This window comes from Psychrobacter maritimus (assembly GCF_029953575.1).
Classification (GTDB): domain Bacteria; phylum Pseudomonadota; class Gammaproteobacteria; order Pseudomonadales; family Moraxellaceae; genus Psychrobacter; species Psychrobacter maritimus.
The window spans coordinates 1,672,473-1,730,143 of record NZ_CP124526.1 but is presented as its reverse complement, the minus strand read 5'-3'; the positions used below and the strand labels follow the sequence as shown (position 1 = coordinate 1,730,143).

At 42.4% G+C, this 57,671-nt stretch carries 52 protein-coding genes, 4 pseudogenes and 1 other annotated feature (1 of these 57 only partly in view); of the genes and pseudogenes, 31 read left to right on the top strand and 25 right to left on the bottom strand.

Annotated elements, in window-relative coordinates; all coding sequences use genetic code 11:
• Positions 1-2: 2 nt before the first annotated feature.
• Positions 3-938, bottom strand: coding sequence for a LysR substrate-binding domain-containing protein (locus tag QJS82_RS07225; protein WP_281490034.1), 936 nt, complete (start codon positions 936-938; stop codon positions 3-5).
• 106 nt (positions 939-1,044) lie between these two features.
• On the opposite strand from QJS82_RS07225, the gene QJS82_RS07220 reads away from it, so the two are divergent.
• The 12 genes from QJS82_RS07220 (at position 1,045) to QJS82_RS07165 (ending at position 16,020) form a co-directional block, all read left to right on the top strand.
• A complete protein-coding gene (locus QJS82_RS07220) occupies positions 1,045-1,773 on the top strand; it encodes a cupin domain-containing protein (RefSeq protein ID WP_281490033.1) in 729 nt (242 codons plus the stop codon).
• A gap of 1 nt (position 1,774) precedes the next feature.
• The gene (locus tag QJS82_RS07215; protein ID WP_281490032.1) at positions 1,775-2,908 is read left to right on the top strand and encodes a flavin monoamine oxidase family protein; all 1,134 of its coding nucleotides are present in this window, start codon (positions 1,775-1,777) and stop codon (positions 2,906-2,908) included.
• A gap of 622 nt (positions 2,909-3,530) precedes the next feature.
• A complete protein-coding gene (locus QJS82_RS07210; RefSeq protein ID WP_281490031.1) occupies positions 3,531-4,103 on the top strand; it encodes a TetR/AcrR family transcriptional regulator in 573 nt (190 codons plus the stop codon).
• 189 nt (positions 4,104-4,292) lie between these two features.
• Entirely contained in the window at positions 4,293-5,810 is a 1,518-nt protein-coding gene (gene betB / locus QJS82_RS07205) for a betaine-aldehyde dehydrogenase (protein ID WP_281490030.1), read from the top strand.
• Between the two features lie 119 nt (positions 5,811-5,929).
• On the top strand, positions 5,930-7,630 hold the full coding sequence (gene betA, locus QJS82_RS07200) for a choline dehydrogenase (RefSeq protein ID WP_281490029.1): 1,701 nt from the start codon (positions 5,930-5,932) through the stop codon (positions 7,628-7,630).
• Positions 7,631-7,980: 350 nt separating this feature from the next.
• A complete protein-coding gene (gene betT, locus QJS82_RS07195; RefSeq protein ID WP_281490028.1) occupies positions 7,981-10,026 on the top strand; it encodes a choline BCCT transporter BetT in 2,046 nt (681 codons plus the stop codon).
• A 761-nt stretch (positions 10,027-10,787) separates the two neighbouring features.
• Positions 10,788-11,606 (top strand): hypothetical protein, encoded by an 819-nt coding sequence (locus QJS82_RS07190; protein WP_281490027.1) that lies wholly within the window; start codon positions 10,788-10,790, stop codon positions 11,604-11,606.
• Positions 11,607-11,760: 154 nt separating this feature from the next.
• Positions 11,761-12,345, top strand: a complete 585-nt coding sequence (locus QJS82_RS07185) for an alpha/beta hydrolase (protein ID WP_281490026.1) — start codon at positions 11,761-11,763, stop codon at positions 12,343-12,345.
• Positions 12,346-12,636: 291 nt separating this feature from the next.
• Complete coding sequence (locus QJS82_RS07180) at positions 12,637-13,272, top strand: hypothetical protein (protein WP_281490025.1); 636 nt, start codon at positions 12,637-12,639, stop codon at positions 13,270-13,272.
• A 340-nt stretch (positions 13,273-13,612) separates the two neighbouring features.
• Complete coding sequence (locus QJS82_RS07175) at positions 13,613-14,272, top strand: glutathione S-transferase (RefSeq protein ID WP_281490024.1); 660 nt, start codon at positions 13,613-13,615, stop codon at positions 14,270-14,272.
• Positions 14,273-14,618: 346 nt separating this feature from the next.
• On the top strand, positions 14,619-15,221 hold the full coding sequence (locus QJS82_RS07170; protein ID WP_281490023.1) for a hypothetical protein: 603 nt from the start codon (positions 14,619-14,621) through the stop codon (positions 15,219-15,221).
• A gap of 85 nt (positions 15,222-15,306) precedes the next feature.
• Entirely contained in the window at positions 15,307-16,020 is a 714-nt protein-coding gene (locus QJS82_RS07165) for a DarT1-associated NADAR antitoxin family protein (protein WP_281491689.1), read from the top strand.
• A gap of 320 nt (positions 16,021-16,340) precedes the next feature.
• Here QJS82_RS07165 and QJS82_RS07160 read toward each other — a convergent pair whose 3' ends face one another.
• Positions 16,341-17,336, bottom strand: a complete 996-nt coding sequence (locus tag QJS82_RS07160; RefSeq protein WP_281490022.1) for a diaminopimelate dehydrogenase — start codon at positions 17,334-17,336, stop codon at positions 16,341-16,343.
• A 450-nt stretch (positions 17,337-17,786) separates the two neighbouring features.
• Here QJS82_RS07160 and QJS82_RS07155 point away from each other — a divergent pair, with 450 nt between their 5' ends.
• The 3 genes from QJS82_RS07155 (at position 17,787) to ppiC (ending at position 20,454) form a co-directional block, all read left to right on the top strand.
• The gene (locus QJS82_RS07155; protein ID WP_348651563.1) at positions 17,787-18,782 is read left to right on the top strand and encodes an IS4 family transposase; all 996 of its coding nucleotides are present in this window, start codon (positions 17,787-17,789) and stop codon (positions 18,780-18,782) included.
• Positions 18,783-19,025: 243 nt separating this feature from the next.
• Complete coding sequence (gene rluF, locus QJS82_RS07150) at positions 19,026-20,006, top strand: 23S rRNA pseudouridine(2604) synthase RluF (protein ID WP_281490021.1); 981 nt, start codon at positions 19,026-19,028, stop codon at positions 20,004-20,006.
• Positions 20,007-20,175: 169 nt separating this feature from the next.
• Positions 20,176-20,454 (top strand): peptidylprolyl isomerase PpiC, encoded by a 279-nt coding sequence (gene ppiC / locus QJS82_RS07145; RefSeq protein WP_201565312.1) that lies wholly within the window; start codon positions 20,176-20,178, stop codon positions 20,452-20,454.
• Positions 20,455-20,777: 323 nt separating this feature from the next.
• Here the strand turns inward: ppiC and QJS82_RS07140 are convergent, their stop codons facing one another.
• The 4 genes from QJS82_RS07140 to QJS82_RS07125 form a co-directional block, all read right to left on the bottom strand.
• Positions 20,778-21,305, bottom strand: coding sequence for a peroxiredoxin (locus QJS82_RS07140; RefSeq protein WP_201620274.1), 528 nt, complete (start codon positions 21,303-21,305; stop codon positions 20,778-20,780).
• A 173-nt stretch (positions 21,306-21,478) separates the two neighbouring features.
• Positions 21,479-21,691, bottom strand: coding sequence for a hypothetical protein (locus tag QJS82_RS07135; RefSeq protein WP_281490020.1), 213 nt, complete (start codon positions 21,689-21,691; stop codon positions 21,479-21,481).
• Between the two features lie 87 nt (positions 21,692-21,778).
• Positions 21,779-22,114 (bottom strand): class I SAM-dependent methyltransferase, encoded by a 336-nt coding sequence (locus QJS82_RS07130; RefSeq protein WP_281490019.1) that lies wholly within the window; start codon positions 22,112-22,114, stop codon positions 21,779-21,781.
• Positions 22,080-22,508, bottom strand: coding sequence for a hypothetical protein (locus QJS82_RS07125; RefSeq protein ID WP_281490018.1), 429 nt, complete (start codon positions 22,506-22,508; stop codon positions 22,080-22,082). The genes QJS82_RS07130 and QJS82_RS07125 overlap by 35 nt, the downstream gene beginning before the upstream one ends.
• A gap of 468 nt (positions 22,509-22,976) precedes the next feature.
• Between QJS82_RS07125 and QJS82_RS07120 the strand changes: the two genes are divergently transcribed.
• Both QJS82_RS07120 and QJS82_RS07115 read left to right on the top strand, forming a co-directional pair.
• Positions 22,977-23,129, top strand: coding sequence for a hypothetical protein (locus QJS82_RS07120; RefSeq protein WP_369958303.1), 153 nt, complete (start codon positions 22,977-22,979; stop codon positions 23,127-23,129).
• A 609-nt stretch (positions 23,130-23,738) separates the two neighbouring features.
• Positions 23,739-24,620, top strand: a complete 882-nt coding sequence (locus QJS82_RS07115) for an IS982 family transposase (RefSeq protein WP_281490017.1) — start codon at positions 23,739-23,741, stop codon at positions 24,618-24,620.
• Positions 24,621-24,984: 364 nt separating this feature from the next.
• Here the strand turns inward: QJS82_RS07115 and QJS82_RS07110 are convergent, their stop codons facing one another.
• From QJS82_RS07110 to QJS82_RS07090, 5 genes are all read right to left on the bottom strand, one after another.
• Positions 24,985-26,199: an IS256 family transposase gene (locus tag QJS82_RS07110; protein WP_281490016.1), complete on the bottom strand. Its 1,215-nt coding sequence runs from the start codon at positions 26,197-26,199 to the stop codon at positions 24,985-24,987.
• A 128-nt stretch (positions 26,200-26,327) separates the two neighbouring features.
• A protein-coding gene (locus QJS82_RS07105; RefSeq protein ID WP_281490015.1) for an IS5 family transposase occupies positions 26,328-27,079 on the bottom strand; the annotation gives its coding sequence in 2 pieces (ribosomal slippage) (positions 26,328-26,872 and positions 26,872-27,079; 753 coding nt in all).
• Between the two features lie 660 nt (positions 27,080-27,739).
• Positions 27,740-28,417 (bottom strand): DDE-type integrase/transposase/recombinase, encoded by a 678-nt coding sequence (locus tag QJS82_RS07100; RefSeq protein ID WP_281490014.1) that lies wholly within the window; start codon positions 28,415-28,417, stop codon positions 27,740-27,742.
• A 2-nt stretch (positions 28,418-28,419) separates the two neighbouring features.
• Entirely contained in the window at positions 28,420-28,917 is a 498-nt protein-coding gene (locus QJS82_RS07095; protein WP_281490013.1) for a transposase, read from the bottom strand.
• Between the two features lie 962 nt (positions 28,918-29,879).
• Positions 29,880-30,257 (bottom strand): transposase, encoded by a 378-nt coding sequence (locus tag QJS82_RS07090; RefSeq protein WP_281490012.1) that lies wholly within the window; start codon positions 30,255-30,257, stop codon positions 29,880-29,882.
• A gap of 559 nt (positions 30,258-30,816) precedes the next feature.
• Here QJS82_RS07090 and QJS82_RS07080 point away from each other — a divergent pair.
• The 3 genes from QJS82_RS07080 to QJS82_RS07070 are packed head-to-tail and all read left to right on the top strand — an operon-like array spanning position 30,817 to position 32,925.
• Entirely contained in the window at positions 30,817-32,178 is a 1,362-nt protein-coding gene (locus QJS82_RS07080; RefSeq protein WP_281490011.1) for a hypothetical protein, read from the top strand.
• A gap of 4 nt (positions 32,179-32,182) precedes the next feature.
• Positions 32,183-32,536, top strand: a complete 354-nt coding sequence (locus QJS82_RS07075) for a hypothetical protein (protein ID WP_281490010.1) — start codon at positions 32,183-32,185, stop codon at positions 32,534-32,536.
• Between the two features lie 17 nt (positions 32,537-32,553).
• On the top strand, positions 32,554-32,925 hold the full coding sequence (locus tag QJS82_RS07070; protein WP_201502218.1) for a hypothetical protein: 372 nt from the start codon (positions 32,554-32,556) through the stop codon (positions 32,923-32,925).
• 67 nt (positions 32,926-32,992) lie between these two features.
• Here QJS82_RS07070 and QJS82_RS07065 read toward each other — a convergent pair.
• Both QJS82_RS07065 and QJS82_RS13760 read right to left on the bottom strand, forming a co-directional pair.
• Positions 32,993-33,771 (bottom strand): annotated as a pseudogene (locus tag QJS82_RS07065) (IS256 family transposase); the annotation flags it as partial.
• A 134-nt stretch (positions 33,772-33,905) separates the two neighbouring features.
• A complete protein-coding gene (locus QJS82_RS13760) occupies positions 33,906-34,028 on the bottom strand; it encodes a YHYH domain-containing protein (RefSeq protein WP_438655833.1) in 123 nt (40 codons plus the stop codon).
• A 315-nt stretch (positions 34,029-34,343) separates the two neighbouring features.
• Between QJS82_RS13760 and QJS82_RS07060 the strand changes: the two genes are divergently transcribed.
• Complete coding sequence (locus tag QJS82_RS07060) at positions 34,344-34,883, top strand: hypothetical protein (protein ID WP_281490009.1); 540 nt, start codon at positions 34,344-34,346, stop codon at positions 34,881-34,883.
• A gap of 234 nt (positions 34,884-35,117) precedes the next feature.
• A pseudogene (locus tag QJS82_RS07055) lies at positions 35,118-35,806 on the top strand (IS3 family transposase); the annotation flags it as partial.
• Positions 35,393-35,509 (top strand) — a sequence feature (AL1L pseudoknot). Its footprint overlaps the pseudogene before it by 117 nt.
• Before the next feature lie 230 nt (positions 35,807-36,036).
• On the opposite strand, the pseudogene QJS82_RS07050 reads toward QJS82_RS07055, so the two are convergent.
• Together QJS82_RS07050 and QJS82_RS07045 are read right to left on the bottom strand one after the other, a co-directional pair.
• Positions 36,037-36,231: pseudogene (locus QJS82_RS07050) on the bottom strand (IS1595 family transposase); the annotation flags it as partial.
• Positions 36,232-36,322: 91 nt separating this feature from the next.
• Positions 36,323-36,850: a cytochrome b gene (locus tag QJS82_RS07045; RefSeq protein ID WP_191692129.1), complete on the bottom strand. Its 528-nt coding sequence runs from the start codon at positions 36,848-36,850 to the stop codon at positions 36,323-36,325.
• Positions 36,851-37,192: 342 nt separating this feature from the next.
• Here QJS82_RS07045 and QJS82_RS07040 point away from each other — a divergent pair, with 342 nt between their 5' ends.
• Together QJS82_RS07040 and QJS82_RS07035 are read left to right on the top strand one after the other, a co-directional pair.
• The gene (locus QJS82_RS07040; RefSeq protein ID WP_198328000.1) at positions 37,193-37,636 is read left to right on the top strand and encodes a MarR family winged helix-turn-helix transcriptional regulator; all 444 of its coding nucleotides are present in this window, start codon (positions 37,193-37,195) and stop codon (positions 37,634-37,636) included.
• A gap of 112 nt (positions 37,637-37,748) precedes the next feature.
• Positions 37,749-38,543, top strand: a complete 795-nt coding sequence (locus QJS82_RS07035) for a siderophore-interacting protein (protein WP_198328188.1) — start codon at positions 37,749-37,751, stop codon at positions 38,541-38,543.
• A 213-nt stretch (positions 38,544-38,756) separates the two neighbouring features.
• Here the strand turns inward: QJS82_RS07035 and cueR are convergent, their stop codons facing one another.
• Together cueR and QJS82_RS07025 are read right to left on the bottom strand one after the other, a co-directional pair.
• Positions 38,757-39,149, bottom strand: a complete 393-nt coding sequence (gene cueR, locus QJS82_RS07030; RefSeq protein WP_191692463.1) for a Cu(I)-responsive transcriptional regulator — start codon at positions 39,147-39,149, stop codon at positions 38,757-38,759.
• A 78-nt stretch (positions 39,150-39,227) separates the two neighbouring features.
• On the bottom strand, positions 39,228-41,705 hold the full coding sequence (locus QJS82_RS07025; protein ID WP_198328185.1) for a heavy metal translocating P-type ATPase: 2,478 nt from the start codon (positions 41,703-41,705) through the stop codon (positions 39,228-39,230).
• Between the two features lie 151 nt (positions 41,706-41,856).
• On the opposite strand from QJS82_RS07025, the gene QJS82_RS07020 reads away from it, so the two are divergent.
• Positions 41,857-42,051 (top strand): heavy-metal-associated domain-containing protein, encoded by a 195-nt coding sequence (locus tag QJS82_RS07020; protein WP_025646094.1) that lies wholly within the window; start codon positions 41,857-41,859, stop codon positions 42,049-42,051.
• A 192-nt stretch (positions 42,052-42,243) separates the two neighbouring features.
• Here QJS82_RS07020 and cadR read toward each other — a convergent pair whose 3' ends face one another.
• Positions 42,244-42,654 carry a Cd(II)/Pb(II)-responsive transcriptional regulator gene (cadR, locus tag QJS82_RS07015; protein WP_068406859.1) on the bottom strand — a complete coding sequence of 137 codons (411 nt, stop codon included), beginning with the start codon at positions 42,652-42,654 and terminating at the stop codon, positions 42,244-42,246.
• A gap of 151 nt (positions 42,655-42,805) precedes the next feature.
• On the opposite strand from cadR, the gene QJS82_RS07010 reads away from it, so the two are divergent.
• Positions 42,806-44,959: a heavy metal translocating P-type ATPase gene (locus QJS82_RS07010; RefSeq protein ID WP_191692465.1), complete on the top strand. Its 2,154-nt coding sequence runs from the start codon at positions 42,806-42,808 to the stop codon at positions 44,957-44,959.
• A gap of 114 nt (positions 44,960-45,073) precedes the next feature.
• On the opposite strand, the gene QJS82_RS07005 is transcribed toward QJS82_RS07010, so the two are convergent.
• Complete coding sequence (locus QJS82_RS07005; RefSeq protein ID WP_263612371.1) at positions 45,074-46,000, bottom strand: GlxA family transcriptional regulator; 927 nt, start codon at positions 45,998-46,000, stop codon at positions 45,074-45,076.
• Positions 46,001-46,160: 160 nt separating this feature from the next.
• On the opposite strand from QJS82_RS07005, the gene QJS82_RS07000 reads away from it, so the two are divergent.
• The 4 genes and pseudogenes from QJS82_RS07000 to QJS82_RS06985 all read left to right on the top strand — a co-directional run bounded on the left by QJS82_RS07000 (position 46,161) and on the right by QJS82_RS06985 (position 49,677).
• The gene (locus QJS82_RS07000; RefSeq protein WP_191692467.1) at positions 46,161-46,709 is read left to right on the top strand and encodes a cysteine hydrolase family protein; all 549 of its coding nucleotides are present in this window, start codon (positions 46,161-46,163) and stop codon (positions 46,707-46,709) included.
• A 63-nt stretch (positions 46,710-46,772) separates the two neighbouring features.
• Complete coding sequence (locus QJS82_RS06995) at positions 46,773-47,687, top strand: MBL fold metallo-hydrolase (protein WP_191692468.1); 915 nt, start codon at positions 46,773-46,775, stop codon at positions 47,685-47,687.
• Positions 47,688-47,780: 93 nt separating this feature from the next.
• Positions 47,781-48,848, top strand: coding sequence for an LLM class flavin-dependent oxidoreductase (locus tag QJS82_RS06990; protein ID WP_191692469.1), 1,068 nt, complete (start codon positions 47,781-47,783; stop codon positions 48,846-48,848).
• A 77-nt stretch (positions 48,849-48,925) separates the two neighbouring features.
• Positions 48,926-49,677 (top strand): annotated as a pseudogene (locus QJS82_RS06985) (IS5 family transposase).
• Between the two features lie 211 nt (positions 49,678-49,888).
• On the opposite strand, the gene QJS82_RS06980 reads toward QJS82_RS06985, so the two are convergent.
• From QJS82_RS06980 to QJS82_RS06970, 3 genes are all read right to left on the bottom strand, one after another.
• Positions 49,889-50,038: a hypothetical protein gene (locus QJS82_RS06980; RefSeq protein ID WP_191692470.1), complete on the bottom strand. Its 150-nt coding sequence runs from the start codon at positions 50,036-50,038 to the stop codon at positions 49,889-49,891.
• 385 nt (positions 50,039-50,423) lie between these two features.
• A complete protein-coding gene (locus tag QJS82_RS06975) occupies positions 50,424-50,918 on the bottom strand; it encodes an META domain-containing protein (protein WP_191692471.1) in 495 nt (164 codons plus the stop codon).
• Positions 50,919-51,061: 143 nt separating this feature from the next.
• Positions 51,062-52,060 carry a phosphatase PAP2 family protein gene (locus tag QJS82_RS06970; RefSeq protein ID WP_281490008.1) on the bottom strand — a complete coding sequence of 333 codons (999 nt, stop codon included), beginning with the start codon at positions 52,058-52,060 and terminating at the stop codon, positions 51,062-51,064.
• A gap of 479 nt (positions 52,061-52,539) precedes the next feature.
• On the opposite strand from QJS82_RS06970, the gene QJS82_RS06965 reads away from it, so the two are divergent.
• Positions 52,540-54,891 carry a FepA family TonB-dependent siderophore receptor gene (locus QJS82_RS06965; protein WP_281490007.1) on the top strand — a complete coding sequence of 784 codons (2,352 nt, stop codon included), beginning with the start codon at positions 52,540-52,542 and terminating at the stop codon, positions 54,889-54,891.
• 458 nt (positions 54,892-55,349) lie between these two features.
• Here the strand turns inward: QJS82_RS06965 and QJS82_RS06960 are convergent, their stop codons facing one another.
• The 3 genes from QJS82_RS06960 to QJS82_RS06950 all read right to left on the bottom strand — a co-directional run.
• The gene (locus QJS82_RS06960) at positions 55,350-56,120 is read right to left on the bottom strand and encodes an ATP-binding cassette domain-containing protein (RefSeq protein WP_191692374.1); all 771 of its coding nucleotides are present in this window, start codon (positions 56,118-56,120) and stop codon (positions 55,350-55,352) included.
• A 71-nt stretch (positions 56,121-56,191) separates the two neighbouring features.
• Positions 56,192-57,262, bottom strand: coding sequence for an iron chelate uptake ABC transporter family permease subunit (locus QJS82_RS06955; RefSeq protein WP_198328173.1), 1,071 nt, complete (start codon positions 57,260-57,262; stop codon positions 56,192-56,194).
• Between the two features lie 97 nt (positions 57,263-57,359).
• Positions 57,360-57,671: the 3' end of an ABC transporter permease gene (locus QJS82_RS06950; RefSeq protein ID WP_376779287.1), read on the bottom strand. The gene runs 666 nt beyond the window's last position; 312 of the gene's 978 nt are visible here — the last part of the coding sequence; the start codon falls outside the window, past its right edge — the gene reads right to left on this strand; its stop codon occupies positions 57,360-57,362.

Genomic DNA, 57,671 nt, shown 5'->3' with positions numbered 1-57,671 from the left:
ACTTAAATAAAGTTGCTCTCATGAGTGGATGACACTTCTGAAAACAGCCAATCACGAAAGGCTTTAAGCGTTGCCATATGGGCAGATTCCGCTTGATAAACGACGTAATAAGCCAATGGCGAGCTAAAGGTAATTTCAGGAAACAATCGTACCAAGCGTCCGGCAGCGACATCATCACGTGCCATCACACTACGCGCCAACGCAACTCCATGACCATTGATGACCGCTTGGAGCACCGCTGCTGAGTTATTGATTTGCATGCCTCGCGAGGTATCTACTTTGCTGAGCGCAGCATTGGTTAAACGGGCTTGTGCAAGCCAATCATCCCACGAAGGAAAACCGATAAAACCATCCATGGAACGGTCATGGATGAGCATCTCTTGGGTCAAATCAAGCGCGTTTTTTCCTTGTAACAATTGCGGCGAGCAAACCGGATAAATCTCTTCTTCCATCAGCTTTTCGCTAACTAATCCTGCCCAAACTCCAGCACCATAGCGCACGCCGATATCGACGTCTTGGATGGCAAAGTCGATTGATTTAGCACTGGTGTCAAGGCGTACATCGATATCTGGTTGCAAGCTTTGGAATCGATCGATACGCGGTAACAGCCATTTAGCGGCAAAAGCAGGGCTGACGGTCACCGTGAGTACGCCGCTATTTGAGCCTGCTTGTAACTGTGCCAATCCTTGTGCCAAGCTGTCTAAGCCTGCCCGAATATGAGGCAATGCCAGCTCGACTGTTTTGGTGGGAATTAAGCGCGATTTGCCGCTAGGTTTGCGATAAAAAAGCGGTAAGCCTACCGCATCCTCCAAGCTACGTACCAGTTGACCGACGGCAGCAGGAGTCACGTTTAGCTCGTCTGCCGCCGCAGAAAAACTTTGATGACGGGCGCTTGCTTCCAAGGCACGTAGGGCGTTTAAATGCACGGCTTTCTTCATAGTGGCAAACATTTTCTTTTAGAGAGATGAATATTATCTCGTTTGTCAGCCGATGTAAATCAGCGGATAATTGACGGCATCAAACCTTATCTTTGGAAGATAATTTATGCTTATCAATGCAGATTTTACCTGCCGTGCTTCATTAGCGCCCGAACACTATCAATGGGTGTCATCACCGCAAAATGGCGTCGAGCGCGTGATGCTCGACCGCGTCGGCGCAGAAAAAGCCCGTGCCACCAGTATCGTGCGCTATGCCCCTGACTCTTATTTCCCCCATCATTTGCACCCGGGCGGCGAGGAGATTTTGGTGTTGTCGGGTACTTTTTCGGCAGATAATATCGATTATCCAGCAGGTTGCTACTTACGCAATCCACCAAACTCTGGTCATCAGCCGTATAGTAAAGAGGGCGCGGTTATTTTTGTCAAACTTTGGCAAATGCCAGCAGCAGAGGCGCGTTATGTCGCCATCGATACCAATGATGCGGCAAATTGGCAAAAACAAGGCAATCGTGATGTCTGTCATTTATTCTCAGACGCCAGCGAGCAGGTCAGCTTACAACGCTTGGATACTAATGAGGTGCTATTTACTGAAGCTATCAAAGGCGGCGCTGAGATATTAGTGCTAGACGGTGAAATGATAGACGGCGAGCTGATAGATGTCGAATTAGTAGAAGAAAGGATAATAGATAACGCTCAAATTTATACTCGCGGTGGTTGGATACGCTTGCCAGTAGATGCGCTGACACCAATAAAGGCAGGCGAGTACGGCGCTACGGTTTATCTTAAAACTGGTCATCTGTCTCATATCATCGGTGCTGACGTGGAAGGAGCATAATATGCAAACAGTACCTGTAGCGATTATTGGCGGCGGCTTAAGTGGCTTGTATGCGGCTTATTTATTAGAGAAAAAAGGCGTTGATTATGTGCTGTTAGAAGCGCGTCCAACCTTGGGTGGTCGTATTGTGACCGCGCGGGCAACTGACCCAAATACTGCACAAATAATAGATAACACCAGTGGCTTTGATTTGGGACCATCATGGTTTTGGCCAGAGTATCAGCAGCAGTTGGCGCGTTTGATTGATGAATTGCAGTTAGAGAGTTTTACACAATTCGAAGAGGGCGATATGTTGGTTGAGCGCTCGCCTAATGAGCCTGCTATGCGTACGCACGGCTATAAAAGTGCGCCGCCGTCTATGCGACTTAAGGGTGGTATGGCGACATTGATTGACGCGCTCTATCAGCGTTTAGATGCCACGCGGATTTTGACCAATCAAAAAGTGCATCAGCTGCATAATACTGGGCAGTATATTGAAATCACTAGCGAAGCTGAATCTGGGCAAGTGGCTGTTTGTCAGACACAGCAGTGGCAAGCGCAGCATGTGTTACTGGCGCTACCGCCTCGATTGGCAGAAGAAAGCATAATATTCGAGCCTGCTTTACCGACTAATCTCAAGACACAGTGGCGAGGGACGGCCACATGGATGGCGCCGCACGCTAAGTACCTTGCTGTTTATGACAGTCCATTTTGGCAACAACAAGGATTGTCAGGCTCAGCACGCAGCGGACAAGGACCGATGGTTGAGATTCATGATGCATCGGTGACAGATGGTAACGGGGCATTATTTGGTTTTATAGGCGTACCTGCATCCGTACGCCAAACTGTCTCTGCAGACGTATTAAAGGCCCATTGCCGTGCGCAACTGGTGCGGTTATTTGGGGCGCAAACAGAATCACCTCAGGCTGAATATCTTAAGGACTGGGCGCAAGAGCCATTTACGGCAACCGCTGCTGATGCAAATAGTGATGGTCAGCATGCCACAGCCCCTATGTCTAAAGCGCTATCTGGCGTCTGGGCAAACAGTCTGAGCGGTATCGGAAGCGAATGGTCAGCGCCGTTTCCCGGTTATATCGCGGGCGCTATCGATGCGGCAAGCATCGGCGTTAAAAATTTACCTGAGTCGATAGCATAGTCAGTTCAAAATAGAAGCGCTACGTTATAGCTATGTGCGACTGGTATAAATTTTCCTTGCTGTTATCAAGTGTCACCATATTGATACTTGATAGGCACCATCAGTCTACTTGACTTAAAACTTCAACATTCATTTCTCTACTATTTAGACCATGTAGCTTTATCTAAGCCAATGTGGTCTAAATCAGCCTCTTCTAAAATAGTATTTTCTAGAACAACTTTCTCTAGAATAATGTTCTATAAAACCCAGATACATACTAGCCCTTCACATTGCTGTATTATTTCTATAAAATACCGACCGTGTGGTTTCTTTTATACGATAGATAACTTTATCCTTATAAAACGGCTTTCTGAACTTTGGATAAATAAATAATCCCTATCTTCTTTAAGGCAGAAACCTCATGTCTGCGTCTTAGCATCATGGCTAAGAGCTTATGATGAGCTTGCAAGAGTCATTATTTTTAAGTGCTTGGCGTGAAGTATTTAGTAAAGACTGGTTATACGGCGGTAGTTGCCATCACTAGCATTGTCAAAATTGTCAGAATTATGGATGGCATAGAAAGCGGTAATAGTGGCGACAAACTTATTCTCAAACTCTTTGGTGCATGAACATCGAGATAAAAATGAAAACAGAAAATGCTTATAAACGTAAAAAACAGCCAGAAATCGTACGTCGTGCGCTGCTTGATCAGGCAGCACGCATCACGCTAGAGCAGGGGTTGTCTAAAGTCACTTTTCAAGCCGTCGCCGATGCAGTTGGGGTGACCAAAGGTGGGGTGATGCATCATTTCACTACCAAGAATGCGTTGATTTTGGAAGTATTCCATGACGCGATGAAAAAGTTTGAGACAGAGGTTGATACGGCGATGGCCAAAGACCCAGTGCCTTACGGTTCGTTTACCCGTGCCTACATCAATGCCACGATTAGCTTAGGTGAAAAAGGGCAGGAAGAGTTTGATAATCAGGCAACCTTATACGTATTGATGCTGGCGGACAGCGAGCTGCGCAAGCTGTGGGCTGAGTGGTCAAATGAGCAATTAGACAAGCATAAACCAACTGACAATACCGAAACGTTATGCATGGTGCGTCTGGTCGCTGATGGTATTTGGCTCTCTGATTTTTCCGGCATTAATATATCCGATAAAAAATCATTACGTGAGCGTTTGCTAAAAATGACCCAACCTGAACATGAATAAAACGCTGCTTTGTTTTGATTTAAACACAATACTTTAAACACAGCGCTTTAAGCGTTTATTAAAGAAATGCTTAAAGAAAAAATTTTAGAAATAAACGATATAAATTTATTTTAAATACTTAACCCATGACGACATTATTTGCTATTGGCTTTTTTATAAAGCCTTTACCAGTCGTCGATAGGAGAACCTATGACAGATTCAAACATAAGCAACCCAAACAACTTAAAAGACATCATCGATTTAGAGCAAATACAAACCGCTTATATCAACGGTCGTTATTTGGCGGTCGATGAATCATTAGCGACATTTGAAGATATTAATCCAGCGACAGGTGAAGTGTTAGCTATCATTCAACAAACAACTAATGAGCAGGTTAATGAAGCGGTAAAAGCGGCGCAAAAAGGTCAAAAAGTGTGGGCAGCGATGACAGCGGTTGAGCGCAGTCGGATTTTGTTAAAGGCGGTTGCGATATTGCGCGAACGCAATGATGTGCTGGCATTACTTGAAACCAAAGACACGGGTAAAGCTCTTTCTGAAACCAAATATGTTGATATCGCCACCGGTGCCGATGTCGTTGAGTATTATGCCGGTCTTGCGCCAATGCTTGAAGGTCGTCAGATTCCGCTGCGTGATAGCAGCTTTGTTTATACCCGCCGCGAACCGCTTGGCGTGGTCGCAGGTATCGGCGCGTGGAATTATCCGATTCAAATCGCGATGTGGAAGGCAGCGCCAGCATTGGCCGCTGGGAATGCGATGATTTTTAAACCCTCAGAAGTCACACCGTTAACGGCACTAAAACTGGCAGAAATCTTGACAGAAGCAGGCTTACCAGACGGCGTCTTTAACGTTGTGCAAGGGGATTATAAAGTTGGCGAAGCGCTAACCCAGCATCCTGATATCGCCAAAGTATCGTTTACGGGCGGCGTACCAACGGGTAAAAAAGTCATGGCAAGCGCGGCATCATCGTCGCTTAAAGACGTGACCTTAGAGCTTGGTGGTAAGTCGCCATTAATCATATTTGATGATGCTGACATCGATACCGCTGCTGATATTGCCATGATGGCGAACTTCTATAGTACCGGTCAGGTTTGTACCAATGGCACGCGCGTCTTTATCCCCAAAACCTTACAAGCCAAGTTTGAAGAAGCTATCTTAACGCGCGTCGAGCGTATTAATTTAGGCAATCCGCTGGACGAGAGCATCAACATGGGGCCATTGGTCAGCTTCCCACATATGGACAGAGTGCTTGGCTATATCGAGCAAGGTAAAGCGGGCGGCGCGCGTCTATTGACTGGCGGCGAACGTGTCACAACAGGCGAGCTTGCCAATGGCGCGTTTGTCGCACCGACTGTGTTTACGGATTGCAGCGATGATATGAGCATCGTACGTGAGGAAATATTTGGTCCCGTGATGTCGATATTGACGTACGAGACGGAAGAAGAAGTCATTCGCCGCGCCAATGATACCGAGTATGGCTTGGCAGCAGGAGTGGTAACCGCTGATTTGACCCGAGCGCATCGAGTAATCGGTCAGATTGAAGCGGGTATTTGCTGGTTAAATACGTGGGGTGAGTCACCCGCGCAAATGCCAGTGGGCGGTTATAAGCATTCTGGTATTGGCCGCGAAAATGGCATTGAAGCACTTGAGCATTATACGCAGACCAAATCTATCCAAGTAGAGCTTGGTAAGTTTGAATCGGTATTTTAAGCAGTTGTATGGTAAAAATTTTTAAAACAGTAAGGTTGGCGTATGAGGACTCATTTGTCCTTTTGGCACCGCCTTACTGATATGAAATGATGGATTTTTTTAATATTATGGAGCGTTTTATGACATCAACCACACCTGAATATGACTACATCATCGTCGGCGCAGGCTCAGCAGGAAATGTGCTGGCCACCCGCTTGACCGAAGATGCCAACATTAAGGTGTTGCTGTTAGAGGCGGGTCGTCCGGACCATCGCTTAGACTTTCGTACGCAGATGCCAGCGGCGCTCGCGATGCCGTTACAAGGAACCACTTATAACTGGGGTTATAAAACCGATCCCGAACCTTATATGAATAACCGCGTCATGGACTGTAGTCGCGGTAAAGGTCTTGGCGGCTCATCATTGATTAATGGGATGTGCTATATCCGTGGCAATGCGCTTGATTTTGACGATTGGGCCAAAATAAAAGGCTTAGAAGATTGGACTTATTCAGACTGCCTACCTTATTTTAAAAAGTTAGAAAACTGTGACGCTGGCGAGAATGATTATCATGGTGTCGGTGGTCCGGTTGAAATGACCACCTCAAAGCCAGGAGTCAATCCGCTGTTTGAAGCGATGATTGAAGCGGGCGTGCAAGCTGGCTACCCGAGCACGGATGACCTAAATGGTTATCAGCAAGAAGGCTTTGGGCCAATGGATCGTTTTGTGACGCCAAATGGTCGCCGTGCCTCCACGGCGCGTGGTTATCTTGACCGTGCCAAACCGCGCAGTAACATCACTATTTTAACTGGCGCATTGACTGATGTGATTCTCTTTGATGGTAAGCGCGCTGTCGGTGTTAAAGTTGCGCATCAAGGTCAAACCAAAAACTTCTACGCATCTCGTGAAGTGATTGTTTCATCGGGTGCGATTGCCTCGCCGCAGTTATTGCAGCGTTCAGGGATTGGTCCTGGTCAATGGCTTAAAGATGTGGGCGTGACTGAAATTCTAGATTTACCGGGCGTCGGTAATAACCTACAAGACCATTTAGAGCTGTATATGCAGTATGAATGTAAGCTGCCGGTCTCGATTGCGCCTGCCAATAAATGGTGGAATAAGCCTGCCATTGGTGCGGAATGGTTGTTTAATGGCACCGGGCTTGGGGCGTCAAATCAGTTTGAAGGTGGCGGCTTTATCCGTACCGATGAGAAGTTTACCCATCCTAATATTCAGTATCATTTCTTGCCGTTAGCGGTGCGTTACGATGGTCGCAGCGCGGTGAAATCACACAGCTTCCAAGCGCATGTGGGCTCATTACGCTCCCCAAGTCGCGGTCGCGTCAAGCTAACCTCGAAAGATCCAAGCGCGCATCCAAGTATCTTATTTAACTATATGTCGCATGAGCAAGACTGGCAAGAGTTCCGCGCCGCCATGCGTATCACTCGCGAGATTATGCATCAGCCAGCGCTTGACCCTTATCGTGGTCGAGCTATTGCGCCGACCGATGATTTGGTGACCGATGCACAGTTAGACGAGTATGTCCGTAACCATAGCGAGACGGCTTATCATCCATCATGTACCTGTGCGATGGGCGAAGGTAATGATTCGGTGGTCAATGGCGAAGGACTGGTACACGGTATCGATGGCTTGCGCGTGGTCGATGCGTCGATTATGCCAAATATAATCAGTGGTAATCTAAACGCGACCACCATTATGCTCGCCGAAAAAATCGTTGATAAGATGAAAGGTAAGCAATTACCACGCTCGACGGCTGACTATTATGTCGCCAATGGCGCACCGCTCAGAGCCGAGCCGATGCGTGATTACAGTTCTGTTGTTTAAATGGCTGTCTAAATGAGTGTCTAAACGACGGCATAAGCTATTGGACAATAAACAATATAAGACCATTTCAAAAAAGAAGGCCTTTCACAGTAAAGGTCTTTTTTATCAGCGCGTATGTTAAGCAAATAAAGCCTTTAAGGCGGCCTCTGTTTAGCATTTGCTTTGCTATTTTAATAACAGTTTATATCTAGCAAATTTTATTTATTGGTACTGCTTTGTGCGTCATGCGGTGATACGTATTTTATGTGACTATTAGTCATAAAACTATTAGTCATAAAACTATGCAGTCATAAGACTATGACGGACAAAGCAATATCAGACCCTGTTTAATTTACCTATCGAGGTCTTTTATGTACAGCTCGCCATCAGAAGATGCGACGAAACCCCTGACTCTAAATAAGACGGTTTTTTTAGGTTCAGCTATTATTTCTATTTTATTGATCATCTGGACGATTGTGTTTCCAGATTATAGTGAGACATTATTAAGCTCAAGCATGGCATGGGTATCAGAGAGTTTTGGCTGGTATTATATGCTGGTGGTTGCCGCTTATAGTATTTTTGCCTTGTTTGTTGGTTTTTCTAAATACGGTGATATCAAGCTTGGGCAAGACCACGAAAAAGCCCAGTTCCCGTTTTTAGCATGGGCGGCGATGCTGTTCTCCGCGGGTATCGGGATTGATTTACTCTTCTTTGGTGCCTCTGAGCCGTTGATGCATTATTTGACACCGCATACTGGTTTAGAGCCTGCCAGTGCAGAAGCGATGCGTGAAGCACTGTCGCAAACTTTTTTACATTGGGGTCTTCATGGTTGGGGCATTTATGCCTTGATCGGGATGGCATTGGCGTATTTTGCTTATCGTAAAAACATGCCACTTGCCCTACGTTCACCGCTGACCCCTATTTTCGGTGAGCGCTTAATCAAAGGCTGGCTTGGTGATGGTGTTGATACCTTTGGCGTCGTCTGTACCTTAATGGGTATTGCCACCAGTTTAGGTATTGGGGTATTGCAGGCCAACGCCGGCTTGACTCATGTATTCGGTATCGAATCTAGCAAAATGGTGCAGAGCCTGATTATCTTAGGCGTGGTTATTGCTGCCGCTATTTCTGCTATGACGGGCGTTGAAAAAGGCGTGCGCCGTTTATCCGAATTTAATATGCTGTCATCGATATTGCTACTATTGGCCATATTAGTACTGGGTAATACCGTTTATTTACTCAATACTTTTACCCAAAATATTGGTCAATATTTCCAGACTATTATTTTTAAAACCTTTGATGTCTATGCTTATGATGGTACGGCTGGTGCTGATTGGAAATCAGGTTGGACGATATTTTTCTGGGCATGGTGGGTTGCTTGGGCACCTTTTGTAGGATTATTTATCGCGCGTATTAGCCGTGGTCGTACTTTGCGAGAGTTTGTCTTTGGCGTGATGTTTATTCCACTTGGTTTCATCTTTGCATGGTTCTCTATCTTTGGTAATTCAGCGATAGATTTGGTCGCCAATGGTGCCACCGAGCTTGGTGAAATCGCCGTCAATGATGCGGCGATGGGTATGTTTGCCTTGTTTGAATACTTCCCTTATAGCGATGCTTTTTCATTGGCAGGCGTGGTAATTGGCCTGATATTTTTTGTGACGTCTGCTGACTCAGGCGCTTTAGTCCTTGCGAACCTAAGCTCAAGAGGTATGACCAATGATACCGACGCACCTGTTTGGTTGCGCCTATTTTGGGCGGCAGCCACGGGTTTGATTACTTTAGGCTTACTGTTTGCGGGTGGTTTTGCCTCGCTACAATCGGTGTCTGTCATTGCCGGTTTACCGTTCTCACTTATTTTAGTGCTTTACATGATGGCTATGTGGAAGTCATTAAAAGAAGAGGGTAATAAGCGCAAAGCCAGTACCGTTGGTACGGCAAACGTGCTCGATAGTGGTAAAGGTTGGAAGGCGCGCTTGCAACGTATCGTCAGTTTCCCAAGCCATAAACAAGTCGAACGCTTTTTACAGACAGTCGTTAAGCCTGCCATGATTGAAGTTGAAAAAGAGCTAAAAGATGGTGGCCTTAAGACGGCATTGGATATCCGAAATCTGGCCAGTATCAGTAAAGATATAGACGCTGGGATGGATGAAGATGATGGTCAGATAGATGGGGTAAAACTGCGCGTCGGTCATGGCGATGAAGATGACTTTATCTATGAAGTCAATCTCATCAAAGCTGAGCGTCCGAACTTTACACTGAATACTTCAAGCAAGCAGGCCGAGTTTTATTACCGTGCTGAGGTGTTTTTAAGTGATGGCTCGCAAGAGTATGACTTGGTTGGCTATACCAAAGAGCAAGTGCTGGTCGATATCTTGCATCAGTACGAATGTCATATGCAGTATCTGCATTTAGAACGTTAATTCATTTATTAAATCATTCATCAAACGCTAGTATATGGCGTGCTAGATTTTAGATATCTGATTCACAATTTGGCAAAAGAAAACCCCATAAGTTGCATTCAGCTTATGGGGTTTTTTTATATAAATTGGTTCAATAAATAATAAGCTTAATGATAAATTTAGTGATAAATCTAGTAATAAGTGATTGGGCGACAGCAGTTGTCGCACAGCTTTTTTTAGCCTCTTTATTTTTATAAGGTTTTATATTATAGTTATTGAGTCAGGCAAAAATAACATGACAAACAGTTAACCCTCGGGGCGCAACGCTTCACTTTTTAACTGAGTTGTCTTTAGCAAGCATTTTTAATGATGTCGTTTGAACAGTATTTTTTAAACAGTATTATTTTCGTTTACTTCTAAACCACTTCGCCTGTACAAATCCAAACCTAAACCCCAAAAAACATAATGATTGATAATCAGAAAGACTGAACAGAAAAACGCTCGTTGATTTTAATTTTTTAAGCGTAATAACGATAAAAAAAGCAGCTTTACTATAATGACCAGCTACAGCTAAACAATTAGAAAAAACACCGAATCCTACATTCTAAAACCGATTAACTTACTTAAATTATAGCTAATGACGTCATTTTACAAAATGGCGAATAGACTCGGCTGGCTTAAAATTGCGCTTACTAAAGCCTAAAAAAAAGAAAACAGAACGAAAAACAATACGAAAAATACTGCAACGAACAAACTAAAATCAAAATAATAAGGATAAAACGATGACAAAGTTAACCTATCAATTTGAGCAAAAACGCATAGACGATATGCAGTGGTCAGAGGGGGCAAAACTGTCTGGAATAACGGCACTGGCGAATGATGAGAAAGGGCGGGTGCGAAACAGCCCATTGTTTTATCTTGAGACGGTTTCGATAAACAATTATGAAGATGATGTGTATTTTGTCAATAATACCGATGATACCTTAAGTTTTGTCGCGCCTTTTAGGCTGTGCCGAAACATAGGTGATGCAAGGGCTAAGCTTGGTGATGTTAGTGCTGAAAACGTAGAAAAAATAAAGCTTTACAGCGATAATATAGACCGTTTATACACGGATGTTTTACCCAAGCAAGCGGTGCGTATTGGCAGTATTCATATCATTTATGATAGCGATGCGCTGATGCAGTGGTTTATCAATGTGCCTTATAAGGGCGTTAATAAGCATTATGGCATTTGGCAATTCAATGTTGTCAAGAAGGGCGGAATTGGCGGATCTTATCCATTGCTTTTGCAGGATTTTAGCAAGCCCTCAAACGTGGTGAGTACTGATTGTGTGACTGAGCGTGATGAGATGCCGATAGAGCCTTTGCTCTATGACGAGCGCTGCTCGGTGTTAGAACAATTTATCGAACAGTATGGCGTGGCTGACGCCATATTTATCTTGGCCATTAATGATGTGCTTTATCGCTATTGTGTGGGCTGGAGTGCGCCCTACAATGAGTCGGATATTCAGGCAAAAGATATTGCGCGTAAATTAACAGAGCAAAAGCCAAAAGATACTGAGGCGGTAAAAGCCATTGTCCAAGCCGTTTACGATTTTTAGTTTAACAAAGGTTTTGCAAAAAATATCTCCATGCAGGCTTGTAAGGAGATTTTGGGTTTATACCAAGCGCAGATTACCAATCAAAAGGCGGTTTAAATGACGAAGCAAATGAATAAAAAGTAGGTCTAAACAATAATAAAAAAAGGAGAGAGCTATGATGTTTCCTATCGAAAATAACGAGACGTTTTTATTGTTTTTTCATGGTCTCGATTCGAGTTGTGAGACCAGTAAGTATACTTGTATCACACGGGAGCCGAAATATTGTCAAACGGTCAATTACCGCGAAAATTTTGCAGAAATATTTGAAATTTACGATGCTTTAATTCAAGAAAAGATGCAAGACTATCCACGCGTGGTGCTGGCAGGGCATTCGCTTGGTGGTTGGTTTGCCAATCATTTCTCGCATAAATATAACTTACGCGCGCTCTTGATTGCGCCTTGTATTTATCCAAGTGACGTTTTAGCGGACCGTATTCTGGCAGTGGCCGATATGAAACTGTCTTTTCCGACCTCAAATACTGAGATGGTACGAGTTATGGTGGAAGTCGACGATGAAAGTTTGGATGTGGCGGTCGCTAGACGAACTCTGGTCAATCTGCCGGATAGCTGGGAAGTTGATTATTTCGACGGCGGTCATCACCGTATCGCTCGCAGTAGTGATATTTGGTATCACTTGGTTCATTTGTGTGAAGACCCTATTGTTTGGATGGATGAAGCGACGTATCATGGTGAAGATTAGGATATTTCTTTAAAAAAGAAGCATTGATATCAGTATTTATTTTCTATGAGCTGATGTGCTATCATTATTAAACGATCTAATCATCTATCGTGGGTTTAACAGTTTTGTCGTTACCAATTGCTATTGCAAATTATCATGATTGCAATGGGTGGTGGCGTACAAACCTTGCAACTTCCAGCACGATATAAAACAATCCTGGTAAAGCGCATGAGCCTGTACTCCGACATCCTCATTTGTGCCTGATTTTATACTTTTTCGTCGGAGTTATAGGAATCTAAGGTCTTCACTATCATGAGCCAATCTGCCAATCCATCCAAATATACTCGCCGTTATCATCCGCGTCATCCTTTAGCACAATATGCAATCACTCAAATAGACACCCTCGAGCTGTGCGCGCAAGATATTGTCAAAGCCATGGGTTATTCTATTAAGTACACGATTCCTGCCTGTGATCGTTTGCGTCATGTGTTGTCTAATAAACATCTTGGTCTTGATGGTAGCTATATGGATAAATGCTTTACCGCCGATGAGTTTTTAGCCAAGCTATTTTTGGTACTAGAACTGCCTTATGAGCGCTTTGCCGAAGATATTGCCCAGATTAAATATGAGTTGGCGCATTGTCCTCAGCCGCAACCTCGATATCGCTTACAAGCCGATGTCGATTATAAATTTACTGGCGGCGCAAATTGGATGTCGCGTTGGGGAGTCTCGTTCTTAGAGCAAGTACGTTTGCCAAGTGGATTTGCTAAATTGGATGAAGCTGCGCGTAAGGCCGTGATTAAACAAGGTATCCGCGAGCATTATCGGCAGCATGATGGTCAACTGCCTTATGATGGGATTATTAAAGGCTATCGCTTGATTGTTGAGCAGCAAGATGAAGTGGTCGGTAAAATAGAATATGGATTGCCAAAATCCAGCAGCGTTTAATAGCCTAAGCATTATTAATCTTATAATTTTAGACAATCACCTTTACAATGTTTTAGGTTAAGTATCAGATTAAAAACAAGCCTCACTACTATTAAAAGTCGTGAGGCTTTTTTATTGGTTAACTATTATTTTAAAATTGAGCGAACGTTTTTTAAGCGGGCTCGCTATATTATTAAACATCAAACCTAGCCTTGAGGGCAAGCACTAGCATTGTTATCATGAGTAGGTGAAGGTATGGCCATGACCACAGCTAAAATCCGCACATACCTTAGCCATAAAACGCTAGCTTTTATGTTTAAAATTATTAATCTCAATTTCAATTTAATGGCGAAACCTACCTATGACTTCCTCTTATCCGTGTCTGTACTCTTTTCGTCGCTGCCCTTATGCCATGCGCGTCCGCCTTGGCATATTGTTTGCCGAGCTGCAGGTAGAGCTGCGCGAGATAACGCTGAAAAATAAGCCGCCGCAAATGCTAGCGATTAGCCCAAAAGGTACGGTACCTGTGTTGCAGCTTTTAGATGGCACGGTGATTGAAGAGAGTAGAGAGATAATGATATGGGCGCTTGCGCAGCAAGATCCGCAAGGATTGCTTCATGATGCAGCTTTACATGACGCGAATGTCTTGATTGATAAAAACGATAACGAGTTTAAACATTGGCTAGATCGCTATAAATACGCTGACCGTCATCTCGAGATGAGCCAAACAGAGTATCGACAGAAGGGTGAAGTATTTTTACAGCTTTTAGAGGAATTACTAACTAAAAATCCTTATTTGCTAGGGAAGGGTATCACGCTTGCTGATATTGGGATTATGCCTTTTGTCCGTCAATTCGCTCATGTAAATCGCGATGTTTTTTACAATCTCCCTTATCCAAATTTGCAGCGTTGGCTACAAGATTGGCTTCAGCATCCGCTTTTTTTGCAAGCGATGACTAAGTTTCAGCCGTGGCAAGATGGGGATGAGGTGGTGGTTTTTCCTTTGTCTTCAATAAGCTAAGATTTAGTCTGACTGCGATAGTTACTAACTCCGTGCTGTAAGTAAGCTTGAGGTATCAGGCTTATGAGATTTAGCCCCTTTTTTAGCTAAATCATAATATTAAACCACTTCTCATTTCTATTCGCTCTTTGGTCATGGATAAGTCATATCATCTATGCCGAAGAAAGCGTACAGCTCGACAAATATTTTTATCCTTGCTAATATACAAGGACATCGTGGGTTTAACGCTACTTCCAGCACGATGAAAAACAATAACTGGTAAAACGCACAACTCCTTTTTCTCTGTAAAGTTAAAGCGACTGTGCTGAATCATTTTGGCATACACAGAGTAACAGGAGCGCCTCATATGACTATTTCTAGTCAATCGACAACGACACTGCAATCTATCATTCTAAAACGTATCGAGCAAAAAACGCTATCCCATCATGAAATACTGACGCTAATGGGGTATCATAATCATCCTAAAACGACAGACAAGGCCATTAATCGCTTGCAAACAGTTCTATCTAGCCCTGCGTTGGGACTGACTAATAAAATCTACGATTTTAAGTATGCTGCCTCGGAATTTGTTGAAAAGTTATGTAGCGTTTTGGGCATCGATAAAATGGTATACCAACCCCTTTTAGCAGAGTTAGAGCGCGATGCCAGTCATTTATTAAATGCCATCACACCGATTGTTTATGCTGATATTACCTTTAATGAAGACTTTAGACCGTCATTCAATTCATATATGGCGGTGGATAAATTTAAACGCATCTCATTAGATGATGAAGTCAGGCTATTACCGCGTCAAAAGCAGCTAAACATCATTAATGAGCGCATCACTGCCCACTATAAGGCGATGCAGGGTGAAATTCCATTTGCTGGGGTGATTAGAGAATATAAAGTAGTATTCAATAATGGCCGCGACGATGAAGCACGACTTTATATTGCACATCACCAGCTATAAAAGACGCGTTATAAAAACACATTTATACAAGACTATTGATAATTAAGATATAAGGCATATTGCAATGCAAGAAACACAGAACCCTATGGAACAAGCGCAAAACGCGGTAGAACACAGACCGGTATTCATGCCTAGAGTCAATAGTGACAATTTGGTCAAAACTGACATGGTACGATTTGAGCGGCACGTGGGGTTTGCCAGTAGACAAAAGAAAAAATCCATCAATGATATGCATCAAGTCATTCGCAAAAAATATGGCTTTAGTCACGTCTTAGAGCTATCGAGTAAATCTGGCAATAAGTTGAGTTTTCCACTCAGTCCATTAAGCTTAAAACTTACCAATGAGCATGATGGTCAAGCGTATAGTGTCGAAAATGCCTTTCAGAGCAGCATGATTTTTGAGGATGGTGGTCCGTATACTGACTTGCTGACAGTCCCGCCAAGACAAGCCAAAAAGGATGAGCGTTTAACAACCTCAGGTGAGCTGATTGGCTATAATTATTTTGGTATGGAATGGAGTGTAGAGCCATTGACTACATTTTATGACTGGCTGTATGTGAATGCTCTAAAGCAAAATACTCATCTGCATGAGGAAGTCATGCAATATCAAGCTTTTACGGATCGTGAGTTTAATCCTAAGAAATCTATCCATTGTGCGGCTTATGCGCTGGCGATGTTTGTCGCGCTCAATAAACGTGGGTTACTCGATAATGTTGAAGATCCAACGGTGTTTTTTAACTTATATCATGAGTTTAAAGTGAGTAACACCGAGCACCTTTTGGAAGAGGGTTGGGTCTGAATGATTTATAAAGAAAAATCCTTATACATCGTCAATGAGCTTTAAATCACATAGAAAGATTTCTACTGTTTATTTAGCATATAGTAGAGTTACTTTAAAATCGATACAGTGTGACTGGGATGAATTTTCCGTAGCCTCTGGAGTGCAAAGCGCACAGCAAGCAAGGAAAATTTATACCAGTCGCATATAGCCATAACGTAGCGCTTTTATTTTGAACTGATTCTAGCCCACCAAAAACCAGATTATAAAAAAAGCACCAAGCCATTAAGGTTCGGTGCTTTTTTTAGCTCAGTTTTTTATTTCTGGTCTAGAGCAGGCGTTTATAGTAGTTCTTTACGCAGCTGAGCTGGAGACTTAGGAGATAATAAGCTAGGTGCGACGTCGAGTACGGTTTTCGCACCAGTTTCGCCTGCCAAGTTCATTTTATAGGCGGCGCGGGCATAGGCTACGAGTACGCTAGAGGTAAACTCGGGATTACTGCCAAGCTTTAATGAGAATTCCAACACTTGATTATTCTGCTCATCATCCATGCCACTTACACCACTGCGAATCACAAAACCGCCATGGGGCATCTTTTGATGGTCACGCTCAAACGTTGATTGGTCGATAAAGTGTACCTTGGTATCGTAGTCGACAAAGTAGTCCGGCATGGTCACGATGGTGTTGCGTACGGTATCGGCATCTGCGCCATCTGCTAGCACGATATAGCATTCGCGGGTGTGTTTCTCGCGGGTGCTCAGCGTTGGCTGCTCGCCATTTCGTACCCGTGTCATGGCAGGCTCTGACGGAATGGTATATTGCACGCCTGATTTCACACCATCTACGCGGCGTACCGCATCTGAGTGGCCCTGACTTAAGCCCTTGCCCCAAAAGGTATAGGTTTCGCCAACCGGTAAAATGGCTTCGCCGTATAAGCGGTTGATGGAAAACAAACCGGGATCCCAACCGACGGACAACATGGCGACTTTGTTGGCTTTCTTGGCAGGTGTATCAAGTGCTGCAAAGTACTCAGGAATCTTAGCGTGAGTATCGAAACTATCGACAATATTAAATAAACCAGCCAACGCTGGGCCTTGCTCAGGCAAATCAGACTTAGAGCCGCCACATAATATCAGCACATCTATCTCGTCTTTATATTGGGCAATATCGTCCATGGCGTACACGGGCACGCTGTCGTCAATCAGGGTGACGGAGGCAGGGTCTCGGCGGCTGAATACACAGACTAACTGCATGTCTGGGCTTTGTTTGATGGCGGCTTGTGCGCCGCGGCCAAGGTTGCCGTAACCGGCGATGGCGACTCTAATTATTGGGGTCATTATGATTAGCCTTACGTTGGTGGAGCGGACAGTCCGTTACTTAGCTACTGCTGGTGCAATAAGGGTTTGCAGTAAGTTGAACGGTAATACATTGATGGTTTACACAAATGGCATCTATTTTAGAGGATTACTATAACAAGTGATAGGGTACTGTCATACTAAATTTGAACTGCGTTTTCGATGCTCACAAAGATGCATGGCGTAGGATGGGGCGAAATTTTATAGTGAAATTAAATCAGAATCTCTCCAAACTGACATCGATTAACGTTTATTACTCTGCACACGACAAAAAAAACAAAAAAGTCTGTTAAAGCAAAGGCATAATAGTAATTTTCAAGACGAATCAGACCATGCCAAACTTTAACAGACTTAGTGAAACTTTAACCCAAAACCTGAGTATGAACAAGGCAAGAATCACATGTTTGAGCCTAATGATAATAGCCCTGATTACTGCTCAAAGCAGTAATCTTAAAAAAAATAGCAAGACACCTCCCTAAGGGTGGCAAGACCGACAGTCACTATCGCAGACTACAGCGATTTTTTGCCGAAGCCAGGATAGACTACGATCAACTGGCTTTAATGATATATCGACTATTTGGGCTAGGCAAAGTCACCTTAACCATTGACCGCACCAACTGGAAATGGGGTAAAAGTAACCTCAACATCTTTATGCTAGGGGTGGTATATAAAGGGATAGCCATCCCCTTATACTGGCAAATGCTAGATAAGCGAGGTAATACAAACCATCTTGAACGCTGTGAACTTATTGAGCGGTTTATCAAACAATTTGGCAAAGATAACCTTGAGATGATAGTAGCAGACAGAGAGTTTGTTGGCGAAAAATGGTTTAACTGGCTCACCAATAATCACATACCCTTTGCCATACGGATTAAGAAGAACAGTAAAGTTAGGAATCATCATGGCAAGCTGGTACAGATTAAAGAGTTATTGCGCCATGTTAGCCATCAAGAAACATATCGACATGGGCGAATACTGACTGTCGATGGTTGTTTGGTTCGAGTATTTGCCAAGCGTGATAAAGACTACGGTTTAGTGATTGTCGCAACCAATCAACTAGAAACAGTGGATGCGATGACAAGCTATGGCAAGCGTTGGGAAATTGAGACTTTATTTGCTTGTCTAAAGGGGCGTGGCTTTAATCTTGAAGATACCCACTTAACCCATCTTGATCGGGTCAGTAAATTAGTCGCAGTGAACGCCTTAGCATTTTGTTGGGCTTATCATGTCGGTATTTATAAAGACAAAGATAAGCCGTTAAAACGCAAGTTGAAGTCAAACGCTCGACCTCAAGCCAGTTTGTTTGCGCTTGGCCTGGATATATTGATTGAAGGCCTTCGCTTGGTGTTTTTTAATAATGATAAGACTGTATTTCGACAGTTAGTTAGCTTTTTAACCCCTAAACCTATGAAAATCGGGTGGGGATGATTTTTTTTGTCGTGTGCAGAGCGTTTATTACTATAACTTAAGCGCAGTAATGGTCACGGCCATGAGACTACTTGTACCTTTAAACAATGAGCAATAAACAATGAGCAATAGGTTTTGCCCATCTCTCCTGAAACGCGAACTGAATTTACTATATAATGTTAGCCATCTCGTTGTTGATAATCCATTCAGTTGAGGTCTTTTTCTTAGTAAGAAAGACTTTTTATTAGGTAAAAACGGTGCTTTATGTTTAACGCTTCTTCGACTCGCTTAAATAAATACATTAGCGAAAGCGGTATTTGCTCCAGGCGCGACGCTGATCGCTTTATTGAACAAGGTAATGTGTACGTCAATGGCAAGCGTGCTCAAGTAGGCGCGCAAGTAGTTGCTGGAGATGTAGTAAAAGTTAACGGCCAGCTTATTGAGCCACGGGAAGCAGATGATTTCGTTTTTATTGCGTTGAATAAACCAGTAGGCATTGTGAGCACCACAGAAAGCTCTGAGAAAAACAATATTGTTGATTTTGTGAGACATAGCGTACGTATTTTTCCGATTGGGCGCTTGGATAAAGATTCCCAAGGTTTAATCTTTTTAACGAGCAATGGCGATTTGGTTAATAAGGTGTTACGTGCGGGTAATAACCATGAGAAAGATTATGTGGTGACGGTAAATAAGCCGATAACGGATAGTTTTATTGAAGGTTTAGCCGGTGGCGTACCTATTTTGGGCAGGATGACAAAAAAATGTCCGGTCACTAAGGTGTCGCCTAACGTGTTTAACATCACGCTAGTGCAAGGTTTAAACCGTCAAATTCGCCGTATGTGTGAGCATTTTGGCTATGAAGTCGTGAAGCTTGAGCGCACACGTATTATGAATGTGAGTCTTAAGGGTATTCCCGTTGGAGACTGGCGAGATTTAACCCCAAAAGAGATGGCCGTTTTACTGAAATCTATAGAAGACTCTTCTTCGGAAGACAGTACTGCTGCTAAGAAATCTCGTAAGGCGCCACGAAAAAAACCTCGTACGGATACTTCGTCAAAGTCAAAAGAATCTTCAAAACCAACGGGCGCCGCAAAAGGGAATGCTAAACATCCCAAAGATGGTACTAGAAAACCAACGGGTTCTAAAGGTAAAGACAGGCGTCCTTTTGGTGATAGCAAGAAGCCTGCTGCAAATGGCAAGCGCCCTGCAAAAGGTCGAGGTTCTTCGCGGTCCTCAAAACGATAAATTGATAGGTAGTGGCAGCGCCACTCAAAAGGCACCAACTCTCATCCAAAGAGTACCGCCTGTGTGGATAATGACTTTTGATGCAGTAGCGCAGTCAAGTTAGGCCAGCAACCAAAGAGAGTAGTGATATAATGCCCCGATAATCGATATTTTATAAAGGGTTTACATTATGGCTCGTACCGCTAGCGCATTACACATTTTAGTAAAAGATAAAGAACTGGCTGACGACATTATTGCCAAGCTTAAAAAAGGTGCCCAGTTTGATGTGTTGGCTAAGAAACACTCCACCTGCCCATCCGCTAAAAAAGGCGGCAGCTTAGGTGAGTTTAAACAAGGTCAAATGGTACCGGCATTTGATAAAGTCTGCTTCAACGGCGAACTCTTTACCCCGCATTTAGTGAAAACCAAGTTTGGCTGGCATGTGGTTAAAGTGCTTTATAGGACGTAAGCGTTAGACCCTGTAATGGCATAAAAGCTTTGAGCTGTTTTTAAGACGGTGTACACAATAAAGCCAGACAACTTAAGCTGTCTGGCTTTTTTTATGGTTAATACTTATCTGTTTGCCAAAAATCATGCTCACATTGTCACTATCTCCAACAATAACACCGCTCAGCGATAGAAATTTTTATAAAAACCATAAAAAACTGCGTAGCCCTTATATTTAACGGTTACATTTAAGAGCTAAGCAGTTCTATAGTTTTTAAATATCAGTATGTGAGCATCTATCGACGCCCGATAACACTTGATAACAACAGTCAAGCGTCAACGCTGTTAAGCATTACTTTTCAAATACGCTAACATGGTGTCTGCATCTGATACTTCAAACGGGTCAGTTGGGCAGTTGTCGTCAAAACCAGCTTCTTTAAATACTTTTTTGATGGCTTTATTGTCGACATACATCGAATAACGCCATGAGCGCATACCAAAGCCAAGATTGCTCTTATCAACCAGCATGCCCATTTTACGAGTGAACTCACCATTACCATCAGGAAGCAAGAAAACGTTTTCACGGTTTTGCTTTAAGCCCCATTGGTACATGACGAAGGCATCATTGACAGAAACGCAAACGATCTCATCTACGCCTAACGCCTTAAACTCATTGTAAAGCTCTTCATAGCGAGGTAGATGGCTGGTCGAACAGGTTGGCGTAAAGGCACCTGGTAATGAGAACACAACCACTTTTTTATTGACAAATAGCTCATCTGTGGTTAAGTCTTGCCATTTAAATGGATTGTCTCCTCCGATAGATTCATCACGAACACGGGTTTTGAAAGTCACATCAGGTACATGGGTAATCATTATTTACTCCGATTTAGGTTATTGTCTTTTTGTTTTCAAATACTTCACTTATATGATAATAGCTATAGTAGTCCATAAGCAAATCTTTAAGCTGATAGTCACTATATAAGCTATCAAAATAAATGAACCGCCCAGCCTAATCCAAAAATAGACTGTGTGAGAATTTAAGTTTGTCATTGCTTAATCATAATATTAAACCACTTTTCATCTCTATCTGCTCTTTGGTCATTGGTAAGCCAAATTTCGTCTTTGAATTCATGGTTGGTTTTTTGCTTGATAGCTTCCCAGCGCTCTTCATTCATATCACAAAAAAAGCGGTTGTCTTTCACATGCTCATTATCGCCATATTTAAACGATGCGTAAAAAACTCCATCATCAGTTAGCATGTGTAGCAACCCATCTATTAATTCAGGCAGCTCCTTATAAGGTACATGGAGTAATGAGGCGCATGCCCAAATAGCGGTAAATTGACGTTACCAGTTTTTTTGGATAATGTCTTGAAAAGTAGCACAATGCCACTCAATCGTATCTTGATAGTCCATGCGCTTTTGAGCAGCTGCTTTTGCAAGATCAAGTAATGCCGAGCTACTATCGATAGCAGTAACATTGAAGCCTAAACTGGCAAAATGCATACTGTCACGACCTGAACCGCAGCCTAAGTCCAGTATATTTTGATTGCTTATTGGTCTGACAGGTAGATTATCTATAAAGGGTTGATATAGCAGACGCATATTCACATCGATGGTTTGCTCGATGAATGAGTGTGCATTGCTATTATAAAAGGCTAGGGTGTTTGATTGATCTATCATAGGTTATATATCGCTGCTTATTGTCAGAAAAGACTACAGCCTTGTTGTTTAGGTGTACGGTTTCTTCAGCATAGCTCAAACCTATCAGTCTAAGGTACTTTAGGTTCTTTAGATTGCCGATAGCGCCAGGTAATGGCTTAGTGGACTCACTTTCGCTTCGTAGTACTGATTTATTATCAATACAGTTATAACTCGTTGATTTTCCATATCCCAAATCCAGTCGCTCTAACTGGCGCAACGCTTCAGGTTCACGAGGGATAGTGCTATCAGGGCTGCCTGATATATTATGGTTGTCAATCCAGTCCCATATCTCTATCATCCAGTCTTCAACGTGCGTATCTTGATTGATAGTGCTGTTGTCATCTTGGCTGGTTTTATCGCTATATGCTGTCATAAGATTACCTTTTAATGCCTGTTAAATAATGATGGTTACATGAGGTGAGTGCATTCAAATTCTTAGCTAGTCTTATTGCTATGTGTCAAACTGCAGATTAGTTGGGCACAATAATAAAACCAAGGTAAGCCATATGCTTAACATAGCTTGGACTATCAGTGACTGAGACTGATAAAAGTTTATGAAGCGGTTTGGAGAGTTTGCTTAAAAAAGCGGAATAGCAGAAAGCGCTCATAAGACTCAGTAGCTGAGTATGAGAAGAATATTTTAGAAGTATGAATTTTGGAATCAATTGACTAGAAGTAGTCATAAAGAAATCTCCTGTTGCTCTGTCTGTGCCAAATTGAAACGACACAGTTACCTTACAGAGCAAAAAGGAGTTGTGCGTTTTACCAGTCTTTGTTTTTCATCGCGCTGGAAGTAGCCGTAAACCCACGATGTTTTTTATCATAGCAAGCTGTTTATTATTTGTCAAAAGTGACATTGAGCTATGCTGAAGAAATTCTAGAGAACAATGGCAATATCTTAGCGACTGCAAAGCAGTTAGGCATAGCCATGCAAACCTTATCTAACTGGCAGAATAAAGCGAATGAAGGCTATCGTATTGTCTCAGCATACTGAGTCTTTGATAGTGCTGGGGCAGTCTGTTATAAGTGTTTCCATTAGAGCAGTCTATTTTAAGTGGTCTATTAACAGGTTTAAAGAGTAAAACGACTGGTTCTGTTGAGATATAGATCGCTAAGACCGGTGTGGTTTGATTTTTATCGTCAGGCTGCATAATCAAAATCTCCCAAGTTCAACTGTACGGATTTGACAGCAGGGATTATGAATTACTAACAGGGGATAAGTTTTACTTCGTTTGCAAGGAATTAAAGAATAATCAGGATGATATTATTAAACTATCTAAATGGTTAGAATCTCAATGCTAGTAAAGAAATTCTCTATCTTATTTGTTGTTACAAGGAAAATAATGATTTGTTAAGGGGTTCCAAAGTGATAAACCTTGTGCGACAACTATGCTGCGGCCAGCTAATGTATTAAAATTGATAGTAGCTGCATTTGTTTGAGCCACGACTCACCATACGGAGAGTTCAGACAGAGCAATACTGGAAAGAACACATCATAAAAACTTATACTTCCCACCCCACTCTCAACTTCGAAAGTAATTGAAAAAAGAAGAGCACCTCACTAATCTATTGTTTTCGACCAAGAATACAATGGAGTTGTGAGATGCCCATAGACGAATTTATCATCAATATCTATTTAATGGTAGAGCAATATTACAAAATAGTCGTCACCAAACCCTTGCGAAGTGCAGGTTACGCGCCAAAGCTAAGTGATCCTGAGGTTATTTGCATGGAGATGGTCGGTGAATTTTTACACCTTGATCAAGACAAACAAATTTGGCAATACTTTACCCAGCATTGGCAAGCCTGGTTTCCAGCCATCGGCTCATATCCTAACTTCGCAAAGCATTGCGCTAATCTGTGGCAAGTCAAACAGCAGATACAAGATAAAGTCAGTCAAATTGAAGGCCGTGACAACATTCATTTTATGGATGGCTTTCCGATACCCGTCTGTCATTATGGACGCGCTTATCGGCATAAGAATTATCAAGACTTAGCAGCTTTTAGCTACTGTGCCGCTAAGCAAGAGAGGTACTATGGCTTTGAAGGCCATTTGCTTGTTAACTTATCGGGCATGATTAAAGGCTTTACCTTTGCTCCTGCCAATGTTGATGAAAGAGCGGTTGCCCCAGAAATCACCACTCATATTCATGGGCTACTTGGCGCTGATAAAGGGTATATCAGCCCTAGTCTGACATCGTACTACGACGCTCAAGGCGTGGATTTACAAACGCCACTCAGAGCCAACATGAAAGAGGATAGACCCAAACCTGTGGTAAGGCGGCTAATGAAAGCCCGCCGTATCGTTGAAACAGTCATTGGTCAGCTATCAGAACGATTTAATATACAAAGGGTACGAGCAAGAGATTTATGGCATTTGTCTCATCGATTGATTCGTAAGATTCTTTCACACAATCTGTGCTTTGTACTCAACAAAAAACTTGGTAATCCGCCTCTTCAGTTTGATTTGCTTATTTCAAGTTGAGAGTGGGGTACTTCCCATAAATAGTCATCAATTTTGTAGGATGTTAAATACCATAACCTGATAGGTTCCAATCTAAAAGATAGTAAGCTACTCAATTTTAGTTATTATTACTTTTATGAATAAAAAAATAAGCTTGCTAAGCCCTAAACTGCTGACTAAATCTATCTTTAACTGGGCTATATATAATGACAATATTAATCATTAGTGATAGCATGGATTTAACTGCAGTGAGCTAGACGCTATTACAGAGTATCTTGAGTTAAGGATTCAAATAAAATTTTCGAATTCTTCGCTCATAATATTTATTATCTGTTAAAGATTGATTGCTTGATCGAGACCATCCCAGATTCTGTGTAACTGCCATTTAGATTAAATGCTTACTGATACGGTCATCAAACATAATCATAAAACGATTCAGAGCAGACGTCCAGTTACGGATTGGCATCGACCACTTTTTGGATGCCTGCTGGGTGGCTAAGTACACCACCTTGAATGCTGCCTGATCAGATGGGAACACCTTACGCTTATTCACCGCTGTCCGAATCACGCTGTTTAAAGACTCAATAGCATTGGTGGTATAAATCACTTTTCTGATGTCTTTAGGATACTCGAAGAACACCGTTAAGCCCTCCCAGTTATTACGCCAAGACTTGATGACATGCGGATACTCCTTGCCCCAAGTCTCATCAAAGTGCTCAAGATTGGCCTCTGCCATCTCTATAGTATCAGCGCCATAGATAGCCTTTAAATCAGCCGCTACTGCCTTTTTATCTGTCCACGGCACAAACTTCATTGAGTAACGCACCATATGTACGATACACAGTTGAACCTGAGCGTTGGGGTAGACTGTGTTAATGGCATCAGGGAAGCCCTTTAAACCATCAACACAGGCAATGAGGATGTCTTGTACCCCACGGTTTTGTAGCTCAGTGAGTACGCCAAGCCAGAACTTAGCGCCCTCATTCTCTGATAGCCACATACCAAGCAGCTCTTTTTTACCATCAAGAGCAACACCTAGCGCTAAGTAAATGGCTTTGTTGATAATCTGCTTATCTTGACGTACTTTGACGACAATGCAGTCTAGATAGACAATAGGATAAACACTGCTCAGCGGCCGGTTCTGCCAAGCGGTGATGTCCTCTAATATGTTATCGGTGACTCTTGAGACAAGAGAGCTTGAGATGTCGACGTCATAGAGTTCTTTAATGGTTTCGACGATTTCAGTGGTGGTCTGACCTTTGGCATAAAATGAGATGATTTTATCATCAAGGCCTGAGATACGACTTTGATGCTTACGCACTAAGGCAGGTTCAAAAGCGCCGTCACGGTCTCTTGGGGTGGAGATCTCAAGATCGCCTGTGTCACTGCGGACTGTCTTTTTAGTGTGCCCATTGCGCTTGTTAGGCTTATCCGCCTTTTCATGTTTGGGGTAGCCGAGATGGTCTTCCATTTCAGCTTCAAGGGCAGTATCGATAAAGGATTGCATGAGCTGCTTTTGAAAATCTTTGATGTCATCAAAGCTATTCATGCTACCAGCCATTTGCTCGGCCAGTTTCTTAATGTCAGATTGAGTAGTCATTGCTTATTCTCCGGTTGGTGGATTATAAGCAGTTACACAAAGTTTGGGAAACTGCCGCTTGATCCTCTAACAGACCGCTTTAAAGCTGCCTTTTAAATCAAATTTAGAAACAATACTAGGGCGTGTCTTCAATTCATTTTACAATGAATGATAGTACACGCTAGATAGAGCATTGACTTAAAATTACGAGCTAACTTCTCATAGCGAGTAGCGATACTACGAAAGTGCTTAAGCCTTGCAAACATATTTTCAACAAGATGACGCAGCTTGTACAAATAGCTATCAAACTCTGGATTAGGCGCTTTAGCATTGCTTCTTTTAGGGATTATAGGGATCATGTCATGCATGTAAGCTTTATCCCTAATCGCTTGGGAATCATAGCCCTTATCAGCGATAAAGTAATCAGCTTGTCCAATCATGTCAATCAATTCACCTGCAACTTGACTGTCGTGGACGTCACCCCCAGTGATTTTAAAATTGAGCGGATATCCATCGGCATCACAGGATAGGTGTATCTTTGTAGTTGCGCCGCCACGGCTTCGTCCAATTGCTCTATCTTCACCACGCCGAGCTCCACTTGCATGCTGGTGACAGCGAACATAGCTTCCGTCTGTGAATACCCATTCCGTATCAATTTCTTTGCGTAAGCTAAAAAAAAATCCGCCCATAAGCCAGTTTTCGACCATCGATTAAAGCGACTATAGGCTGTTTTCCATGAACATAATTCTTCAGGTATGTCACGCCAAGGCGCGCCTGTGCGTAGTTTCCACAGTATGGCTTCCATGATCTCTCGGCTGTTTTGAGTTTGATAGCAGCCGTACTTTATCATCGTCGATTGCAATTGATGCCAAAGTGTATCTGTTAATGCTTTTCTTGCCATAACTTGTATTTCTCGCATCGACTCAGTAGATGCGGTATTGTAACTATTATTTATGCCTTATCCAATTGAAGACACGCCCTAGTAAAACTTCATGATCATGAGAAAAGTGAAGAAATAGTGAAAAATATAAAGCGTGCTAAAAATTTAGAGAAAAAATTTAAGACTGTAGTTTCTGAAACTGTAGATGAAGTAAGGAAGAGAAGTTTAGAGATATATGGGTAGGTCTTGAGCCGTGCCGACTATATTGGATTTTTATTTACTTGAGTGAAGGGGCGATCTCCGCCTGAGCGAGAAAATCAGCAGCCTTGCATATGCTTTAATTCGCTTGCTTTAGTTCTTTATTTTTGCTTTCAAGCTCCTTTATGCGTTGATCTTGTATTGAGGCAGGAATGATTTAGTCTATTTACTTTTTATGCCATGATCGTAGAGTTTTAGGCATACAGCCAATCTTAGATGCAATGGCTTGAACAGCTTACCATGTAGAGGGATAGCCGCTCGCGGATTCAGTTAGTATGCGAACGGCGCGTTCTTCAATCTCAGGAATGTAGTTTCGTATTTTCATTGTCGTATTCTATCAGAGTGTTGAACCTTCGATAATACTGGGGCGGTTCAGCATAGTACAATTGGATATGTGTTACCCTTTGAGTTTAAAAAATAGCATTATGATATTTTAAACTTGTCAGGCAGCAATGCCTGACTCAAGTAAATAAGCCTCCGATAAATTCGGGGCAGTTCACCAGTGTGCAATGCATTCTCACTGATTAAAGTACGCTCAAGCAGCTGAGCTGCCAGTACACCTGACTCGTGGTCATAAACCTCCCAGCCAACAATTTTACGGCTATAGACATCCTCTATCATGTACAAATAATAGAACTGACCCCGTACCGGACTTGGCAGATAGGTGATATCCCAGCAGAACACTTGGCAAGGGCCAGTGGCAGTAAAGGTCTTTGGGGCGCTTGAGGCTTTAGGGGCAAGTGCACGACCGCGGTGAGCCAATTGCTCATGCTGCCTCAGCACCCGATAAAAGGTAGACTCTGAGCCATGATATATCCCCTCATCAAGCAGGGTCGGTACAATTTGGGTGGGCGGCAGACTGGCAAAGCGGGGCTGATTGCACACGGCTAGGATGGCGGCTTGTTCAGAGGCGCTCAGTTTATTCTTAGGAGCTTGGCGCACGGCGTCACACCGTTTATCACCATTCACGTGACCTGCGCGGTACCAGCGCCGATAGGTGCGGATGCTAATGCCAACTTCAATACAGGCAAGGTTAAGTCTGGCTCCTGAGTGATTGGCCTCTTGTATCCAGTCTATGTATTGCTTGCGCTTAGGGAGCAAGGTCAGTCGTCATCAAACTCCTCCCAAAACGCTTCCAACTTTTTTCGCAATACCAGTAAGGCGGCAGTTTCAGCTAAAGCCTTTTCTTTTCGAGCAAGCTCTCGGGTGAGTTGTTTGATCTGTTTGCGATCGCTCTGCTGCTGACGCTTGTCTTTCAGGCTTTGTTGTTTGCTGCTGCTAAAGCCTTGTAAGGCGTCAGTACGCCACGCTTTGATTTGCTCAACATATAGGCCTTTGCTGCGGCAGTATTCGCTAAGTTCACTCTCGCTTAGGGTGGCCGTCTCTATAATGGTGGCAAGCTTGGTTTCGCTTGACCAGTCATCAGGGGTTTTATGGTTCGATGGCATGGGGTGACCTTGTTCTCTAGCTTGGGCACGCCAATTATACAGGGTCTGTAATCCGATGCCTTCACTTCTTGAAACCTCGGCAACACTTAGGCTCAGCGGGGGTAGCAGTTTGCTGAGTATAGCCTGTTTACGTTCTTCGCTATATCGTGGCATGATGTGTCCTCATTGTCCCCTTTGGAATTATTATTTAGGGGTGACAACTATCCTGCCATAGGGGGTTATGAATGTTAGTGATTTGATGCTTCGATAATTATGGATATTAATCTTTTTACAATATCAGAAGTATGTTTATATTTTTATTGTTGTCTTTTTCTAGACAGTGAGGTCTCCAACAATCTTGGGACGGTTCGCGGTTATATTGTGTGAATACTGCACCTAAGAGAGGTAGAGCATATTGGTTGTACCTATTTGCTAATTTTAAATATGAATCGAGTATAAGTGAAGGCTAATTATAGAAAATCATCAATAAACTTAGTAAGAAAAGAGGTTAATGTATCGGGAAAATTTGAAATCCAAATTCAGAGTTGTCAAGATACTGAACCATGCCAGTGTTAATTGATCTATTAAAGATAGAACAACTAATAAAATATATGAAATGACTAAAAGCTTCTGGTAATTCATAATAAGCGTACAATTGTCTACGAGTATGAATAACTACATCGCTGTATTTTTCTTATTTCCTATGCTAATGATCCCGATTGCAACATTATGGCTTTGCTTCAAACCTAAATGGTTATATTCCACCCATTGGTTGCCAAGCAATCGAATACTACTAATTCTATATGCTGCCATAGCTTGGGTTATAAGTATTTTAATAATAATTATGTTATATGAATGGGATCATCAAACGACAGTTTTTGAGCAACTAGTAGGAGGTTTAGGTTGTTTTGGATTTATATTAATGTTCAAGGAAAAGTTGATTACGAAAAAGTGAATTATGAGAAAAATGATAATGGCGTGACCAATATTCAAAATTTTAGCCAAATATAAGCGCAAGCGAGATTGAGCTATAGCCAAGTCTTTATAAAATCGATACAGCCCATATCATGAAATAGTTTAGTCAGATTATTCTCCATCCATCCTTGGCATAGAGATTTTGCCTGTGCACATTTCTTTTAAATGGGATTAAGGTCAGGGTTATAGGTTGGTAGCCAAAGAATACGATGGCCATGCCTGTTAAGTAATTTTTGAATACGCTTGCTCTTATGAAAGCAGGCATTATCTATAACGATTACGCATTTCGTTTTAAGACTTGCAATAAGTATGAACTTGCAGCAGTCATAAAATATATTACCATTAATATTCTGCTCAAAGTAGTCAGCCGCAAACAGCATCTTTTCGTAGAGAGCACCGATGATATTGGTACGTTTTTTTGCTTGCCAGCTGTAGCGATCAATACAAGGTTTACCAATCGGTGCATAGACATAAGGTCTGATAGTTTTGGCCTCAAAGCAGCCCTCATCCAAATAAACAATGGGATAGCCTTGCTGCATAAAAATATTGAGCTTACTCTGATAAGTCGCTCTTTTTATCAGGCACGCTTTTGGATGTTATAAAGTCTTTTTTTTGGCTGATGCCAGGACGCTTTAAATCATTGAAGATGCCAGTTTTACTACAGTTCAAGCGAGGAGCTCTTTTATAGTTATAATCATCCGGATATCTTTTACGTCTTCAATCAATGCGTCATCAGGTATTTTAGTTGGTGCTTGATTTCTGGTTGTTTTAGCGACTAAATTCTACTGCCAGCTGTGGATGGTATTGGTACTAACTTCATGAAATAGCGCAGCTTCTCGTATGGTCATGGCATCAGCGATGCTAAAAAATACCTACTTACAATAGTCTATTGAATAAGTCGTCGTTCATTTCATTAAATGTGATTATTAATAGTATTGTGTCGGTTTTATTTCAATTGGACTATAATATCAACGACAGTTGACTCCTTCGCATAGAAGTCAGGTAGAATATGACCGCTTAACCATCAATAGCATTTATATACCAATCAGCGATAACTCAGTTATAGCAAATATCTTAGTAAGAAGGTAGAACGTAGTAATGAATTGGGACGAATGGATAGCAGAGAATCGTAAGCAAATTGAACACGTTGCCGGTTATGAAGAAAACTTTGTCAGAACTATCTTGGCCAAAATACCTGAGATAAGACCAGAAGATGTCACCGCTCAATACCATTTTAGAGACTCAAATGGTGGCAATAGATACATTGACTTCATGATCTCAAACGAATCAAAAGGCTATCAATTACCCATCGAGTTAGATGGCTATTGGAAAGTAAATAACTATCGTGACTTTAACGATATGTTAGAAAGACAGAATGATTTAATGGCCATCTATGGTGTACTGCTTAGGTACACCAATAATAAGATGAATCAAGAGCCAGATAAAGTTGTTATTGAGATTCGTAAAACACTAGAGCTGCAAAGCAAAAATCAGCTGAGTCAAAAAACAGTTGAAAAGCAAAATCAGCAGCGCGTTGATGAGTACCAACAAGAGCTCAATCAGCTAAAGAATGAACTTACCGAGCAGAAAGCCACCCACAACCAATCATCTTCTACGATTACTGGTAGCGAAATTGCTAGCATTCAAGCAGCAATTGCAGAGCTACAAGCCAATATCAATCAAAACAACGCTCCTAAAGTACAGCATATTCGAAGCGAACCAATCATTGTAAGTAAACCTAAAAAGCAAACTAAAACAAAAGTCACAGCCAATCAGATGCTCATAGCAGGTTCTGCTGGATTAGTGATTGTGGCGCTAGGTGCCAATGCCTTCTTTAATAAAAGCAATGATAATGCACCAATGGCTTTAGTCGGTGAGTCGTCATCTTTAGTGTACGATGCAGATGATGAGCAAAGTAATAGTAGCAATAGTAGTAACGTCATAACTGGTAATAACCAGGCGTCAATGAGCTCTGATGCTGTTGATACAAGCGGGGCAGTCATTGCTGCTCAAAATAGCAACACTAACACACCATCGTTTGAAGACACGCCTACTGAACCTGTATTTCAAGATATACCACCACCTGCTGCTACCGTCAAAAGAGAGCCTGAGAAAGTTGATGTCTATCAACCACCTTCTAATCAGGCGCAGAACAGCCAAAGCTACGAAGCTGCGGTCTCTAACACAGTACCAGCTGCACAAGCCTATAAGCATATTGGTGATTACCGCGTCGTATGTGGCTATGTTGCTCAGGTCAAAGGCTTCAGTAAAGGTAAGTATTTAAATCTTGGTACTTCATACCCCAATCAAGATGTCACCGTAGTAGTGTGGAATTCTGATATGGGCAACTTCGATAATCTAGATCAATACGAAGGCAGAGATATATGTGTACAAGGTACTGTTAGCTCCTATAAAGGTACACCGCAAATTAAACTGTCTTCTATGAATCAGTTGCAATAGAGCTATGTGGACTTTTTTTATAGCTATACTCATTTTCGTTTTTTTACTGATACTGCCAGCCTTATCTTCAATGTATGATCAAGAGTACAGTGAACAAGGAAAGAGACAGAAAGAGAGAGAAAGACTAAATGATGAAACTGATTCAGCGTTAGCTACTAAAAAGGCGCTAAATGATGAAGAAGATCGTAGGCTTGCAGCTGAGAAAGTAAAGCTTGCTGATGAAAAGAGAAAAATTGAAGCAAGTAGACAGGCAAATCAGAATCATCTTACAGTGAGCCAGCTCATTATCTACTCATCTGTATTTATAGCTATTGCTATCGCCATTATTCTATTTTTTAAAAGTATCAGTTCAACCTGATTATTATTGAGGTCACTATGTTTAAAAAACTTACCGTCATTATGAGTGTTGTTTTATTCGGTTCTACCTTGTCATATGCTGCTGAACCCAAGATTGAAGCTTTTAAAGCACCGTTTCATGTTGGCAAAACAGTCATGGCTTGTGGCACATTAGCTGAAACTAAGCACTTCTCTAACAGGCATTATCTTAACTTGGATAAAAAATATCCTAATCAATCGCTAACAGTGCTTGTGTGGAATAAAGACTACCGCTGGTTTGAAGATCGTTTTGGTAAGATAGATGGTTTCGTTGGTAGACGTTTTTGTGCCAGAGGGAAGATTGAGGAATATAAAAATAACATGCAAATGCAGGTGACCAATCCACAGTTCTTGAGATTGATGGATAAGTAGTTATATTTTATTGAAGTTAATAAGTGCTGACGGTTCTAGACCATCCCGCATTCTGTGTAACTGCCCTTTAGATTAAATGCCTGGTGATACGGTCGTCGAACATAATCATAAAGCGATTTAGGGCAGACGTCCAGTTACGAATGGGCATCGACCACTTTTTGGACGCCTGCTGCGTTGCTAAGTACACCACTTTGAATGCCGCCTGATCAGACGGGAATACCTTACGCTTATTCACCGCTGTCCGAATCACACTATTTAATGACTCAATGGCATTGGTGGTATAAATGGCTTTTCTGATGTCTTTAGGATAACCAAAGAACACCGTTAAGCCCTCCCAGTTAGTGCGCCAAGACTTGACCACATGCGGGTATTTATCACTCCAGGTTGCGTCAAAGAATTCAAGATTGGCCTCTGCTATCTCAAGCGTATCAGCACCATAAATTGCTTTTAAATCAGCCGCTACGGCCTTTTTATCCGTCCGTGGTACGAACTTCATTGAATAACGCACCATGTACCCAATACACAGCTGAACCTGTGCCTTGGGGTAAACGGTATTGATGGCATTAGGGAAGCCCTTTAAGCCATCGACACAGGCGATTAGGATGTCTTACACTCCGCGTTTTGCAATTCAGTGAGAACCCCTAGCTAGAACTTAGCGCCTTCATTCTCTGATAGCCACATACCAAACAGCTCTTTCTTATCATCAAGACCGACACCTAGCGCTAAGTAGATCGCCTTGTTGATAATCTGTTTGTCTTGACGGACTTTGACGACAATACAGTCTAAGTAGACAATAGGATAAACACTACTAAGCGGCGGTTTCTGCCAAGCGGTGATGTAGTCTATGTAGTGGTTAAGATAGAGCATTACAATATAGAGCGTTAAATACAGAAAAGCCCCTGATATCAAGGGCTTTTTCTACTCTGTAAGATAGTGTCGAACTACATATTGGCACTGGTATGAGGTACTACTAGCCAACTCTAGTGGCAATGATAACCTTCTGTTCTCGAATTATGGCAACCAGCTGAATTAGTGCGTCCACTTGTTGCAAATACAGAAGTCGCAAATGTGATGGTAAGTAATACAAAAAATATCTTTTTCATAGCTTTATATCCTTCAGAATTGAATTTTGTTGAGAGTTATAGCACAGAAGATTAGCTATGAGCTTTTTTGTTGAAGTTATATATTTAGTATATTGTCAGGTTTATTGTTCTAACAAAGCTATTATAATATCTTTTAGACGATTTTAATGGTTGAACAGCAAGCTATTTATCCATTAAGTCACTAACATTGAGTATTTAGAGTTATTAATCCTTATTTGCTAAGATTATTAACCAAATATTTGTTTATATTTAAAATTAAGAAGAAAAGAGATGGGTATATTTAGTAAGTCTGTATTTCTATTATTGCTAGTAGCCATGAGTTCACAAAGTTATGCAAATGTTAATAAATCGAGCAAGTCTATTAAAACAGCTGTAAAAGCTAGTACTGGCAAACAGGACTTAGTCGGCTTGTTTCAGTTTTTTGAAGATAATTGTGGTTTTGATGATAATTATAATCCGACAAACAATCCAAGCAAAAAACGATTCGAAGATTTTAAAAATACATTCGTAGCTCATTCTGATAGTTATTATGTAAAGCCTCTATCTAATATACCTGCTAAATATCGCAATGTAGTTAAAAGCATTCAGATGGTGCAAGATGATCGTGAGGTCATACATTACTATGTGAATTTTAAAAATGCCACCTATCGCGGCTATGACCTTGATAAGCTTGATGTATCTTTCATACCTTACTCAGAATACGATTATCATGATCATTTATATTTTAAGGATGCTAGTTTTTTTGCGTTAAAACCGTCGTTTAAATTTCCGGGTACGGGCTGGCAGGAGAGTGATGAGGAGCAAGGGTTTAATCGCGAAAAGCTATCTATCACTTGTGATGGTGTGCCTCACTGATAATTTTGCAATCACACCAAAAACTAAGGATCTCGTAAGAATGATTGCGTATGATTCAAAGTAATTTATCTCAAGGTATATATCATGACATTTAATAGTACTATCAGAATAGTGCTTGCACTTAATTTGATGCTCGTCTCAACATTATCGTTTTCCTCCTCTAATGTTAATTCTAATATCAAACTGAACCGCCCCGGTATTGTCGGAGACTCAACATTCTGAGAGAATACAACGATGAAAACACGACACTACACCCCCGAGATTAAAGACCGCGCCGTTCGCATGCTGATTGAAGCATTAAGCGACTATCCTTCCACCTGGTCAGCTATTCAAGCAATTGCTCCTAAGATTGGCTGTACGCCTGAAACCCTACGATCATGGCATAAAAAATACAACGATCAAACCGTTCCTGCGTCGGTACAAGCTCAAAGCCAAGATCAACGTATTAAAGAGCTTGAACGCGAGAATAGAGAGCTCAAGCAAGCCAATGAAATCATTCGTAAGGCAGCGGCTTTTTTCGCCCAGGCGGAGCTCGACCGCTGACTAAAATCATGATTCAATTCATCGACGACAATAAACATCTTTATGGGGTCGAGCTGATCTGTAGAGTACTACCGATTGCCCCGTCAACTTATTATCGTGCTCAAGCCTTAAGCGACAACCCACACAAGCGTTCACTGCGCAGTCAGCATGACGACTTTTACCTCAGTGAAATTATACGCATCTGGCAGGTCAGCAAATGCCGTTATGGTGCGCGTAAAGTATGGCAGCAGATGAAAGCTGATGGCGTAAAGGTTGCTCGCTGTACCATAGAGCGTTTAATGAGACAGCATGGTTTACAAGGCGTCTGGCGTAGAAAAGGTAAAATAACAACTTGCAGCCGTGATGACCAAAAACGCGCTGATGACTTGGTCAATCGTAACTTGGTGGTGTGTCAAAAAGTATGCTGATTAAAACTTGAAAAATTTTTGAAGCCTTGAAAGCCCTATAGAAACAGAGAACTTAGCATAGATTTCTTATTGACTTCTATCGCCAGCATACTTTTTAGAACACCACCAAAATTTTAATAATTACTATCAGGAGCTATCCTAGGTGACTAGTTTAGCCCTAATAATTGCAACTTTGGGACACTGCCGTTAAAACGCCACTCTTATTCCTTTAAATACAGGTAGAAATACTCTTTTGGCATCCCGTTAAACTTACGCAGATGATGCTTAGCTTGATTTCAAAAACTCTCTATTCCATTGATATGATTTTTATCATGGACAAAGTTTTTGGAGGGGTTAATACAATAATGGGTAAACTCACTGATATCTAAGGCATTATAGTCTCGTTCTGCTAGGGTATACTCAAAAATTATTGAAAGCCTCGTTTAGTTCAATATCTCAAAAACGTTGTTATAAACCCATTTTTTAAATATTTTCTAGCGTTCTTAAAATCTAACTCATACGCTTAATTAAATTGTCCTTTTTTATAAACTGATGATACAACGCTCCCCCAACGTGGGCTATGGTAAATATAATAATCATTGGCCAAATAATATTGGTGTGTAAATCATTATAGAAACGAGCCGCACTACGGTCGGGTGTTACAAAAACTGGAATCTCGAACAATCCGAATATATCAACAGGACGACCACCATATACTGACATTAATAACCCGGCTATGGGCATTGCTATTAACAGCGCATAAAGAGCAAAATGCGTAAGCCTAGCTATGATGCTTTGCCATCTGGGCATTGGAACTGCAGGAGGTGCGTTAGTTAAGAATCGATTCATTAACCGAATAATCGTCCAGAATAAAATACTGATACCAAATGCTTTGTGTAGGCTAATGTATAGCGGATTCTCATTATTACCGTAAAGCAAAATTAAACACCACGTTACTAGCAAGAGTAATGCGCTCAGCCAATGCAATAAACGACTCGTTGCGGGCCACTTCTGGATACGGGGTTGAACCTTATTCATAATAAATCTCTGCAAATAGTTTATTAAAAATCCACTTAAGATACCCCATTCTCAACTTATTTTTCTAAGGTATTGGTTTACTTAGTTTTTAAAATTACAGTTAAAACAATTAGGATTTTAAATTCTATAAAAATCAAAAACCTACGATAAGTTGAGATTGGCGTTTAAGATAGTTAAATTGCCAAATATAAAACGACAAACTCAGAAAAATTACCTCAATTGCCATTTTGTTATCTTATAAAACGTAAGTATAGAATATCAGTATATAGAAACCATAATATAGTTGACACCATCAACTTTAATTTATATAGTTGCCTTAGTCAACTACATAAAGGTTTCTATATGGCTAAAAATTTGATGAGTGAAACGCTACATCAATTGATGCATACCTACATCAATTTATTGCACGAAGGCATCAAACGACAAGGGCTTGAATTAACAGTAACGCAAATCAGAACTTTAAAAGTCGTATGTTATAACCCTCACAGCACTGCAAAATCAATTGCAGATTACATCGAGCGTGATAAAGCACAAATTACTCGGGCATTGAATGACCTTTTAGCGGCCGATTTGATTATTAAGACAGATAATCCGCAAGATGGTCGCAGTCGACTGCTCGAACTGACGGTTAAAGGCGAGGACATTATGGTAAAGCTCAACGCTGCAGAAGTGTGGGCTAAAAACCAGCTCACGCAGGATTTAACCGCCGTTGAGCTTGCGTTATTCTTTCGAGTCAGTCGCGCCATGATAGATAATGTTAAGAATAGCTGCATTCTTGATGGGTAAAAAATACTGCTGATTTGCCGGACAAACTCCTCTAAAGAATTAGAACAATCAGTAGTAACGACATAAATCATAATAGTAAAAACCTATAAAACATAAAGAATGGCAGAATTCTATGAATAATATAACCCGTCAAAAACCAGTGAAAGAAGTCATGACCGTCACCGCTAAGGAGCGATTGACCCCGCACTATATTCGTATTTATCTTACTGGTCATCCTGACACGATTGCTAATATTGCGACCATGACTATCGGGGTAAACAATAAAGTCGCCATACCAATTGATAAATCCCAACCGCTCAATCTAGAGGATAAGTCCAGTTTTGTGATTCGAACCTATACCCACCGCGGCGTAGATATTGAAAGACAACAAATCTGGATTGATTTTGTCGCTCATGGTGATGAAGCACCCGCTTCGGGGTGGGCAACTCATGCCAAAGTTGGTGACGAGCTTGGGGTGATGATGAGGCCTAAGAATAAAGCGTTATTTCCAGTAGCAGATCAATTTTTATTGGTTGGCGATGCCACGGCTATCCCTGTGCTTGGGGCGATACTTGACAGTCTGCCGAGTAGCGCGACTGGGCAATGTATCATCGAAGTTCATGGTGAAAAAGACGAACAAGTTTTACCAACGTCAGCTAATATTGCAATGACGTGGTTACATAACCCGCATCCTATGCAGGGCAGTCAACTCGCTGCTGTGGTTAAGACGCTTACGCTACCAAGTTCAGAAAACAGCCGTTTTGCTTATATTGCTAGTGAGTTTTCATCAGTTAAAGCCATTCGTCAGTATCTAAAAGGTGAACTGGGGTGGTTAAAAGACGAGCTATACGCCTTTTCATATTGGAAATCAGGCTTTGCTGAAGACCAATCTGCGAGTGATCGACGTGCAGAAAAAGAGGCAGACTAAAATAGAAAAATGATAGTAAATAGACGAGAAAGATTGGTTCCCATAACTCTTTTTTGACCAATAGCTATAGCAACTATAAACCACTGTGAAACCGTTAAATTTTCCAGGTAAGTCAAGGCGCGGCAACTTTTGCCAGAATGACGCATAAGAGGCATGATAAATACAGTAAGTCGCATTGATAAGTAACACAGACAGGATCAAATATAATTTATTTTATTCACCCTGTTCAAGATCTTCTAGTATTGCGCACTCTGCGTTTTCATCACCTGAGCAATGATCAGCAGAAATCTGTAATAAGCTCACCATATCTTGCAATTGAGCTATTTTTTGTTTCAAAGTTGCGATATGTTGCAGTGTCAATTGTTTAACATCAGCACTCTGCCGATCTGTATTTTTCCGCAAATCAAGCAACTCTTTCATCTGTTTGGACGAAAAACCTAAATCGCGAGCCTGTTTTAAAAAGCATAAGCCTTTTATATCTTGTTTAGAGTACATTCGATAACCTGAATTCGAGCGCTTTGCGGCATCAAGCAACCCGATCTGTTCATAATAGCGGATCATTTTGGGAGAGATTCCTGATTGCTCTGACGCTTGACCGATATTCATAACTTTCCTCCTGATATAAAAAGAGTTAAAGCCAAATGACTACTTTGAATCGCGACTTTAACCCTATCTTAATACAATCTATGCTTTAATCATTGGCACCTGAAAATACTTTAAGCGAAAGGCATTACCTAGCACAAAAACAGAGGATAGGGCCATTGCTCCTGCAGCAAAAATAGGTGACAACAAAATTCCAAACGCTGGATATAAAACCCCTGCGGCAATTGGAATTAAAGCAATGTTATAGAAAAATGCCCAAAATAGATTTTGTCGAATATTTTTGATAGTTGCTTTACTTAAAGCAATCGCATTAGGGACACCTTGTAGACTACCTGACATCAACACAACGTCTGCGGCTTCAATCGCCACATCTGTCCCTGTCCCAATCGCTAGACCGACATCAGCTTGGGCTAGCGCAGGCGCATCATTAATACCATCGCCAACAAAAGCCACGCGACCATACTGTTGTTGCAGTTGACGTATCGCATCTACTTTTCCATCAGGCAACACTTCTGCGATCACTTGATCAATATGTAATTTTGCTGCAATTGCTTGGGCGGTATGCCGATTGTCGCCTGTAATCATTGCCACTTTTAAGCCCAATTGATGTAAACCTGCAATAGCGGCATAAGTGGTATCTTTAATAGGGTCTGCAACGGCAATAATGGCGGCTAGCTTTTGGTCAATCGCGACATAAAGTGGGGTTTTACCTTCTTGTCCTAAGCGTGCAGCCTCGTTTTCAAAAGGTGTAACATCAAGCTCTAATTGCTTCATATAACGATCAGCACCAATATGAATGGTTTGACCTGCCACTTCCGCTTTAATTCCAAATCCCGTCACAGACTCAAAGTTGGTAATCGGTAATAAGCTGATATTTTGTTGTTCTGCAGCCTGAACAATGGCTACGGCAATGGGATGTTCAGATTTTGCCTCAACCGATGCCACAATACGCAAGACTTGCTCATGTTGAAACCCTTGTTGGACATGAAAATCCGTTAAAGTTGGTTTACCTTCGGTCAAGGTGCCGGTTTTATCGACTGCAATGACCTTAACTTCCTGTAGAGCTTGCAACGCTTCACCTTTACGAAATAACACGCCCATTTCTGCACCGCGACCTGTACCGACCATAATAGACGTAGGGGTTGCCAATCCCATTGCACAGGGACAAGCAATAATTAAGACGGCAACGGCGTTGACAAGACTAAATGTCAAAGCAGGTTCAGGACCAAAAATAAACCAGACTATAAAAGTCAGAGCGGCTAAGAGCATGACCATGGGGACAAACCACATCGTGACTTTATCAACCAATGCCTGAATCGGTAATTTAGATCCTTGAGCCTGTTCAACCATGCGAATGATTTGTGCCAATACCGAAGATTCTCCGATAGCCGTTGCCCGAAAATTCAAAGTTCCATTTTGATTGACCGTCCCTCCTACCACTTGATCGCCCACTTGTTTTTTGACAGGAATGGGTTCACCTGTAATCATGGATTCATCAATATAGCTTTGACCTTCAATAACTTCACCATCAACAGGAACACGCTCACCGGGACGAATCTCAACGATCGTTTCTGTGGTCACTTCTGCAATCGTTACTTCCACCACTTGTCCGTTATGGTGAACACGCGCTGTTTTTGCTTGCATACCAACTAAGTGTTGAATGGCTTGAGAGGTACGTCCTTTGGCTTTTGCCTCAAAATAACGCCCTAATAAAATTAAGCTCACAATCACAGCGGCCGCTTCATAATACACATTCACGGTGCCCTCGGGTAGAACTTGTGGAATAAATGTTGCAATGAGAGAAAAGCTATAAGCCGCCAGTGTTCCAACCGCCACCAATGAGTTCATATCTGGGGCAAAACGCCATAATGCCGGAATACCTTTTTGATAAAAACGTCGGCCTGGAAAGATGAGTACCAGTGTAGTCAAAACAAATTGAATCAGCCAGCTTTGTTGCGTGCCGATATTGTCCATGACCCACATATGAAAAGCTGGAATCATATGTGATCCCATTTCTAGAATAAAAACAGGCATGGCTAAAATTAAAGAGATCATTAAATCTCGTTTCAGCTGTTGCTGTTCCGTGGCTTTTTTATCCTGTTGAACACTCACACTTTGCTCAATCTGCTTAGCTGTGTATCCCGCTTTTTTAACGGCTTGAATCAAATCGCTGCTCTGTACTTGAGCGTTGCCTTGTACCCATGCGCGTTCAGTAGCAAGGTTGACGTTTGCTTGTTGTACGCCCTCAACTTTTTTTAATGCTTTTTCTACCCGTCCAACACAGGAAGCACAAGTCATACCTTCTATCGACAGCTCAATCGGCTGAGATGCCAAGATCTTATAACCGGCTCGTTCTACGGCTTTGGTTACTGCGATAAGGTCTAAAGGTTGAGATGAGGAAATCATGGCTTTTTCAGTCGCAAGATTCACCTCAGCATTTTCAACACCTTCAACTTTTTTTAATGCTTTTTCTACTCGTCCCACACATGAAGCACAAGTCATACCCTCAATGGGCAATGTCTCACTATAAAGATAAGACTTACTATTTTCTGAATTCATAACAGCCTCTATCATGTTCAATCTATTATCAACAGCATATAGGTTGACATCATGGTAAGGTCAAGTATATTTTTTCAAAAATGTGTTTGACCTTACCATTATGACAAGGCTTAAGCTTAGTGATGAAATAAAACTTATTTGGAGAAAGGGTATGAAACTATTGATTGCAAATATGAACTGTGGCGGTTGTGCCCGTGGTGTGACAGCAGCTATTCAGAATATCGACTCAAAGGCCAAGGTTAAGATTGATTTAGCAGCCAAAGTGGTCAGTATCGAAACCATCGCCAGTATTGAGCAGATGACAGCTGCTTTAGCAAAAGGCGGTTTCCCTGCACAAGCGCAATGAATCAGCCTTATAAACGCGCAGCCTATCTGTTTGACAGAAAGGACGATGGGCTGAATCACATCTGAAAATATTGACCAGTTGAAAAAAATCTGACATGGGCAACTGCATCTTAGTGATGCGTTTGCCCCGCGCCTTTGGTTATAGGTCTACTTTTAATGATAAAAAGTGGACAGTGTTATCAAAATGAATACTTTATCTATGACACGAGTTATCGGCAAGCGCATGCAATATTCCGCAGGATTCAGCTAGCGCTTCACTTGCGCATTTTTGCCGCAACGCTAGTAGATGTTGCTTTAATTGTATCAGCTCTTCCATACGTGTCTCTACCGCATCGATATGCTCATCCAATAGCACATTGACCTCACCGCAGTTTTCATCAGGTTTATCTCTATATTGAAGCAGGGTTCGTACTTCATCCAAAGTCATATCGAGCGTACGGCAGTGCAGGATAAATTGTAGACGCTCAAAATGCGCTTCATTATACAAACGATAGTTGCCTTGGCTACGCGCAGGTTTTGGTAATAACCTCTCTTTCTCATAATAGCGAATGGTTTCGACCGTCGCACCGGTGCGCGTGGCAAGCTCACCAATTTTGATTAGCATGTGTATCTCCTTAAATAGTATTTTCTATTATCTAAACAATAAAGTAACTATAAGGTTTGCTGATAAAAAATCAAACCTCTTTATCGTTAAAAGTCTTGACCCTAAAGTTACTATAGGGTTCATACTGCCTTTAACAAGAGGAGAAGTGATTATGCAATATCATATTGAAGGTATGGACTGTGCCAGTTGTGTTGGTAAAATCGAGCGGGCGTTAATGCGAATACCTGGTGTCTCTGAGGTTCAGTTAAACTTTGCGACTCAAAAGCTAGAGCTAACCTTGGCGCCTGATACGAATACTGGCGTTAAAGATATCGAGAAAACCATTAAAAGCCTAGGGTTTGGTGTGTCAGCGTTAACGGGTCAACAAAATGAGAGGGGCAATGATGGTAATCAATCAGCGGTGGACAATCAGCGCTGGTGGCAAACCATAAAAGGCAAACAGGTCATTGGTACGGGGCTTTTGATGGGTGCCGCATATGTATTGTCTTTAATTTTCCCTGAATATGGCGCATGGGCTTTTATTGCCGCTGTGGCTATCGGTGTCCTACCATTTGCTCGCAAAGCTTCTGCACTGGCGTTAGCAGGATCGCCTTTTTCAATTGAAATGCTCATGTCTGTTGCGGCTATTGGCGCGCTTATCATAGGTGAAGCTGAAGAAGCGGCTGCCGTGGTCTTTTTATTCTCGGTTGGGGAGCTATTAGAGAGTGTCGCAGCTAATCGTGCGCGCGCAGGAATCAGAGCATTATCGTCGCTTGTGCCAAAGACAGCTATTTTACTGGACGCGCAAGGACAACAACGTCAGGTGGCAGCGACTTCACTACAAGTGAATGATAAGGTGCTTGTGCGTCCTGGTGATAGAGTCTCTGCTGATGGCGTGATTGTTCAAGGTACGTCTAGCCTTGATGAGTCACCTGTGACGGGAGAATCTGTTCCTGTTGCCAAAACCATAGGCGATGAGGTCTTTGCTGGATCTATCAACGTTGATGGGGTACTACAAATACGCGTAGAAAAAACAGCGGCAGATAATACAATTGCTCGTATTATTGAGCTTGTGGAGCGGGCACAAGCGTCCAAAGCACCGACTGCACGCTTTATTGAAACCTTTAGCCGCTACTATACGCCTATCGTTATGGCGATTGCGGCTTTAGTGATTATTATCCCACCTCTACTGATGGGAGCAGAATGGGGAGTATGGCTATACCGTGGTTTAGCGCTATTACTGATCGCCTGTCCTTGTGCTCTTGTGCTGTCAACACCTGCCGCTATTGCCTCAGGTTTGGCTGTCGGCACGCGCCATGGACTGCTTATCAAAGGAGGTAATGTCATGGAGTTGGTGGGTCAGGTCAACACTGTCGCTTTTGATAAAACGGGTACTTTGACCGAGGGCAAACCTCGAGTAACCGATATCATTGATTTTAAAACAGTACATGGCGATGCTGAGGGTCGCGATAAACTACTGTCACTGTTTGCAAGTGTCGATGCTACCTCCAGTCATCCGCTTGCTATCGCTATTGTGGATCATGCCAAAGCCGCTAAGGTAGTCATACCTGGATCCTCCAACGCCTTTGCGACCGCAGGTAAAGCGGTTCATGCAACGGTTGCTGGACGCTCTTTGGCCATCGGCTCACCAGTCTACGTCGCTGAGAAAGTGATGTTGCCAGCTGAGCAGCAGATTCAAATTGAGATGCTACAAAATGATGGTAAAACGGTTTCTATTTTGTTTGATGAGCAAACGAGGGAGGCGCTCGGATTGGTCGCTCTACGTGATGAGTTACGAGAGGATGCAAAGCAGGCCATTGCCCAGCTTAACAAGATGAACGTGCGCTCCGTCATGCTCACAGGTGACAACAGTCGTACGGCAAAAGCGCTTGCCAGTCAGTTAGATATAGAGTGGAAAGCTGAGCTGTTACCTGAAGACAAGCTACGTCTACTCAGTGAGATGCAAAGCAATAGTAAAATAGCGATGATTGGTGATGGTATCAATGATGCACCCGCTTTGGCAGCGGCAGACATTGGCATTGCGATGGGCAGTGGCACGGATGTGGCTATCGAAACGGCTGATATTGCCCTATTAAAAAGCCGCGTGATAGACGTTGCTAACCTTATTGCCTTATCCCGCGCCACCATGAGAAATATCCATCAAAATGTCATATTTGCACTTGGGTTAAAGGGCATATTTCTGATAACCACTGTGCTCGGCGTGACAGGGCTTTGGATTGCTGTGCTAGCGGATACTGGTGCTACAGTACTGGTGACGCTGAATGCATTGCGTTTACTGCGTTTTAAAACAAGATCTTCCGATTAATTATCATTAAAGGATAAGGCGGTCGCAACTACATTGGGACCGTTTTATTAAACCTATCTCCTGCCTACAAGCAGTCAATGCACCTACCTTTAATCCAGAAATCGCCTAAACCTATCACTCTTCATCCAGAGTAAATCTGCGCCGATATTCGCTAGGGGTCAAACCAACAATGCGCTTAAATATTTTACGAAATGCACTGGCATCACTATAACCAACTTTCCACGCTATTTGCTCAACAGGCATTAAAGAGAACTGTAGAAAGTCTTTTGCACTACCAATGCGTAATCGCTGACAGTATTCTGTTGATGTCATGCCCGTCGCCTTATGGAAACGGCGCAGAAAAGTGCGCTCCTCTAACTGCGCACAACTAGCTAGGGTGGATAAATCAATAACCCGTGCTTCTGTTTTTTGTAGCCAATGCTGCACCTTTAGTATGGCGGCATCACCATGGGTGAGTATTGGAGAAAATGCACTGTAATAACATTGTTCACGCCTTGAGGGATCAATTAACAACGCACGAGCGGTCTCATTCATCACTTGTGAGCCAAGAAAGCGATCCACCATCCTAAGCCCCAAGTCCGTCCAAGCCATCGCGCCACCAGCGGTCACAATATCACCGTCTTCGATAATAATGCGATCCACATCAAGATCGACATCGGGGAAGCGCTGTTCAAACTCTTCTACATAACCCCAATGCGTCGTTGCTTTGCGTTTGGATAGGAGTCCCGTCTCGCCCAGTAAAAAAGCACCGGCGCAGACGGATGACAGTATCACACCTGTGGAATGCTGATCTCTTAGCCATTCCAGCCATGGTGCCGCTGCTTGCTTTGCAATTGGCGTCTCTAACGTGGGTGGAATGATGATAGCTGTTAACCTTCCTGCACTATCAGAATTGCTCGAAAAAGTGCAGGTAGGTCGCAGATCAGCATCTTTAATTTCCCAGTGACTCACTTGTAAAGGCAGATCGGTTGTATCTCGATGTTTGGCGGCGATCTTACTGGCAATGACTAGTAAATCAGTCAAGCCAAGGACGGCCGCCATTTGAGCCTTCTCATAAACAACTAACCCAATTTCAATAGCGTCTTTTTGATTCATATGTCGTTATTAACCTCTTGTGTGTCGATGTAGCCACTCGTTAGTGTGTCACAGCGCTTATATAATGTACGCCTATACAGTCACTTTGATAAAAAAAGGAATCATCATGAGCACAAAAGCACTGATCGTTGTAGATATTCAAAATGAGTATTTTCCGCAAGGTAACTTATCACTCGTAGGTATTAACGAAGCCGCTGCCAATGCGGCGTTGGTTATTGCGTCTGCTAGAGAAAAAGGCCATACCGTCATTCATATCCGTCATGAAATGCCTTCTGCTGACGCACCAATCTTTACGCCTGGTACTGATGGTGTAGAAATCAATGAGAAAGTAAAGCCTATAGAGGGCGAAGCCGTCATCACTAAGCATTACCCCAATTCGTTTCGTGAGACCTCTCTTAAAGATCTGCTTGATAAAGAAAACATCAAAGACGTTACCGTGATTGGCGCCATGAGCCATATGTGTATTGATGCAACCGTTCGTGCTGCGGTTGACTTTGGCTATACAACGACCACCATCCATGATGCCTGTGCCACGCTTGATCTTGAATTTAATGGCACGACCGTACCCGCAGCTCAGGCTCATGCCACCATTATGGCAGCGATTGAATTCCTATATGGCGAAGTGATTGACACCCAAACTTGGATTGCGCGTTAGTCATAAGTTTTTAAGCAAACCATTATTAACTCATAACATAGACTCATCAATAAGGTAACCATTATGAATATAACGAAATCGCTGACCGGCACCACACTATTAAGTGGTTTCATTTTGTTAACCGCATGTACCACCTTTGCCAGTCCAGCGACCAATTCTAACGCGGTAAAACAGACGGCGACCAATACCGTTCAATTTCAGCAAATCCGTAATGCCACGATTAAGCTTGATTATGACGGTACCACGTTTTTAGTGGATCCTATGCTCGCGGCTAAAAACGCTTATCCAGGGTTTGCAGATACGTTAAATAGCCAAATACGCTATCCAATGGTAGATTTGCCGGTATCTGTTGCAGAGGTGCTAAAGGCTGACGCCATTATTTTAACCCATCTACATGCGGATCATTGGGACGATGCTGCACGCAACCTGGTCCCTCGTAATATGCCAATTTTTACCCAAAATGAAGCCGATGCGGCAATCGTGCGTAAAGATGGCTTTACCGATGTCAGAGTGTTGACAGAGCAAGGGGTGGTGTTTAAAGGCACTAGAATCAATAAAACCATCGGACAGCATGGCACTGATGAGATGTACAAAGTTCCAGCGCTTGCTCAGGCACTTGGTAAAACGATGGGTATTGTGTTCCAAAAGCCAAACTACAAGACCGTCTATGTAGTAGGGGATACCATTTGGAATAAAGACGTAGAGAATGCGCTGACTCGCTACAAGCCTGATGCGGTCATCCTTAATACAGGCTATGCAAAGCTGTCTACCTTTGTCGATGACTCTATTATTATGGGTAAAGACGATGTATACCGTGCGTATCAATTCTCACCTAATGCTCAGATAATTAATGTGCACATGGATACGGTCAATCATGGCGCACTGTCGAAGGCAGAGCTGCGCCGTTTTATCGAAGAAAAACACTTAGACAAACAGCGTGCGCTTGTTCCTAATGATGGTCAAACCTATAAATTCTAGTTCTTTAGAAGTCAATTTTTAGAAGCTTCCCTGTGTGGCAATGCTCAAAGTGTGTTGCCACATATAATAAACACTGCATAACTGAGACAGTTTATGAATATGCCAAATAATTCTGGCAACGCACCTTTCGTTCTCTCGGTACTCGACAATGCCTTCACCGGCGTTGGCCACACAGTAGAGAACACCTTTCAAGAGATGATTGCGCTTGCGAAACTGGCGGATAAAAGGGGCTTTCAGCGGTTTTGGATGTCTGAACATCATGCCATGCCTGGCGCCGCGGTTCCTTCGCCACAGATGATGGTGGCTCGGCTTACTGGTGAAACCGAGCGCATTAGGCTTGGTGCAGGCGGTATCATGCTACCGAATCATGTGCCTCTGGTGGTCGCTGAGCAATTTGGTATGCTTGATGCGCTGGCGCCAGGACGGATTGATCTGGGTTTGGGAAGGGCACCAGGTACGGATGGCGCAACAGCTTCAGCTTTGCGTCGTCACCATGCGGCAAACGATGAGTTTCCTCAGCAAGTCGCAGAGTTGTTGGGCTTTTTAGAAAATAGTTTTCCACAAGACCATCCTTATAGTGAGGTTCATGCGGTGCCAGGCCCATGGCAGGCCGAGCAAAATCGAGTGCCACCATCGAAGACCACAGCTGATGTCTGGATCTTGGGGTCATCGACTTATTCAGCGCATCTGGCAGCACAGCTTGGCAGACCTTATGCGTTTGCCTTGCAGTTTGGCAGTGCTGATGTTTTAAATGCCATGCGCATTTACCGAGAGAATTTCCGTCCATCACAATTCCTAGCCAAGCCATACAGTTTGGTTAGTATAGGTACGATTGCGGACGAAGATCCTGTAGAAGCACGTCGCCAGTCAACGTCGTCTGCCATGGCAATGTTGAGAATGTTCCAGCGTAAACCTTTTGCTTTACTGCCCCCTGATGAAGTCGCGGCTTTTCAAGGCAATTTACAAGAGCACCAGATTATTGAACAGTATACTGATCAAACCCTTCATGGCACTGCTGCCGAGGTAGCAAAAGGTTTGGAGGATCTTCAGGAGCAGACAGAGGTCGATGAGGTCATGATGGTGGTACAGGGCTATTCGCGACGCGCCCAATTGCGCACTGTTGAGCTAATCGCAAATCTCTATGGTATGCCAAGTCACTAGGGCGTGTCCCTAATCTAGAATAGTAGGTTCAAAAGCCTTAAAATATAGAGACTATTTCAAACATGGCTCTCTAGGATATGGCAAGAACAGTACTCAATGATAATACATGGGAACAACTCCAAAGCACCATGAAGACTCATGGCTGTCATACTTGAAAAAACGACAGACAAGTCATGGAACCCATACTGTGGAAACTTCGTACAGGTGCCCTATGGCGTGATATACCGAGTGGGCTATGTCCATGGAGAACTGCCTACAACCGCTTTAACAGGTTGTCAAAAAAGAGGTTATGGGAACTATTTTTTTTGACCTACGAGCAAGTATTGATGAAGAACGGGTATTCGCAGACGGAAGCTACATCCGCTGTCATCAACATTCAAGCGGCGTCAGACGAGGAGAGCTTCGAGACACTGGGAAATCTTGAGGTGGAACCACCACCAAGATTCATCTCACCGTCGATTCGCATGGAAACCCGATTGATTTTAAAATCACTGAGGGTGACGTCCACGACAGCCAAGCGGTAGATGACATCATAGAGAGGTTAACGGATGCGACCTACTTCATTGCTGATAAAGCTTATGATTCTGAAACCATTAGAACGAGGCTCAAGCAAGACAACATAAGCCCTATCATACCTAAGAGAAAAAATGCTAAACAACCAGATCTAGCTTTTGATCATTATTTATATAAGCTACGACACTTGGTTGAAAACACGTTTGCAAGGCTAAAGCACTTCCGTAGTATTGCGACTCGATACGAAAAATTGGCTCGTAATTATAAGTCTATGCTGTATCTAGCTTGTACTATGATTCATTGTAAACTGAATTAGGGATACGCCCTAGATCCTGTTGATAATAGTAATAGTAATAGTAAAAGGTTAGCAAAGCGCTTAACGATTAATCTCAATCGATGCAATGATTTTGTTAGATATACCGATAAAATGACTGGCTCTAGCATTATCGCTTTATTATTATAATCTTACGCTGTTAGGCAATGCTGCCTTACTTAAGTAAATCAACCTCAGATATGTTCGGGGCGGTTCAGTCTTCATCCCAATAAGGATACTCACCAAAGCGCTCGGCAATCAGCTCAATAAGCTTTCGGCACCGCTTTGATAGAAATTTGTTTTTTGGATAGACCGCATAAGCGTTTAATAAGGGTAATTGAAATTGCTGCAATAATGGGGTCAATTCTCTGTCTTTTAGCTTTTAGTAAGCAATAAAGGTAGGAAGTAAGACGATGCCATGGCCTCTAACTGCCATATCCAGCAAAAAATTACCATTATTGGCGGTCATTCTTGAGCCAGTGCTGACAAGATGGCGCTGACCTTGTTCATCGGTCAGTTCTAAATTATGGCTCGGACTTAAACTGTATTGTAAAACACGATGCGGACCGCATGATAGTGGTAGGACAACAGTAATTGAGCGAGTCTTAAAGGAACGAATGATCTCATCTTTACCATGTTTTAGCTTGCCCCATCAATAGATCTTTGACGGGGCAGTATTATACCTCTAAGAAAGAAAAACCAGTTATTTTTAGTTGTCAGTCAACAGTTACTAACAGGTGTGCTTTCTATCATTCTTGCTTAGGAATGGCTTTAAATTTGGCCACTTGCTTCGCATTAGTAATAGTCAGAACAGGCAAGTTGTTACCGCTCTTGCTGATGCTATATTTGCCTTGTACCGTTGCTGCGGCTGCTGTATCAAAGCTGGCTAACGGTTCAGGACACCCTTTTCGAGTGCTTCTTATACCGCCTAGTTGTACGTTACCATTCACAACGCTGTATCCAGCAGCTAGGTTATTACAGGTATTCATGAGAGCGACAAAATTGTTGCCGTTTTCATTCATAAAATTTAGAACCAATGGGTTCTTTGCATCAAAGAATAGCTGAGGAACTTTATTGTTATTTGCATCTTTGGCATCAACCAACTGCCAATTATAGGCTTGTAGGATATTTGATGTAATTGTCTGTTCTACTGGAGCTGTCACGCTAGGAGTAGTTTGGCAGCCAGCAGCTAATGTACCTACTGCTAAAACACCTGCCATCATCACTTTGGTCATGTTTTTCATATAAACGCCTATAAGATTAAATTTATTAAAAAATTATGCATAGCTGTCGTAGTCGATGATATTAACAGCTATAAAGCCTACGTATTGTCACAGAGGGTAAAAGAAGGTACAAGTAATCAAGTATGGCGATTTGGGTACTCCAGTTAAAGCGATGATAATAGAGGAAATTGATAAATTTCAGCATAAATCAGTGTACTGATAAATATTCCAGCCCCACTCAGCCAGATCATGTATACATGAGACATTGACCACTCGACTTGCCATATAATTTTCTTTTTTGCGCTCAACCACTCTGTAATACTGATGCCGACCATCAACCACAATATACCCACCAAATAACCGCCTAACACATCACTTAAATAGTGTTCATTTAGCACAATTCTACTTAACCCAATCAATAACATAAAAAAGATAGAAAATATAGTTATGTGAATTTTTTGGACAAAATTCTGATTAAATCGAATCAGTAGGTAGGTAATGAACCCATATAAAGCAATCGTAATCGTAGCATGACCACTTGGAAAAGAATGGGTGTGCTCAAACAATAAAATATCGGCGGGTCGCTCACGTTTAAATAAATATTTGGTTAAAAAAGTAAATGCGGCGCTACCTGAAGTAGCAACCAGTAGTCCTATAAGGACATGGCGTTGCCGAAGCACCCAGCATATTACTATAGTAAGCAGCATCACCAAAACGGTCATAGGAGTAGAAGCAAAGCTGGTTATTTGAATGAAAAAATTAATAACGTCAGAGTCACGCAGTAAACTCATCTGCTGTGATACAAAGTAGTCTGTGGCAACAATAGGTTTTAATGTAGCCACGTCTTCGACCAGCCCAACGAATAACGCCAATACGTAGCTCATTAATACAAATAAAAGCGTGAATGACAGACCATAAAAATGCCGTATATCGAACCGTTGTGACAGTATTACATACAGCTTGGGATGCCTATCCTTAAATTGAATGATGCGTGTGTGTTTTCCAAGATACTGTTTTGTCATTACCCAATAGCGAATGACTTGATTTAAAAACCACTGTCCATAACGAATCATCACGTACTGCAACACTAATAAAATCCCAACAACTATAAAAAGCAGAGAAACTAAGGCGACCAGTGGCTGATTTTCTTGTATGAGTAACATTAATATTCATTCTTTTCGAGAATATCCCGAATCCTATATAATTACTTTTATTGTTTATAGCCGTTTTCTCGATATAAGTGTTTTTAGCATAGAGCTCAATGCTGTTAAATCTGTAGATATTAACTTGAGAGGTTTTAGTTATGTAGCTTAACGATAAGGCTAATGATCAGCTAATTGAAGGTATTCGATATTGTATTGAAGAATAATGATAACTATTATCATTATTGTTTGCGTTATTTTTATAATGTTGCTAAAGTGTGCATTCTTTATTGCTGAGTAGTGGGTAGCTCTTTGCATCTTCTAGTTTTAAGATGTTATCTATATTAATACTTCAATTACTTATCTTACTTTTATAGCAATTAAAAAGCATAACTTTACCGTGTTTTTCTAGCAGGTATTCATGATGTTATATCGAATCTCTTCTATCAGAAAAGCTGAAAAATATTAGTAAACACTAAATACTTCCAGGATTGTCATCTATGCCAATATTACCAACCTCTTTTGCTATGAAAAACTCTTCCTTACAAAAACCACTATGTTTAACGACTGGTAAAGCTTTTCTGAGCATCGCTATCGCCTCTATTCTTACTACTACCGCATTCGCAGCTGAGAGCGGTGGCCTTACTGTACAACAAATAGAAGCGCAAGAAGCGGCAGAACAGCAAGCTATGCCCTCTGTTGAGCTAGATACCATTGTCGTTAAAGCGGCGCGAGAGGAGCTAGAACAAGCAGCGGGTCTGTCAGTGATTAGTGAAGAGGCCATCAAAAAAGCCTCTGTTTCCAATGACATTGCAGAGATCGTGCGCAAAATGCCTGGGGTTAACCTATCTGGCTCCTCAACTTCTGGTCAGCGCGGTAACCAGCGCCAGATTGACCTACGTGGTATGGGACCGAATAACACGCTGATTCTAATCGACGGCCGTCCTGTTACTTCTCGCAATGCAGTTCGCCCTGGTCGTGCTAGCGAGCAAGATACCCGTGGAGACTCGCAATGGGTGCCGCCGAGCGCTATTGAACGAATCGAAGTATTGCGTGGTCCAGCCGCGGCTCGCTATGGTTCTGGTAGTATGGGCGGGGTAGTTAATATCATCACCAAAGCGCCTACTAAAAAAGAATTTTCGGTCACCGGTCACTACGAATCCCCAGAGAGTGACTTAGAAGGCAAAGACTGGCGCACCAATATCAATATGGCTGGCTCTTTAAACGACAAGCTGTCCTTCCGTACCACGCTGGGTTACCACGACAGTGAAGGTGATGACCCTTATATCAATGCCGAAGACGCCCAAATTGTTGATGGGAGCAACGGACCAGCTGCTTCGGTCGCAGCAGGTGTTGAAGGGGTGGAAAATGTAGACGTCCGCCAGCTTTTTGAATACGCTATGGATGCGATGAATACTGTGGGTTTTGAGGTCAACTACAGCACGCAAGATAACCGCTGGGCGGGCGACTCGCAATTCCAAACAGTCAATGATGACTTGGTCGAAACCCTAGGGGGTGACACCACCAATAAGATGCGCCGCTATGGTGCTGCTTTAACCCATCGAGGTGACTATGAAAACTCCCGTAGTAACAGCTATTTAGAGTTTAACCGTACCAATAATGAGCGCTTGGCTGAAGGTACTGGTGGTAGTATTGAAGGTCAAATTAAGCCTCCAGTAGAAGGCGAAGATTACCTATGGAACAAAGCGACTTATGACACACTTAACGCCAAGTCAGAGTGGGATATCTTTTTTGACCGCCACACCTTGACTGCAGGCGCTGAGTTCCGTGGTGAAAAACTCAATAATCCTGTGGTTTCAGATTTAACTTTTGATGAAGGCTTTGACTTTGGGGATGTGGAAACTGACCCTGCTAAGCGCGATCCAAAATCAGATGCTTACCTGATAGGTGCTTATTTAGAAGACAACTACCAAATCACTCAAGATTGGTATGTAACCCCAGGGCTCCGTTTTGATTATCACAGCGAAGCCGGTAGCAATTGGTCACCGAGTATCAATACTACTTGGGACTTTAGCCCTAACTGGTCGGTGAAAGCAGGGGTCAGTCGCGCCTTTAAAGCACCATCACTTTATCAACTTGATCCCAACTATATCTACTACACTAAAGGCAATGGCTGTCCTTCTTGGATTCCGACTGATCAACGAGGCTGCTATGTTTTGGGTAACACTGATCTCGAGCACGAGACTTCTTGGAACAAAGAGCTGACTTTTACCTATGACGATGGTACAGGACTCAATGCTGGTCTGACGTATTATCATAATGCCTATGACAACCGTATTGGTGCGGGTGTAGATCGTGTGGGTGTAGTTGGTGTGGTGGTTGATAGTGCAGATATAAACCGCTCTGTTTTTCAATGGGAGAACCAAGGCGAAGCCATCATTGAAGGTCTTGAAGGCTTTGTAAAAGTGCCAGTGACTGACACGGTTTCTTGGTCTACTAATGTCACTGGAAATATTCGCTCAGAACGTAAAGATACTGGCGAAGCGTTATCATTAATCCCTAAGTTTACTGTTAATTCTAACGTTAACTGGGACATTACCCCACGTTGGAATACCGACTTTGGTGTTAGTTATTACGGAACTATTGAAGCGCCTGAAGTTTCAGTTACTACTGGCGATGCGTTAGAAACGCTAAAGCTTGATCGTAAGCCTTATGCACTTGCCAATATCAGCACTCGCTATAACTTGACGGATAGTGTCACCGTTGGTGCCGGAATCAAAAACTTATTTGATAAGCAAATTAAACGCGAAGGCACGGGTACCAATGCGGGTGCTCGAACTTTTAATGAGCCAGGTCGGGCTTATGTGTTTGATGTGAGTATTGATTTCTAATTCTTAGATACAGTATTTTCTTTAAGAATAAAAAAGGTCTGAACTAATGGTTCAGACCTTTTTATTTGGGTGATCAATTGTCTCATAATCTTGTAAAAAGTAATTCATTTAAATGCGACTGGTGATGCTGTCACTGGCTTTGAGCCAGGTCGTAACATCAAAGCCTCTTTAATCTAACAGTTCTAAAGCTTATTGGTTTTGGTATCGTCACTATAGTTAAAGTATCTTAAAAACGCTACGGTGCTGCTGATATCAATTTTTTGCAGCCTCTGTCTGCGTAGGCTCAGCAAGCGAGAAAAATTGATATCAGCAGCACTGTTATGTATCGATATTGCTTTTCCCTGACTATATATATTCTTAGTTTTTATTAGTCAGTAACTATTGAATGATTTTCAGAAGGTGAGATAAATTGTTCTTTTTAAGAAGTAAGGAATGAAGCTAGAGGCAGTTAGCTTGAATTACACCGTATCGACAATCACTGGACGACCTTGATGGTTTAAAACAGTGACATCGACGTTGTATAAATCTTTCATGGTTTCTTGCGTGAGGACATCTACAGGCGCTCCTGTGGCTAGCACACGCCCATTTTTCATCGTTACCACGGTATCAGCGAACTGTGCGGCTTGATTGATATCATGGAGGACAATGACCACGGTTTTTTGCTCAGTATGACTTAACTCACGTAGTTCACGCATCAGGCGACCAGCATGGTACATATCCAAATTATTTAATGGCTCGTCAAGCAATAAATACGGCGTATCTTGACAAACAATCATCGCAATCAGCACACGTTGGCGTTGACCACCTGATAGTGTCGATAAGAAGCGTTCGGCTAACGGCTGAAGCTCATAGCGCTCTATAATTTCTTGCACTTTTTGTTGATCGTTGGCGGTTGGCTGACCTTGATGATAAGGATAGCGCCCAAACATTAGTAGTTCATGCACCCGAAGCCGCCCTTGCACTTGGTTATCTTGCCCAAGCATTGCCACCGTTTTAGACAAGGTTCGTGCATCACAGCTGACAATACCACGTTCCTCATTATTTACATCAAAGCTTACTTGCCCACTTTGCAAAGGTTGCAAGCGTGCCATCACCGAAAATAGAGTGGATTTGCCAGCGCCGTTGGGACCAATTAAGGCAATGATTTGGGCACTAGGCAGGGTCAGTGTCATGTCATGCAAGATTTGCTGTTTGCCGATATGATGCGAGATGCCAGTTATTTTTATCATAATTGTTCTTACTTTATTGTTTTTACTTCATTTGAGTATCTGTGAGCTAAATTTTCAATAAATTTTTATGGTTAATGGCTTGAGCGACGTTGGCTCATAAAAATCAATATTAAAAATACCAAGCCACCAGCCAATTCAATGACGACCGATAAGACGCCAGCCATACCGAGAACTTGCTCAAATATGGTTTGACCGAGTACCAAGCAAATAATTGCCACTAAGCTGACCAATATTAAGCGTTCGCTATGATACATATTACGCGCGATACGATTGGTCAATGCGCAGACCAATAAGCCAAAGAAAGTCACTGGACCAACTAATGCGGTTGCCGTAGCAACTAGTACCGCAATGCCCGTTAACAGCCCAAATGCTAGGCGTTGGTAGTTGATACCGAGGTTGATTGCCTGTGATTTACCAAGCATCAAAACATCGCACTGATAGCGCCAGCGCCAAATAAACAGCGCACTAATGACACAAATAATAAAGCTAATACCCAAAAGTTGTGGGTTTACGGTATTGAACTGGGCGTAACTTGCCGATTGCACAACGACGAAATCATCAGGGTTAATCAATCGCGCAATCAGTGCCGATAAGCTGCGAAACAACACCCCAAAGATGACGCCGACTAATATCAGCCGTGTTAAATCCTGACTGCTTTTGGAGAACAGTAGTTTAAATAGCAATAACGACGCGCCAAACATCAAGACAATTTCAAGCGAAAATTTAGCAATCGGATTAAGACTGGTAAAGCTAATCGCGCCCAAAAAGAATACTAGTAAGCTTTGCAGCAATACATACAGCGAATCAAAGCCCAACAATGAGGGCGTCAAAATAGGATTGTGGGTTAAGGTTTGAAACAATAGGGTAGAGACGCCAATCGCATAACCAACGACCATCAGCGCTAGTAGTTTTTTACTACGTAATGGTAGCGCAAAATCCCAATGTCCATGGACGTTAATGCTTAAAAACAGAATCATCGAGATAAGCAATACAATGGACGCAATCGATTTTGGATGATTAACGATTGTTGTCCAGAGTTGTGCTAGACGACTTTGTCCAGAAGTAAGAGCGTCGTTATTTTCTGAAGCACTATCGTCTGCGGTGTTAGTGGTTGCGGCGCTAGGCTTAGATGATGAAAACATGCGTAAATCCTATAGTGCCAAACTTATTGGTAAAAAAGCAGTGATAAGTGAAAAGATTAGGTAACTGGATTGGGTTGAGTGATTCAAATAACAGCTTTTATTGTTCAGCAGGTGCACGTAATAATAGCCATAAAAACAGTACCGTACCAACCACACCGAAAACTGTTGCTACGGGCACTTCAAATGGATAGCGAATCGAGCGTCCAATAATATCGCACAGCAATACCGCTGAAGCACCAAGCAAGGCAACCGCAGGTAAACTACGGCGTAATTTATCACCCATCAATCGACTGACGATATTGGGCACGACCAAACCAATAAATGGAATCATACCCACCGTCACGACGACAACGGCACTCATCATGGCAACCATTCCGACGCCAATCCACGTCACATGACGTTTGCTGAT

Excerpts from the sequence above, each read along its gene's own strand:
- betT (WP_281490028.1), top strand. The coding sequence starts at position 7,981 with ATGTACAGCTCGCCATCAGAAGATGCGACGAAACCCCTGACTCTAAAT.
- ppiC (WP_201565312.1), top strand. The coding sequence starts at position 20,176 with ATGGCTCGTACCGCTAGCGCATTACACATTTTAGTAAAAGATAAAGAA.
- QJS82_RS07060 (WP_281490009.1), top strand. The coding sequence starts at position 34,344 with ATGAGTTCACAAAGTTATGCAAATGTTAATAAATCGAGCAAGTCTATT.
- QJS82_RS07020 (WP_025646094.1), top strand. The coding sequence starts at position 41,857 with ATGAAACTATTGATTGCAAATATGAACTGTGGCGGTTGTGCCCGTGGT.
- QJS82_RS07035 (WP_198328188.1), top strand. The coding sequence starts at position 37,749 with ATGAATAATATAACCCGTCAAAAACCAGTGAAAGAAGTCATGACCGTC.
- QJS82_RS06990 (WP_191692469.1), top strand. The coding sequence starts at position 47,781 with ATGAATATGCCAAATAATTCTGGCAACGCACCTTTCGTTCTCTCGGTA.
- QJS82_RS07075 (WP_281490010.1), top strand. The coding sequence starts at position 32,183 with ATGTGGACTTTTTTTATAGCTATACTCATTTTCGTTTTTTTACTGATA.
- QJS82_RS07215 (WP_281490032.1), top strand. The coding sequence starts at position 1,775 with ATGCAAACAGTACCTGTAGCGATTATTGGCGGCGGCTTAAGTGGCTTG.
- QJS82_RS07160 (WP_281490022.1), bottom strand. The coding sequence starts at position 17,336 with ATGACCCCAATAATTAGAGTCGCCATCGCCGGTTACGGCAACCTTGGC.
- QJS82_RS07185 (WP_281490026.1), top strand. The coding sequence starts at position 11,761 with ATGATGTTTCCTATCGAAAATAACGAGACGTTTTTATTGTTTTTTCAT.
- QJS82_RS07190 (WP_281490027.1), top strand. The coding sequence starts at position 10,788 with ATGACAAAGTTAACCTATCAATTTGAGCAAAAACGCATAGACGATATG.
- QJS82_RS06970 (WP_281490008.1), bottom strand. The coding sequence starts at position 52,060 with ATGTTACTCATACAAGAAAATCAGCCACTGGTCGCCTTAGTTTCTCTG.
- QJS82_RS07000 (WP_191692467.1), top strand. The coding sequence starts at position 46,161 with ATGAGCACAAAAGCACTGATCGTTGTAGATATTCAAAATGAGTATTTT.
- QJS82_RS07090 (WP_281490012.1), bottom strand. The coding sequence starts at position 30,257 with ATGCAGCAAGGCTATCCCATTGTTTATTTGGATGAGGGCTGCTTTGAG.
- QJS82_RS07080 (WP_281490011.1), top strand. The coding sequence starts at position 30,817 with ATGAATTGGGACGAATGGATAGCAGAGAATCGTAAGCAAATTGAACAC.
- QJS82_RS07095 (WP_281490013.1), bottom strand. The coding sequence starts at position 28,917 with ATGCCACGATATAGCGAAGAACGTAAACAGGCTATACTCAGCAAACTG.
- QJS82_RS06965 (WP_281490007.1), top strand. The coding sequence starts at position 52,540 with ATGCCAATATTACCAACCTCTTTTGCTATGAAAAACTCTTCCTTACAA.
- QJS82_RS07025 (WP_198328185.1), bottom strand. The coding sequence starts at position 41,705 with ATGAATTCAGAAAATAGTAAGTCTTATCTTTATAGTGAGACATTGCCC.
- QJS82_RS07010 (WP_191692465.1), top strand. The coding sequence starts at position 42,806 with ATGCAATATCATATTGAAGGTATGGACTGTGCCAGTTGTGTTGGTAAA.
- QJS82_RS07135 (WP_281490020.1), bottom strand. The coding sequence starts at position 21,691 with ATGCTAACTGATGATGGAGTTTTTTACGCATCGTTTAAATATGGCGAT.
- QJS82_RS06955 (WP_198328173.1), bottom strand. The coding sequence starts at position 57,262 with ATGTTTTCATCATCTAAGCCTAGCGCCGCAACCACTAACACCGCAGAC.
- QJS82_RS07140 (WP_201620274.1), bottom strand. The coding sequence starts at position 21,305 with ATGATTACCCATGTACCTGATGTGACTTTCAAAACCCGTGTTCGTGAT.
- betB (WP_281490030.1), top strand. The coding sequence starts at position 4,293 with ATGACAGATTCAAACATAAGCAACCCAAACAACTTAAAAGACATCATC.
- QJS82_RS07040 (WP_198328000.1), top strand. The coding sequence starts at position 37,193 with ATGGCTAAAAATTTGATGAGTGAAACGCTACATCAATTGATGCATACC.
- QJS82_RS06960 (WP_191692374.1), bottom strand. The coding sequence starts at position 56,120 with ATGATAAAAATAACTGGCATCTCGCATCATATCGGCAAACAGCAAATC.
- QJS82_RS07180 (WP_281490025.1), top strand. The coding sequence starts at position 12,637 with ATGAGCCAATCTGCCAATCCATCCAAATATACTCGCCGTTATCATCCG.
- QJS82_RS13760 (WP_438655833.1), bottom strand. The coding sequence starts at position 34,028 with ATGAAAAAGATATTTTTTGTATTACTTACCATCACATTTGCGACTTCT.
- QJS82_RS07125 (WP_281490018.1), bottom strand. The coding sequence starts at position 22,508 with ATGACAGCATATAGCGATAAAACCAGCCAAGATGACAACAGCACTATC.
- QJS82_RS07165 (WP_281491689.1), top strand. The coding sequence starts at position 15,307 with ATGGAACAAGCGCAAAACGCGGTAGAACACAGACCGGTATTCATGCCT.
- QJS82_RS07225 (WP_281490034.1), bottom strand. The coding sequence starts at position 938 with ATGAAGAAAGCCGTGCATTTAAACGCCCTACGTGCCTTGGAAGCAAGC.
- QJS82_RS07210 (WP_281490031.1), top strand. The coding sequence starts at position 3,531 with ATGAAAACAGAAAATGCTTATAAACGTAAAAAACAGCCAGAAATCGTA.
- QJS82_RS06995 (WP_191692468.1), top strand. The coding sequence starts at position 46,773 with ATGAATATAACGAAATCGCTGACCGGCACCACACTATTAAGTGGTTTC.
- QJS82_RS06975 (WP_191692471.1), bottom strand. The coding sequence starts at position 50,918 with ATGAAAAACATGACCAAAGTGATGATGGCAGGTGTTTTAGCAGTAGGT.
- QJS82_RS07220 (WP_281490033.1), top strand. The coding sequence starts at position 1,045 with ATGCTTATCAATGCAGATTTTACCTGCCGTGCTTCATTAGCGCCCGAA.
- QJS82_RS07130 (WP_281490019.1), bottom strand. The coding sequence starts at position 22,114 with ATGATAGATCAATCAAACACCCTAGCCTTTTATAATAGCAATGCACAC.
- betA (WP_281490029.1), top strand. The coding sequence starts at position 5,930 with ATGACATCAACCACACCTGAATATGACTACATCATCGTCGGCGCAGGC.
- QJS82_RS07110 (WP_281490016.1), bottom strand. The coding sequence starts at position 26,199 with ATGACTACTCAATCTGACATTAAGAAACTGGCCGAGCAAATGGCTGGT.
- cueR (WP_191692463.1), bottom strand. The coding sequence starts at position 39,149 with ATGAATATCGGTCAAGCGTCAGAGCAATCAGGAATCTCTCCCAAAATG.
- QJS82_RS07070 (WP_201502218.1), top strand. The coding sequence starts at position 32,554 with ATGTTTAAAAAACTTACCGTCATTATGAGTGTTGTTTTATTCGGTTCT.
- QJS82_RS07045 (WP_191692129.1), bottom strand. The coding sequence starts at position 36,850 with ATGAATAAGGTTCAACCCCGTATCCAGAAGTGGCCCGCAACGAGTCGT.
- rluF (WP_281490021.1), top strand. The coding sequence starts at position 19,026 with ATGTTTAACGCTTCTTCGACTCGCTTAAATAAATACATTAGCGAAAGC.
- cadR (WP_068406859.1), bottom strand. The coding sequence starts at position 42,654 with ATGCTAATCAAAATTGGTGAGCTTGCCACGCGCACCGGTGCGACGGTC.
- QJS82_RS07175 (WP_281490024.1), top strand. The coding sequence starts at position 13,613 with ATGACTTCCTCTTATCCGTGTCTGTACTCTTTTCGTCGCTGCCCTTAT.
- QJS82_RS07170 (WP_281490023.1), top strand. The coding sequence starts at position 14,619 with ATGACTATTTCTAGTCAATCGACAACGACACTGCAATCTATCATTCTA.
- QJS82_RS07005 (WP_263612371.1), bottom strand. The coding sequence starts at position 46,000 with ATGGCGGCCGTCCTTGGCTTGACTGATTTACTAGTCATTGCCAGTAAG.
- QJS82_RS07115 (WP_281490017.1), top strand. The coding sequence starts at position 23,739 with ATGCCCATAGACGAATTTATCATCAATATCTATTTAATGGTAGAGCAA.